The sequence below is a fragment of the Anoxybacillus tengchongensis genome, assembly GCF_014201585.1.
Lineage (GTDB): Bacteria > Bacillota > Bacilli > Bacillales > Anoxybacillaceae > Anoxybacillus > Anoxybacillus tengchongensis.
Genome location: NZ_JACHES010000006.1, coordinates 115,018 through 172,688 on the forward strand (window position 1 = coordinate 115,018; position 57,671 = coordinate 172,688).

At 39.1% G+C, this 57,671-nt stretch carries 61 protein-coding genes (2 of these 61 only partly in view); 17 read left to right on the forward strand and 44 right to left on the reverse strand.

The window, feature by feature from the left end:
• The 16 genes from HNQ82_RS08385 to cysK all read right to left on the reverse strand — a co-directional run.
• Positions 1-89, reverse strand: partial view of a 2-oxoacid:ferredoxin oxidoreductase subunit beta gene (locus tag HNQ82_RS08385; protein WP_183248794.1) — the 5' end (the start) only. It extends 778 nt beyond the left edge of the window; only the first 89 of its 867 coding nucleotides appear in the window; its start codon is at positions 87-89; the stop codon falls past the left edge of the window.
• 2 nt (positions 90-91) lie between these two features.
• Positions 92-1,828, reverse strand: coding sequence for a 2-oxoacid:acceptor oxidoreductase subunit alpha (locus HNQ82_RS08390; protein WP_183248796.1), 1,737 nt, complete (start codon positions 1,826-1,828; stop codon positions 92-94).
• A 201-nt stretch (positions 1,829-2,029) separates the two neighbouring features.
• Entirely contained in the window at positions 2,030-2,959 is a 930-nt protein-coding gene (locus tag HNQ82_RS08395) for a dipeptidase (protein ID WP_183248798.1), read from the reverse strand.
• A 51-nt stretch (positions 2,960-3,010) separates the two neighbouring features.
• Positions 3,011-3,271: a stage V sporulation protein SpoVS gene (gene spoVS / locus HNQ82_RS08400; protein WP_032099561.1), complete on the reverse strand. Its 261-nt coding sequence runs from the start codon at positions 3,269-3,271 to the stop codon at positions 3,011-3,013.
• Positions 3,272-3,398: 127 nt separating this feature from the next.
• Positions 3,399-4,193 (reverse strand): TIGR00282 family metallophosphoesterase, encoded by a 795-nt coding sequence (locus tag HNQ82_RS08405; RefSeq protein ID WP_032099562.1) that lies wholly within the window; start codon positions 4,191-4,193, stop codon positions 3,399-3,401.
• Positions 4,194-4,292: 99 nt separating this feature from the next.
• On the reverse strand, positions 4,293-5,849 hold the full coding sequence (gene rny / locus HNQ82_RS08410; RefSeq protein WP_055441357.1) for a ribonuclease Y: 1,557 nt from the start codon (positions 5,847-5,849) through the stop codon (positions 4,293-4,295).
• 208 nt (positions 5,850-6,057) lie between these two features.
• The gene (gene recA / locus HNQ82_RS08415) at positions 6,058-7,095 is read right to left on the reverse strand and encodes a recombinase RecA (RefSeq protein ID WP_183243615.1); all 1,038 of its coding nucleotides are present in this window, start codon (positions 7,093-7,095) and stop codon (positions 6,058-6,060) included.
• 106 nt (positions 7,096-7,201) lie between these two features.
• Positions 7,202-8,434 carry a competence/damage-inducible protein A gene (locus tag HNQ82_RS08420; protein WP_183248800.1) on the reverse strand — a complete coding sequence of 411 codons (1,233 nt, stop codon included), beginning with the start codon at positions 8,432-8,434 and terminating at the stop codon, positions 7,202-7,204.
• 43 nt (positions 8,435-8,477) lie between these two features.
• A complete protein-coding gene (gene pgsA, locus HNQ82_RS08425) occupies positions 8,478-9,056 on the reverse strand; it encodes a CDP-diacylglycerol--glycerol-3-phosphate 3-phosphatidyltransferase (RefSeq protein WP_183248802.1) in 579 nt (192 codons plus the stop codon).
• Between the two features lie 29 nt (positions 9,057-9,085).
• Positions 9,086-9,946, reverse strand: a complete 861-nt coding sequence (locus tag HNQ82_RS08430; RefSeq protein WP_183248804.1) for a RodZ domain-containing protein — start codon at positions 9,944-9,946, stop codon at positions 9,086-9,088.
• A gap of 9 nt (positions 9,947-9,955) precedes the next feature.
• A complete protein-coding gene (locus tag HNQ82_RS08435) occupies positions 9,956-10,747 on the reverse strand; it encodes a DUF3388 domain-containing protein (RefSeq protein ID WP_032099568.1) in 792 nt (263 codons plus the stop codon).
• Positions 10,748-10,927: 180 nt separating this feature from the next.
• Positions 10,928-11,176 carry a DUF3243 domain-containing protein gene (locus HNQ82_RS08440; protein WP_032099569.1) on the reverse strand — a complete coding sequence of 83 codons (249 nt, stop codon included), beginning with the start codon at positions 11,174-11,176 and terminating at the stop codon, positions 10,928-10,930.
• Positions 11,177-11,241: 65 nt separating this feature from the next.
• On the reverse strand, positions 11,242-11,955 hold the full coding sequence (ymfI, locus tag HNQ82_RS08445; RefSeq protein ID WP_183248806.1) for an elongation factor P 5-aminopentanone reductase: 714 nt from the start codon (positions 11,953-11,955) through the stop codon (positions 11,242-11,244).
• 6 nt (positions 11,956-11,961) lie between these two features.
• On the reverse strand, positions 11,962-13,242 hold the full coding sequence (yfmH, locus tag HNQ82_RS08450; RefSeq protein WP_183248808.1) for an EF-P 5-aminopentanol modification-associated protein YfmH: 1,281 nt from the start codon (positions 13,240-13,242) through the stop codon (positions 11,962-11,964).
• A complete protein-coding gene (gene yfmF, locus HNQ82_RS08455; RefSeq protein ID WP_183248809.1) occupies positions 13,239-14,516 on the reverse strand; it encodes an EF-P 5-aminopentanol modification-associated protein YfmF in 1,278 nt (425 codons plus the stop codon). Before yfmF ends, yfmH begins: the two co-directional genes overlap by 4 nt.
• Before the next feature lie 47 nt (positions 14,517-14,563).
• On the reverse strand, positions 14,564-15,481 hold the full coding sequence (cysK, locus tag HNQ82_RS08460) for a cysteine synthase A (protein ID WP_183248811.1): 918 nt from the start codon (positions 15,479-15,481) through the stop codon (positions 14,564-14,566).
• Between the two features lie 144 nt (positions 15,482-15,625).
• On the opposite strand from cysK, the gene HNQ82_RS08465 reads away from it, so the two are divergent.
• Complete coding sequence (locus HNQ82_RS08465; RefSeq protein ID WP_183248897.1) at positions 15,626-15,991, forward strand: rhodanese-like domain-containing protein; 366 nt, start codon at positions 15,626-15,628, stop codon at positions 15,989-15,991.
• Between the two features lie 11 nt (positions 15,992-16,002).
• Here HNQ82_RS08465 and HNQ82_RS08470 read toward each other — a convergent pair whose 3' ends face one another.
• Genes HNQ82_RS08470 through HNQ82_RS08485 form a run of 4 tightly spaced genes read right to left on the reverse strand, consistent with a single transcriptional unit; the run spans position 16,003 to position 19,582 of the window.
• Positions 16,003-18,147, reverse strand: a complete 2,145-nt coding sequence (locus HNQ82_RS08470) for a DNA topoisomerase III (protein ID WP_183248813.1) — start codon at positions 18,145-18,147, stop codon at positions 16,003-16,005.
• A gap of 46 nt (positions 18,148-18,193) precedes the next feature.
• Complete coding sequence (gene yidC / locus HNQ82_RS08475; RefSeq protein WP_183248815.1) at positions 18,194-18,940, reverse strand: membrane protein insertase YidC; 747 nt, start codon at positions 18,938-18,940, stop codon at positions 18,194-18,196.
• 28 nt (positions 18,941-18,968) lie between these two features.
• Positions 18,969-19,253, reverse strand: coding sequence for a hypothetical protein (locus HNQ82_RS08480; RefSeq protein ID WP_246348952.1), 285 nt, complete (start codon positions 19,251-19,253; stop codon positions 18,969-18,971).
• A gap of 41 nt (positions 19,254-19,294) precedes the next feature.
• Complete coding sequence (locus tag HNQ82_RS08485) at positions 19,295-19,582, reverse strand: MerR family transcriptional regulator (protein WP_004890703.1); 288 nt, start codon at positions 19,580-19,582, stop codon at positions 19,295-19,297.
• A gap of 188 nt (positions 19,583-19,770) precedes the next feature.
• Between HNQ82_RS08485 and HNQ82_RS08490 the strand changes: the two genes are divergently transcribed.
• A complete protein-coding gene (locus HNQ82_RS08490) occupies positions 19,771-19,938 on the forward strand; it encodes a hypothetical protein (RefSeq protein WP_183248817.1) in 168 nt (55 codons plus the stop codon).
• Positions 19,919-20,056 (forward strand): hypothetical protein, encoded by a 138-nt coding sequence (locus HNQ82_RS08495; protein ID WP_183248820.1) that lies wholly within the window; start codon positions 19,919-19,921, stop codon positions 20,054-20,056. The genes HNQ82_RS08490 and HNQ82_RS08495 overlap by 20 nt, the downstream gene beginning before the upstream one ends.
• A 25-nt stretch (positions 20,057-20,081) precedes the next feature.
• Here the strand turns inward: HNQ82_RS08495 and HNQ82_RS08500 are convergent, their stop codons facing one another.
• From HNQ82_RS08500 to HNQ82_RS08510, 3 genes are all read right to left on the reverse strand, one after another.
• Positions 20,082-20,939, reverse strand: a complete 858-nt coding sequence (locus HNQ82_RS08500; RefSeq protein ID WP_183248822.1) for a TIGR03943 family putative permease subunit — start codon at positions 20,937-20,939, stop codon at positions 20,082-20,084.
• A 12-nt stretch (positions 20,940-20,951) separates the two neighbouring features.
• Complete coding sequence (locus HNQ82_RS08505) at positions 20,952-21,929, reverse strand: permease (RefSeq protein ID WP_183248824.1); 978 nt, start codon at positions 21,927-21,929, stop codon at positions 20,952-20,954.
• Between the two features lie 115 nt (positions 21,930-22,044).
• Positions 22,045-22,962 (reverse strand): diacylglycerol/lipid kinase family protein, encoded by a 918-nt coding sequence (locus HNQ82_RS08510; RefSeq protein WP_183248826.1) that lies wholly within the window; start codon positions 22,960-22,962, stop codon positions 22,045-22,047.
• Positions 22,963-23,262: 300 nt separating this feature from the next.
• On the opposite strand from HNQ82_RS08510, the gene HNQ82_RS08515 reads away from it, so the two are divergent.
• Both HNQ82_RS08515 and HNQ82_RS08520 read left to right on the forward strand, forming a co-directional pair.
• The gene (locus HNQ82_RS08515; RefSeq protein ID WP_032099579.1) at positions 23,263-23,622 is read left to right on the forward strand and encodes a Na-translocating system protein MpsC family protein; all 360 of its coding nucleotides are present in this window, start codon (positions 23,263-23,265) and stop codon (positions 23,620-23,622) included.
• Between the two features lie 115 nt (positions 23,623-23,737).
• A complete protein-coding gene (locus HNQ82_RS08520) occupies positions 23,738-24,727 on the forward strand; it encodes a sodium-dependent bicarbonate transport family permease (protein WP_183248829.1) in 990 nt (329 codons plus the stop codon).
• Positions 24,728-24,753: 26 nt separating this feature from the next.
• Here HNQ82_RS08520 and HNQ82_RS08525 read toward each other — a convergent pair whose 3' ends face one another.
• Complete coding sequence (locus HNQ82_RS08525) at positions 24,754-26,439, reverse strand: hypothetical protein (protein WP_183248831.1); 1,686 nt, start codon at positions 26,437-26,439, stop codon at positions 24,754-24,756.
• A 121-nt stretch (positions 26,440-26,560) separates the two neighbouring features.
• Here HNQ82_RS08525 and HNQ82_RS08530 point away from each other — a divergent pair, with 121 nt between their 5' ends.
• From HNQ82_RS08530 to HNQ82_RS08545, 4 genes are read left to right on the forward strand one after another with little or no spacing between them, the layout of a single operon-like run.
• Positions 26,561-27,679: an NAD(P)/FAD-dependent oxidoreductase gene (locus tag HNQ82_RS08530; protein WP_183248833.1), complete on the forward strand. Its 1,119-nt coding sequence runs from the start codon at positions 26,561-26,563 to the stop codon at positions 27,677-27,679.
• 38 nt (positions 27,680-27,717) lie between these two features.
• Complete coding sequence (locus HNQ82_RS08535) at positions 27,718-28,368, forward strand: MtnX-like HAD-IB family phosphatase (RefSeq protein ID WP_183248835.1); 651 nt, start codon at positions 27,718-27,720, stop codon at positions 28,366-28,368.
• The gene (locus HNQ82_RS08540) at positions 28,365-29,402 is read left to right on the forward strand and encodes an iron-containing alcohol dehydrogenase family protein (protein ID WP_183248836.1); all 1,038 of its coding nucleotides are present in this window, start codon (positions 28,365-28,367) and stop codon (positions 29,400-29,402) included. The genes HNQ82_RS08535 and HNQ82_RS08540 overlap by 4 nt, the downstream gene beginning before the upstream one ends.
• Before the next feature lie 54 nt (positions 29,403-29,456).
• A complete protein-coding gene (locus tag HNQ82_RS08545) occupies positions 29,457-29,711 on the forward strand; it encodes a sigma-G-dependent sporulation-specific acid-soluble spore protein CsgA (RefSeq protein ID WP_183248839.1) in 255 nt (84 codons plus the stop codon).
• Between the two features lie 28 nt (positions 29,712-29,739).
• Here the strand turns inward: HNQ82_RS08545 and HNQ82_RS08550 are convergent, their stop codons facing one another.
• Together HNQ82_RS08550 and HNQ82_RS08555 are read right to left on the reverse strand one after the other, a co-directional pair.
• Complete coding sequence (locus HNQ82_RS08550) at positions 29,740-30,480, reverse strand: YkgJ family cysteine cluster protein (protein ID WP_183248841.1); 741 nt, start codon at positions 30,478-30,480, stop codon at positions 29,740-29,742.
• Between the two features lie 11 nt (positions 30,481-30,491).
• Positions 30,492-30,815: a YnfA family protein gene (locus tag HNQ82_RS08555; RefSeq protein WP_183248843.1), complete on the reverse strand. Its 324-nt coding sequence runs from the start codon at positions 30,813-30,815 to the stop codon at positions 30,492-30,494.
• Between the two features lie 163 nt (positions 30,816-30,978).
• Between HNQ82_RS08555 and HNQ82_RS08560 the strand changes: the two genes are divergently transcribed.
• A complete protein-coding gene (locus HNQ82_RS08560; protein WP_183248844.1) occupies positions 30,979-32,292 on the forward strand; it encodes a c-type cytochrome in 1,314 nt (437 codons plus the stop codon).
• Between the two features lie 18 nt (positions 32,293-32,310).
• Entirely contained in the window at positions 32,311-33,354 is a 1,044-nt protein-coding gene (locus HNQ82_RS08565) for a cytochrome ubiquinol oxidase subunit I (RefSeq protein WP_183248846.1), read from the forward strand.
• Between the two features lie 26 nt (positions 33,355-33,380).
• On the opposite strand, the gene HNQ82_RS08570 is transcribed toward HNQ82_RS08565, so the two are convergent.
• The 4 genes from HNQ82_RS08570 to HNQ82_RS08585 all read right to left on the reverse strand — a co-directional run bounded on the left by HNQ82_RS08570 (position 33,381) and on the right by HNQ82_RS08585 (position 36,774).
• Positions 33,381-33,611: a thioredoxin family protein gene (locus tag HNQ82_RS08570; protein ID WP_183248849.1), complete on the reverse strand. Its 231-nt coding sequence runs from the start codon at positions 33,609-33,611 to the stop codon at positions 33,381-33,383.
• 12 nt (positions 33,612-33,623) lie between these two features.
• Positions 33,624-34,571 (reverse strand): permease, encoded by a 948-nt coding sequence (locus HNQ82_RS08575; protein ID WP_183248851.1) that lies wholly within the window; start codon positions 34,569-34,571, stop codon positions 33,624-33,626.
• Positions 34,564-34,926, reverse strand: a complete 363-nt coding sequence (locus HNQ82_RS08580; RefSeq protein WP_246348955.1) for an ArsR/SmtB family transcription factor — start codon at positions 34,924-34,926, stop codon at positions 34,564-34,566. Before HNQ82_RS08580 ends, HNQ82_RS08575 begins: the two co-directional genes overlap by 8 nt.
• A 132-nt stretch (positions 34,927-35,058) precedes the next feature.
• Positions 35,059-36,774, reverse strand: coding sequence for a sensor histidine kinase (locus tag HNQ82_RS08585; protein WP_183248853.1), 1,716 nt, complete (start codon positions 36,772-36,774; stop codon positions 35,059-35,061).
• A gap of 146 nt (positions 36,775-36,920) precedes the next feature.
• On the opposite strand from HNQ82_RS08585, the gene HNQ82_RS08590 reads away from it, so the two are divergent.
• Positions 36,921-37,313 carry a hypothetical protein gene (locus tag HNQ82_RS08590; RefSeq protein ID WP_055441378.1) on the forward strand — a complete coding sequence of 131 codons (393 nt, stop codon included), beginning with the start codon at positions 36,921-36,923 and terminating at the stop codon, positions 37,311-37,313.
• Between the two features lie 26 nt (positions 37,314-37,339).
• Here HNQ82_RS08590 and HNQ82_RS08595 read toward each other — a convergent pair whose 3' ends face one another.
• From HNQ82_RS08595 to HNQ82_RS08610, 4 genes are all read right to left on the reverse strand, one after another.
• Positions 37,340-38,485 carry a mannitol-1-phosphate 5-dehydrogenase gene (locus tag HNQ82_RS08595; RefSeq protein WP_183248855.1) on the reverse strand — a complete coding sequence of 382 codons (1,146 nt, stop codon included), beginning with the start codon at positions 38,483-38,485 and terminating at the stop codon, positions 37,340-37,342.
• Position 38,486: 1 nt separating this feature from the next.
• Positions 38,487-38,924 (reverse strand): PTS sugar transporter subunit IIA, encoded by a 438-nt coding sequence (locus HNQ82_RS08600; RefSeq protein ID WP_183248904.1) that lies wholly within the window; start codon positions 38,922-38,924, stop codon positions 38,487-38,489.
• Positions 38,918-40,999: a PRD domain-containing protein gene (locus tag HNQ82_RS08605; RefSeq protein WP_183248857.1), complete on the reverse strand. Its 2,082-nt coding sequence runs from the start codon at positions 40,997-40,999 to the stop codon at positions 38,918-38,920. The genes HNQ82_RS08600 and HNQ82_RS08605 overlap by 7 nt, the downstream gene beginning before the upstream one ends.
• A 190-nt stretch (positions 41,000-41,189) precedes the next feature.
• Positions 41,190-42,590, reverse strand: a complete 1,401-nt coding sequence (locus HNQ82_RS08610) for a PTS mannitol transporter subunit IIBC (protein WP_183248860.1) — start codon at positions 42,588-42,590, stop codon at positions 41,190-41,192.
• Positions 42,591-42,814: 224 nt separating this feature from the next.
• Here HNQ82_RS08610 and HNQ82_RS08615 point away from each other — a divergent pair, with 224 nt between their 5' ends.
• Complete coding sequence (locus HNQ82_RS08615; RefSeq protein WP_183248862.1) at positions 42,815-43,579, forward strand: CAP domain-containing protein; 765 nt, start codon at positions 42,815-42,817, stop codon at positions 43,577-43,579.
• Positions 43,580-43,678: 99 nt separating this feature from the next.
• Here HNQ82_RS08615 and HNQ82_RS08620 read toward each other — a convergent pair whose 3' ends face one another.
• The 6 genes from HNQ82_RS08620 to HNQ82_RS08645 all read right to left on the reverse strand — a co-directional run bounded on the left by HNQ82_RS08620 (position 43,679) and on the right by HNQ82_RS08645 (position 51,391).
• Positions 43,679-45,739, reverse strand: coding sequence for a GDYXXLXY domain-containing protein (locus HNQ82_RS08620; RefSeq protein ID WP_183248864.1), 2,061 nt, complete (start codon positions 45,737-45,739; stop codon positions 43,679-43,681).
• Between the two features lie 66 nt (positions 45,740-45,805).
• On the reverse strand, positions 45,806-46,570 hold the full coding sequence (locus HNQ82_RS08625) for an IclR family transcriptional regulator (RefSeq protein WP_183248866.1): 765 nt from the start codon (positions 46,568-46,570) through the stop codon (positions 45,806-45,808).
• 57 nt (positions 46,571-46,627) lie between these two features.
• Positions 46,628-48,811, reverse strand: coding sequence for a malate synthase G (locus tag HNQ82_RS08630; RefSeq protein ID WP_183248906.1), 2,184 nt, complete (start codon positions 48,809-48,811; stop codon positions 46,628-46,630).
• Between the two features lie 196 nt (positions 48,812-49,007).
• Positions 49,008-49,802 (reverse strand): ABC transporter permease, encoded by a 795-nt coding sequence (locus tag HNQ82_RS08635; protein WP_183248868.1) that lies wholly within the window; start codon positions 49,800-49,802, stop codon positions 49,008-49,010.
• An 11-nt stretch (positions 49,803-49,813) separates the two neighbouring features.
• Positions 49,814-50,686, reverse strand: coding sequence for an ABC transporter ATP-binding protein (locus tag HNQ82_RS08640; protein WP_183248871.1), 873 nt, complete (start codon positions 50,684-50,686; stop codon positions 49,814-49,816).
• A gap of 117 nt (positions 50,687-50,803) precedes the next feature.
• The gene (locus tag HNQ82_RS08645) at positions 50,804-51,391 is read right to left on the reverse strand and encodes a cell wall hydrolase (RefSeq protein ID WP_183248873.1); all 588 of its coding nucleotides are present in this window, start codon (positions 51,389-51,391) and stop codon (positions 50,804-50,806) included.
• A 289-nt stretch (positions 51,392-51,680) separates the two neighbouring features.
• Between HNQ82_RS08645 and HNQ82_RS08650 the strand changes: the two genes are divergently transcribed.
• From HNQ82_RS08650 to HNQ82_RS08665, 4 genes are all read left to right on the forward strand, one after another.
• Positions 51,681-52,121, forward strand: coding sequence for a MarR family winged helix-turn-helix transcriptional regulator (locus HNQ82_RS08650; RefSeq protein WP_183248875.1), 441 nt, complete (start codon positions 51,681-51,683; stop codon positions 52,119-52,121).
• 55 nt (positions 52,122-52,176) lie between these two features.
• Positions 52,177-52,575 (forward strand): DoxX family protein, encoded by a 399-nt coding sequence (locus tag HNQ82_RS08655; protein ID WP_183248876.1) that lies wholly within the window; start codon positions 52,177-52,179, stop codon positions 52,573-52,575.
• 16 nt (positions 52,576-52,591) lie between these two features.
• A complete protein-coding gene (locus HNQ82_RS08660; RefSeq protein WP_183248878.1) occupies positions 52,592-53,296 on the forward strand; it encodes a pirin family protein in 705 nt (234 codons plus the stop codon).
• A gap of 203 nt (positions 53,297-53,499) precedes the next feature.
• Positions 53,500-54,477 carry a LacI family DNA-binding transcriptional regulator gene (locus tag HNQ82_RS08665; protein ID WP_183248880.1) on the forward strand — a complete coding sequence of 326 codons (978 nt, stop codon included), beginning with the start codon at positions 53,500-53,502 and terminating at the stop codon, positions 54,475-54,477.
• 21 nt (positions 54,478-54,498) lie between these two features.
• On the opposite strand, the gene HNQ82_RS08670 is transcribed toward HNQ82_RS08665, so the two are convergent.
• The 4 genes from HNQ82_RS08670 to HNQ82_RS08685 form a co-directional block, all read right to left on the reverse strand.
• A complete protein-coding gene (locus tag HNQ82_RS08670; RefSeq protein WP_183248883.1) occupies positions 54,499-55,689 on the reverse strand; it encodes an MFS transporter in 1,191 nt (396 codons plus the stop codon).
• A gap of 199 nt (positions 55,690-55,888) precedes the next feature.
• Positions 55,889-56,428: a Uma2 family endonuclease gene (locus HNQ82_RS08675; RefSeq protein ID WP_183248908.1), complete on the reverse strand. Its 540-nt coding sequence runs from the start codon at positions 56,426-56,428 to the stop codon at positions 55,889-55,891.
• Between the two features lie 214 nt (positions 56,429-56,642).
• Entirely contained in the window at positions 56,643-57,413 is a 771-nt protein-coding gene (locus tag HNQ82_RS08680) for a YhfC family intramembrane metalloprotease (RefSeq protein WP_183248885.1), read from the reverse strand.
• Positions 57,410-57,671 carry the 3' portion of an SdpI family protein gene (locus HNQ82_RS08685; RefSeq protein WP_183248887.1) on the reverse strand. It continues 365 nt past the right edge of the window, so 262 of the gene's 627 nt are visible here — the last part of the coding sequence; its start codon lies off the right edge, out of view — the gene reads right to left on this strand; the stop codon is at positions 57,410-57,412. The genes HNQ82_RS08680 and HNQ82_RS08685 overlap by 4 nt, the downstream gene beginning before the upstream one ends.

The following is a 57,671-nucleotide window of genomic DNA, read 5'->3' on the forward strand; positions in this document are numbered from 1 at the left end:
CGTTGAATGGCTGCTTGCACGGAAAAGTCACCACAACCTGGACACCAGTTCGGTTTAATGTTATTTCGGAAATCTTTAAATGTCGCCATGTTTAAAACAACTCCTTGCATTTTGTATAAACTTCGTGCGGTAAGAACGGGTTGCCATCATATTTCAACACGTTAAATACTTTCTCAGCATGTCCAACGTTCATTTTTAAAATGTTGGCAAGTTGTCCTGTTGCATTATTTTCAACAACAACAACTTTTTTCGCTGATTGCACGAGCGGCAACATGTCTTCAGTTGGGAACGGATGAATGAGACGAACGTGTGCATGGTTTACTTTGATACCATCTCGCTCTAAACGTTCCATCGCTTCTTCAATCGCTCCACGCGTGGAGTTAAACCCAACGATTAATAAATCCGCTTCTTCATGCTTCACATGTTTATGAACTGGTGTCGGGAATTGAATATGTTTTAGTTTGCGTAAACGCTTATCCATTTGCGAAATACGATTCGCTGCTACTTCAGAAGGACGACCCGTTTCATCGTGCTCCACGCCTGTGACGTGATGAATGCCATTTTTCATTCCAGGCAATACACGCGGTGACACGCCGTCTTCTGTCACTTCATATCGTTTAAAACAACCTTTGTCTGGAATTTCAGGAAGCTCCCCTGTTACGAGCTTGCCACGACGAATTTCAATTTTGTCGTATTCTAGCGGTTCAACAGTTTGCTTACCTAGCGAAAGTTGCAAGTCTGTTAAAACGATGACTGGACATTGATACTCTTCTGCAATATTAAACGCTTCAACCATATCGTAAAACGCTTCTTGCACAGTACTCGGCGCCATGACAACTTTCGGAATTTCCCCGTGCGTACCGTAAATCATTGCCATTAAATCTGACTGTTCTTGTTTTGTCGGAAGACCTGTGCTTGGACCACCGCGCTGCGTATCAACAATGACAATTGGTGTTTCTGTAATTCCAGCTAATCCGATCGCTTCCATCATAAGCGAAAGACCAGGTCCAGCGGAAGCTGTCAACGTGCGTACACCCGCATAGTTTGCGCCAATAGCCATTGTACAAGCTGCGATTTCATCTTCTGTTTGAATGACTGTGCCACCGAACTGTGGAAGCTTTTTAATTAAGTATTCCATAATTTCAGATGCTGGCGTAATTGGGTAAGCCGCCATAAAACGAGCGCCACCAGCAAGTGCGCCAAGCGCAATTGCATCGTTTCCAATCATAAACATTCTCTTTTTTCCATCTGCCTTATCAAGTTGCATTAATTGAATGTTGTCACCAAGTTGTTCACGCATAAACTGAGCGCCCGCTCTGATCGCTTCCATGTTTTTAGCAACGACTTGTTCACCTTTGCGACCGAAAATCTCCTGAACGACCCCTTCATATACGCTAATATCGAGACCGAGTACTGCGCTAGAAGCTCCGACTGCAACCATGTTTTTCATTAACGCTGTTCCTAATTCTGTTGCGATATCTGTAAATGGAACCGCATACAACGTAGCTTTTGACTCATCGGGAATTGTAGGATTAAACTTCGCGTCTGCAATGACGATCCCACCTTGACGCAACTCGTGAAAGTTAAAATCAATTGTCTCTTGGTCAAAAGCTACTAATATATCAAGATCATCGGCAATCGAACGAACTTGTGTTGTGCTAACACGAATTTTATTGTTCGTGTGACCACCTTTAATTCGAGATGAAAAGTGGCGATAACCGTATAAATAGTAGCCTAGTCGGTTGAGCGCAATGGAGAATATCTCTCCCGTACTTTCAATACCTTCCCCTTGTTGTCCTCCAACTTTCCATGAAAGTTGACTAATCATGTCTTACACCCCTTTAAAGTTCCATCAATTGTGACGTAACATTGTACGATTATAAGTGTAGCACTTTTCCAAAAAAAGCTCTACCATTTCGCTTAATAAATTTTTTGAAAAATTTCATATACTAAACGCTTTCATTCTAGCCCTATTGCAAAAAAATTGCAACATATTTGTTACAAAAATGTGAATTTTTCTTCCGATTTTTTATTGAGGAATTCGCTCATAAAAATTGCAAAACAAAAATTTTTTCACTTGTTCTTCTTTAAAATGTTTTAGCAACTCATTAATGAAATGGGTGTAATGGGAAACATTTGCTAATTGATCAACTGTGTCAAAAATGCCATCAAAATCAGACCCAAAACCAATATGATTTTCCCCACCTAATGAACAAATATGGTCGATATGGCGCAATACATCTGTTACGGTCGTTGTTTGCGTGTCATGACGTAAAAATTGTGGAACAAACGTCACACCGATGACTCCGTTTTTCTTAATGAGAGCTTGAATTTGATCATCGCGCAAATTGCGAGGATGCGGGCAAAGCGTATACGCATTTGAATGCGAAGCAATCGGATAATGGGCTAATTCAATGACATCCCAAAATGCTCGTTCACTTAAATGTGACACATCTGTCCAGCATTGTTGTTCGTTCAATAAATGAACAACTTCTTTACCAAATTGTGTTAAACCTCCCCCTCGTTGCTCGAGCGCCCCATCCGCTACCATATTCGCATCATTCCACGTTAAACCAACAGAACGAACACCTAGTCGAAGAAGTGTACGCAGTTGCGTTAAACTTTCACCAATGGCTTCACATCCTTCTAATGTGAGCATAGCTCCAATTTCATTCGGCTGTAATTGATCAATTTCTTTTTTTGAGCGAACAACTTTCATATGTGGCTGTGACACAATCTTCTCATAAAAATAATCAATCATCTCTAACGCTACAAAAAAACGTGACTCAGGTCTTACATGTTTTGGGATATAAATCGCAAATCCTTGTACAGTTACACCAGCCTGCTTTAGTCCATCATATGTTACATGCAATGATGAGCTACTTTCAAATGATAAATCTTGATCACAAAATATTTGATATAACACATCACAATGGGCATCAAATATACGCACAATCATCCCTCCACAAAAATAACCTGTTTGCTTGTGTAGCAAACAGGTTTATTTGTATTAACGCGGCTCCACAATAAGCTTGATTGCTGTCCGCTCTTCCCCATCAATTTCAATGTCCGTAAATGCAGGAATACAAATAAGATCAACTCCGCTCGGTGCTACAAATCCTCGCGCGATCGCTACTGCCTTAACGGCTTGATTTAATGCACCTGCGCCAATTGCTTGAATTTCAGCTGCACCGCGTTCTCTCAACACGCCTGCAAGTGCACCAGCTACGGAATTAGGATTAGACTTTGCTGAAACTTTTAATATTTCCATTTCTAGCTCCTCCTCATTTCTAACAATTGCTTGTAAAAAAAGTTGTACTGTTCATTATATATTCGACCCTGTTTGCTTGTATTCCTGCTACTATATGTATTTTTTCTGAAAAATCTTAAAAGAGGAACTAGTCAAAATACGGATGGTCGTCATTGATCATAATCCGTTGAATCGATTTCGTTTTTCCGCTTTTTTCATCTACCTCAATGAGCACAGCATTCAACTGCGCGCGACCTGTTGTGACTTCAAACCGAACCGGTAAACCCGTTAAAAATTTGCGTAATACCGCCTCACGATCTACTCCTAAAACCCCATCATAAGGACCCGTCATACCGACATCGGTAATATAACCTGTTCCGTTTGGCAAAATGCGTGAGTCAGCCGTTTGAACGTGTGTATGCGTGCCAACAACAGCGCTTACTCGCCCATCTAAATACCATCCCATTGCTTGTTTCTCACTCGTTGCTTCCGCATGAAAATCAACAAGAATGAAAGGAGTTCGCGCGAGCGCCATTTCTACCAATTCGTCCGCTTTTTTAAATGGGCAATCAATCGCTGGCAAAAATGTTCTTCCTTGCAAATTGATTACTGCGACTTCATATCCCTCTACTTGAATAAACACGATCCCTTTTCCAGGTGTACCTGCTGGAAAATTTGCCGGACGGACAAGTACTTTCGCTTGATCAATAAATTCGAAAATTTCACGATTATCCCACGAATGATTTCCAAGCGTCACCACATGTACTCCCATCTCTAAAAAACGGCGATATATTTTTTCGGTCATCCCTTTCCCACCAGCAGCATTTTCGCCGTTAACAACAATCACATGTGGCTTATATTTTGCCTTTAGTTTCGGGACGTATTCATCAACCATTTTTCTCCCCGGCTGTCCAACAACATCACCGATAAATAATATTTTCATCGTATTACCCTTTCTATACTCATGATTTCTATTTTTCAGTTTCGCACAAAATAAAGCGTTTATCAATACGAAAAAGCTACCCCATATGAGGAGTAGCTTTTATTTTGCATATTCCACAGCCCGCGTTTCACGAATGACAGTAACTTTAATATGACCTGGGTAATCAAGCTCTTCTTCAATACGCTTGCGAATATCACGTGCTAAACGATGCGCTTCCAAGTCATCAATTAGGTCTGGCTTGACCATAATACGAATTTCGCGCCCTGCTTGAATAGCATATGATTTTTCAACCCCTTCATATGACTCAGCAATCTCTTCAAGCTTTTCAAGGCGACGAATATAGTTTTCTAATGTTTCGCTACGAGCACCTGGTCGAGCGGCTGATAACGCGTCTGCAGCAGCGACAAGAACAGCAATAATAGACGTTGGCTCCGTATCACCATGATGGGAAGCGATACTGTTAATGACAACCGGATGCTCTTTATATTTAGTTGCTAACTCTACACCAATTTCAACATGGCTTCCTTCTACTTCGTGGTCAACAGCTTTTCCGATGTCATGAAGAAGACCTGCTCGTCTTGCAAGCATCTCATCTTCTCCTAACTCAGCTGCCATTAAGCCAGCTAAGTATGCGACTTCCATCGAATGTTTAAGGACATTTTGTCCATAGCTTGTACGGAACTTCAATCGCCCTAAAATTTTAATTAAATCTGGGTGCAATCCGTGAACACCAACTTCGAACGTTGTTTGCTCTCCAACTTCACGAATATGCTCATCCACTTCTCTTCTCGCTTTTTCGACCATTTCTTCAATTCGCGCCGGATGAATACGCCCGTCTTGAACAAGCTTATCTAAAGCAAGTCTAGCCGTTTCGCGACGAATTGGGTCAAATCCGGATAAAATTACCGCTTCTGGTGTATCATCGATAATTAAATCGATTCCCGTTAGCGTTTCTAGCGTCCGAATGTTACGCCCTTCGCGACCAATGATACGACCTTTCATTTCGTCATTTGGCAAGTTCACAACAGATACAGTCGTTTCTGCTACATGATCAGCAGCACAGCGTTGAATAGCAAGCGATAAAATTTCTTTTGCTTTTTTATCAGCTTCTTCTTTCACTTTCGTCTCTGCTTCTTTGACCATGAGCGCGATTTCATGAGAAAGTTCTTTCTCTACACGCTCTAAAATGATTTGCCGTGCTTCCTCACGCGTCAAGTTAGAAATGCGCTCAAGTTCTGCTTGTTCTTTTCGAACGAGTTCTTCCACTTTGCTTTCCATCTCTTCAATATGCTGTTGTCTTTCATTGAGAGAATTCTCTTTTTTCTCAAGCAACGCCTCTCGTTTGTTTAAAGATTCGTCCTTTCGATCGAGATTCTCTTCCTTTTGTAACAAACGATTTTCCTGTTTTTGTAATTCACTTCTTCGTTCGCGAATTTCTCGTTCTGCTTCCACGCGAAGTTTGTGAATTTCATCCTTTGCTTCAAGGAGAGCCTCTTTTTTCAATGCGTCTGCTTCTCGTTTCGCTTCTTCGATCATTTGCTTGGCAGCTGCTTGTGCACCACCAATTTTTGCCTCGGCAATGGATTTACGAACAAAAAAGCCAACAACTGCACCGACGACTAGGGCAAGCAAAGCGGAGATGATCGTTTCACCCATTGTCCTCACCTCCTCTTGCTATAAATTCGTTACTTCATCAATGTCGGCATGTACATTGCAATCATTCAACATACACTTCAAAATTGTCAAATATACATGTACATTTTAAAGGTGACCTTTCATATTGTCAAGGCTTGTCATTGTGGGAAAGCGTTTCATATGGTTCAAATTACAAAATAAAACAAAAAGAGACACAACGTGCCTCTTTTTACTCTAAAAAGTCCAAGTCATCTTCACGCACAGGTGTTGTTGATACACCTGTTGTAATGCCATAATGTTGACGAATCTCACGCGCAATTTCTTCCATGATGTGTGGGTTTTCTTTTAAAAATTGTTTGGCATTTTCGCGCCCTTGTCCTAATCGTTCATCTTTGTATGAATACCAAGCACCGCTTTTTTGAATAATGTCGAGCTCAGCACCCATATCAATGATTTCGCCTTCCTTTGAAATTCCTTCCCCATACATAATATCTACGTCTGCTGTTTTAAATGGTGGCGCTACTTTGTTTTTCACGACTTTAATTTTCGTTTTATTTCCAACCATGTCGTTACCTTGCTTGATTTGTTCAGCACGACGCACTTCTAAACGAACAGACGCATAAAACTTCAATGCACGACCGCCAGGAGTTGTCTCTGGGTTTCCAAACATAACCCCTACTTTCTCCCTTATTTGGTTAATAAAAATAGCAATTGTTTTAGATTTGTTAATCGCACCAGATAGTTTTCGTAACGCTTGAGACATGAGTCGTGCCTGTAATCCAACGTGAGCATCGCCCATTTCTCCTTCAATTTCCGCTTTTGGAACAAGGGCAGCAACGGAGTCAATAACAATAATGTCAACTGCTCCACTGCGTACAAGCGCTTCCGCAATTTCTAATGCTTGCTCTCCTGTATCCGGTTGTGAAAGCAACAATTCATCAATATTCACACCTAACTTCTCAGCATAAACAGGATCTAGGGCATGTTCTGCGTCAATAAACGCTGCTTGACCACCTTGCTTTTGTACTTCAGCAATGGCGTGAAGAGCAACTGTTGTTTTCCCTGAGGATTCCGGACCATAAATTTCAATAATACGTCCACGCGGATATCCTCCTACCCCGAGCGCAATATCAAGTGCAAGAGAGCCACTCGATACAGTCGAAATTTGTCGATCTGTTTGCTCCCCTAGCTTCATAATGGAACCTTTTCCAAACTGTTTCTCAATTTGCTTTAACGCTTGTTCTAAAGCTGCTTGACGATCGTTCAAAGAAACTCCTCCTTTTGCTTGTGAGAAATAAAGCAGTCACTGCTACTTATTACTATACATGTTTTATGTTTATTTGCCAAGAAAAAAACGAATAAATGTTCGTAAATCAATGTAGCAGTTGTAGTAAATAATAACAACCGTATTTCGCTGCACGCATCCGAATGGCTTGACGATCACCAGATAATGTCAGTGGAAATGTTTTCGTTCCTTGCTCAGTCGATATTCCAATCCAAACCGTCCCTACTCGTTTTCCTTCCAATTCACTTGGTCCTGCGACACCTGTGAAGCTAATTCCAATATCGCTTCGGCAAAGCTTTCGAACGTTTTCTGCCAACAATTGGGCGCACCGTTCGCTTACTGCTCCCTCTGTTTGTAATATTTCTTTCGGCACATGAAGTACATTTTCCTTTATTTCATTTGTATAACATACAACTCCTCCCGCTATAACTGAAGAAGCTGTCGGAAGTGCAGTCATTGCCTCTAAAAACAATCCTCCCGTTAAACTCTCAGCAACAGCAAGCGTCTTATTCTTTGTTTTTAATGTGGCTAACAGTTTACTAAACAACGTTTCATCGTTGTAACCGTAAAAATAAGGACGCACGCGTGCTAAAATTTTTTGCTCTACCTCGTTAATCATTCGCTTCGCTTCTTCTTCGCGTTCATGCTTCGCTGTTAAGCGGAGAGTCACTTCACCATCAGACGCAAGTGGAGCGATCGTTGGATTTGTTTGCGCATCAATCAAATCTTCTATTTCTGCTTCTAGTTGTGATTCACCGATATGAAAAAAGCGCAAAACGAGCGATACGATTTTTTCGCGAACATGAAGTTTTTGCAATAAAAAAGGACGTCCATATTTTATGAACATCGGTTTCATTTCTTTCGGCGGCCCTGGGAGAAGCATGTATGTGATATGGTCAACAGTAAGCGCCATGCCAGGAGCCATCCCATGTTCATTTTTTAGCACACAACTTCCTTCCAACACAAGCGCCTGTTTTCGGTTGTTAGGAGACATCGGGCGATTTGTTTTCGAAAAATAATCACAAATGGAACGCCATGCTTCTTCATCTAAGACAAGTGATTTATTCAACATCTTCGCAATCGTTTCTTTTGTTAAATCGTCCTTTGTTGGTCCAAGTCCTCCTGTAAAAATAATCAAATTCGAGCGTTGCTTAGCTATTTCAATCGCATGTGTAAGTCTTTGAGGATTATCCCCAACAACCGTATGGTAATATACATCTATCCCTATTTCAGCTAATTGTTGCGATAAAAATTGGGCGTTTGTATTTGTAATTTGACCAAGTAAAAGCTCCGAGCCGACCGCAATGATTTCTGCCTTCATCTTTCTCCCATCCCCTTTTTATTTACTTTGAATGACGAATTATTTACTTTGAATGACGAAATGCATGTTTATTTTTTGCGAAATAGTCCCATCCTGACCAAATCGTGAAAATGAGTGCAATCCATAAGGAAATATTCGCAAACGGAAACGACAACAAGGAGAAAGGAATATTATGCAAAAGAAGGGCAGCAATTGCTATAATTTGCGTCCATGTTTTAATTTTTCCAAGCATATTGGCTGCTACAACTTCACCTTCTCCTGCTAACACGAGTCGCAATCCCGTTACTGCAAATTCACGACTAATGATAACAATGACCATCCACGCTGGCGCCAAATTCAATTGAACGAGCGCAATGAGCGCAGCAGACACAAGTAATTTATCTGCAAGCGGATCAAGGAATTTCCCTAAATTTGTTACTAACCCATATTTTCGTGCGTAATATCCGTCCACCCAGTCAGTTGTCGATGCAATAATGAAAATAAGCGCAGCAATCGCATGTGTCATAGGCAATTGTTCTCGCCCAATTTGAATCATCCCTAAATCAATTGGTGCCAACAAAAAAATAAGGAAAAAAGGAATGAGTAGCATTCGTGCAATCGTAATTTGATTCGGTATATTCACAGTACTAACCTCCAACACGTCATACAACATTACTGTTTTTTATAAATAATTGTAATATCTTGGCGTACGTGATCGCTTGGATTCACAGGGTATTGAAGTGCTTGTCCATTTATTTTCACTTCTGTATTTAATGTTTGTCCGATAACTAACAACACCTCTGTTTCGTTCGTCAAATCGAACGTTTCAGCTTGATTTGCGTACATCATTTTGCGTGCAAATGCTTTTCCCTTCCCGTTTTTTACTTCAATCCAAGCATCGCCCTTTGTTACAATGTCAATGATCAACTGTTCCCCTATCACTTCAAGCGTCGATTTTCGACCATTCGTTTCCACTACTTCGACCATTGCTTTCGATGATTGTTCTTGTTGTTCTTTTTCCTTTTCTAGTTTTTGTTCATTTTGCTTTTCAGGTTGTTGCTCGGTTGCTTGCTCAGACTGCTCGAATTCTGTCTTTTCATCAATCACTTGTTCTTGAGGCTGTTCGTTCACCGTTCTGTTTTGAAAGAAAAACCAAAGAACAACTGCTACGCCGACAGCTAGCATACCGATTAAAATTTTCGGAAGGACATCAAGTACTTTTTCACCTTGTTCTGATAGTTGTCGCGATTTAACACGAGACAACTCGCCTGGAAGTTCTTCTTGTTGAGCATTCGGAATTTCATTTGCATATTGTTCAAACAGCTCATCCGGATTAAGACCGACCGCCTCCGCATATTGACGAATAAATGCTCGAACATAGAACCTCCCTGGCATAATTACATAATTTCCTTGTTCAATTGCAATTAAATATCGCTTTTGAATTTTAGTGATTTCTTGTAAATCATCTAAACTCATATTGCGCTGTTCTCTCGCTTCTTTTAACAGCTTCCCTAACTCTGTCAACGGAAACACCTTCCATCTTTAAAAATCGATATTTGAAAAACCGTCGTTACCAAAGAAAGAGGATTGGTCAACGAGATCATACGTAATTTCCTCATCTGCATCATGACGCAATTCGATAATATAATCAAAATCATCCAATTTATATTCCGTATGCCTTACAAAAATATCAGGATGTTCAATTACTTTTGTTGCTGGTAATCGCATCAACTCACGAATAAGCTGCCAATGCCGCTCGTTTGAACGACGTGTTGATACAATTCCATCAATAATAAAGACATTATTTTCGCTATACTCATCTTCAATAAGCTGACTGCGAATCGTTTGCTTAATTAACGTAGAAGAAACAAATAACCAACGTTTATTCGCGCATACGCTCGCAGCTACAATGGATTCCGTTTTTCCAACACGCGGCATACCGCGAATGCCAATTAACTTGTGGCCTTCTTGTTTAAATAACTCCGCCATAAAATCGACGAGCAAACCTAATTCATCTCGAACAAAACGGAACGTTTTTTTATCATCAGCATCGCGCTGAATGTAGCGCCCATGCCGAACAGCAAGACGGTCTCGGAGCTTTGGTTCACGCAACTTTGTTACCGTGATATCTTCCATCGTTGCTAAAATCGATTGTAGTCGTTCAATTTGTTCATGACTTTTACATAGCAAAAGCATGCCTCTACGTGAATGATCCACTCCGTTAATCGTGACGATGTTAATGGACAACATGCCAAGAAGCGATGCAATATCCCCTAACAATCCCGGACGATTCATATGTATTTCATATTCTAAATACCATTCTTTTTTCTCCATATACCCCTTCTCCCCTTTACGTTACACGATACGATCATTGAAGCAACACTTTGTCGAAACACGCATGTATGTTTATTTTACCATCTGAATGCGAGAATGAAAAGGACAGACAACTGTTTTTTGTGAACAGATAAACATAGTAAAACAAGCTGGCGAATATCACCAGCTTGTTTATATCGCTTATTTATTTTGCACAAGCTTGATCATCATGTTCGCAATCGCATGTTGCTCTTGCTCATTCGCCACATGCCATAAATCAGCAAGTACACGCTCTTCCGGATTTTTCGGGTCGACTTGTTTCGCTAAATAATCTCCAATCTGATAAGCGATATCTGAAATAACTTGTTGGCTCATTCCTTGAGCTTCTGCTTGATGAAGACGATCAGCTAAAAAGCTTTTCCATTGCTCAAAATTATCAAGAACAGACATATGCAAACCTCCTTGAAATTCGTTTCAAGAACAGTTTGCCTCATGAAATAAAAAATTATGCTTGCTTAACAATACCAACCACCATTGACGGATAAAATTTGACCCGTAATATACGATGCATAGTCAGAGATTAAAAATGACACCGCTTTTGCTACATCTTCTGGTTTTCCGATTCTCCCAATTGGAATTTCATTCGTTAACGCTTCTAACTCTTCTTCAGTAAACTCATGAAGCATCGGTGTATCAATGGCTCCTGGAGCAATAGCGTTTACTCGTATACCACTCGGCGCAACTTCTTTCGCTAACGCCTTAACAAACGTATTTTGTGCCCCCTTCACCATCGAATACAATACTTCGCATGACGCCCCTGTGAGTCCCCAGATCGATGAAATAACAACAATTTGCCCGTGACGTTGTTGAATCATAGAAGGCAACAATCGTTTTGTCAGTAAAAATGGACTTGTTACATGCAATTGCACCATTCGCTCTACTTGTTCGTCATCCATATCCGTCACCAAGCCATAAGCACTCATCCCACTGTTATGGACGATGACGTCAAGCGGATGGAAGACGGAAGATACTAACACATCTACCCCTGAAGGATGGGATAAATCTGATTGGATGGCATATGTTTTTGTTGATAGTTCTTTCATTAAAGATTGGATGGATTGCTCATTTTTATAGTAATGCAAATACAAGCCATATCCATCTTTCGCAAGTTGTCGGGCAATGGCTTGCCCAATCCCTCCGCTTGCTCCTGTAATTAACGCATATTTCATCTTCCTTCACCTTTTCGGGACAACTTGACATACTGCGAACTGTTCATGCATAAAACATTCGCGGGCAACTGCTTTTATATCATCCGATGTCAATGATTGTAACGTCCTTACGACATCGAATAAACTCATTTCATCGAATGCGTAACGAGTGAACTGATTCGCAATATACTCAAGTGAGTTCAACGATCGTAGAAATGATCCGATTTTTTTTCTTTTCATCCGCTCTACTTGTTCATCGTCAATATCGGAAAACTGTACGAGAATACGCTGAATTTCTTCCGCTAATTGATCCGGTTGCGATGTGTCGCCACCAATTAAACCAAATCCAAAATCACTTTCTTCTGTATAATCGACCATAAATGTTTCATCAATTAATCCTTGTTGATATAACCACTCATAGTGTGGTGAACTTTTTCCAAATAAATAATCAAGCAATAGTCCCATCGCACATTCATGTTTTAATTTTTCTTTCCCCTTTGCATATACATGTTTTGCTTTTATGCCAACAAGACATTTTGGTGTCTGTACGTTCATTTCAATGACATGTTTCTTGCGTGCGACATGTGGTGGCTCTTCATACCGAAAGCGCTCAATCTCTTTCGGTGAACGGAATGTTTTTTTTGTTTGATTATTCCGTATTTGTTCGAGTGTAGTCAATGGATCAACCGGACCGGTGATAAACAATAACATATTACTCGGGTGATAAAACGTCTCATAACATTCATACAATAAATCTTTTGTAATATGTGAAATGGACTCCACCGTTCCTGCAATATCAATTTTTACAGGATGATTGTGATACATACTTTCAATTGTTCCAAAATACAAACGCCAATCTGGATGATCGTCATACATACGAATTTCTTGGGCGATAATCCCTTTTTCTTTTTCAACTGTTTGCTCTGTAAAATATGGTTCTTGGACAAAATCGAGTAAAGTTTCTAAATTTTCCTCTACATTTGCCGTGCTAGAAAATAAATAGGCTGTGCGTGTAAAAGACGTAAAAGCATTTGCTGATGCTCCTTGTTTGCTAAATGTTTGAAATACATCACCGTCTTCTTTTTCAAACAATTTATGCTCTAAAAAATGAGCGATACCATCCGGCACTTTTTTCATACTCGTTTTTCCATACGGAGTAAAACAGTTATCTACTGAACCATATTTCGTTGTAAACGTTGCATATGTTTTATTAAATTCCTTTTTTGGTAAAATATAAACACCTAATCCGTTGTTTAGTCTCTCATAAAACAATTGTTCTTGCAACTGATCGTAGCGAATAACCTTCATTGTTTCTCACCGTCCTTTTCTGTTAAAAAATAAATGGTATCTAATTCAATCTTTTCTCCGATGCGAACAATATCTTCACGCGTCACTTTTTCAATCCCTTCTAACCACTCATCTAATGGGCGTTGCCGTGTTGCAATGACGTTATGATAAGAGATCTCAATCATTCCCCGCGCTGTATCAACCGTTTCTAACAGTTGATTACGAATGACTGCTTTTGTTTGAATGATTTCTTCATCGCTAAATTGTCCGTTGCGCATCGCCTCCGCCTGAGCATGAATAATTTCAAGTGAACGCCCATAATTGCTCGGTTCAATGCCGGCCATCACCATCATCATTCCTTGATGACTTTCGATACGCGAAGCTGCATAATAAGCTAAACTCGCCTTTTCTCGCACATTCATAAACAATTTTGAATGTGCAAACCCGCCAAAGATCCCATTCCATACTTGTAACGCATTGTAATCCGCATCGTTATATGTCGTATTTGTTCGATAGCCCAGATGTAGCTTTCCTTGCTTCACATCTTGTTTTTCTATAACTTCTTGCACATTCGTTCGTTTCGTTAACGTTGTTGTTTCAATTGAACGCAAAGGACGAGCTTCTAATGAAAAGCGCTCGGCAACATCATGTTCTACATCCGTTAACGTCACATCTCCGACAATGTATAAGTCCATTTCATCGTGTTTCAACATGTGCTCGTAATGTTTATATAAACGTTTAGCATCAATTGTATCAACATCATTCAGTTTACCGTGAACATCGAGCGCATAAGGCGAACCTTTATACATCTCTTCAATGAGTCGATGTTGAGCATATCGCATTTTATCATCAAACAACGATTGTATTTTTTGTTTTAATGCTCGTTTTTCTTGCTCAACGATGGCAACAGAAAATCCACCTTGCTCAGTAAGCGGACGAAACAGCATATCGCTAAAGAGAGTCAACGCTTCGCGTAGTAGTGCAGATGTATCGCCTAAAAATTTTTCGTTTGCTACATCCATTCGGATCGTAATTACATGATGCTCTCCTTTTTTCGTCAAATCTACTTGTAACGTCGCACCGTATAATTCATCTAAATATGTACGAAACGCCTTCATGGAAGGATGTCGCTCTGTAGCATTTTGTAGCACATACGGAACAAGCGCACGCATCGTTATATCTTGTTCGCATAATGGAGCTTTCATCTTTAACACGAGCGTATTCGTTTTATATTTTTTTGTTGGAATGACATGAAGGCGAAGGCCGCCTATTGTTTTTACTTCTTCTTGAAACATACAATCACTTCCTTTTTATTTTATAGCCTCGACATTTTTTCTCCCTCTTATCCGCTAAATAAATCGGATGACAAGTATCGCTCTCCTGTATCTGGTGCCATACAAAGCACACGTGCATCTTTCGGAAGAGTTCGCGCTACTTGAACCGCACAAAAAGCAGCTGCCCCAGCTGAAGCCCCTACTAAAATTCCTTCTTCTGCCGCTAATCGCCTCGCCATCGTTTGTGCTTCTTCATCTTTGACAAGGAAAATGTCATCATATACGTTCTGATTTAAAATACGAGGGATAAATCCTGGTCCAGTGCCTGGAATTTTATGAGGCCCCGGCTGTCCACCCGATAGTACAGGAGATCCATATGGTTCAATAACATAAATACGCAAGTTAGGAAATCGTTTCTTCAACTCCTCCCCTGTTCCCGTCACAGTTCCTCCTGTTCCCGCAGTCAGTACAAACGCATCAATTCCGTCTGGAAACGCCTCGATAATTTCAAGTGCCGTGCTTACGCGATGGGCATCTGGATTAGCTACATTTTCAAATTGCATAGGAATGAAACTATGTGGAATGCTCTCAGCAAGTCGATATGCTTCATCAATAGCTCCTTGCATACGCAAAGATGCAGGAGTTAAGTGCACTTCCGCTCCATATGCTTTTAATAAATTAACACGTTCCTTTGTCGCATTATCTGGCATCGTAATGATGCAACGATAACCTTTTGCTGCGCATACCATCGCTAACCCAATTCCTGTATTTCCTGATGTTGGCTCAATGATCGTGCTTTGAAAAGGGGCAATTTTCCCTTCTTGTTCTGCTCGCTCAATCATTCGTCTAGCCGCACGATCTTTTACACTTCCACCTGGATTAAACGATTCAAGTTTCATATATACACTTGCACCATTTGGAAAAACGACACGATTGAGCTTCACAATTGGCGTATTTCCAATCAAGTCAATGATAGATCCGCACATTTTCTCTCCTTCTTTCTATGTAAACCTTTTTCCCTATTGTACTACATACAAACATGACAATGGTGTCGAAACGTTTGAAGAAACCGAAAAAATAAGCTAAAATACACATGCGGGTATTTCAATATACATGGAGGCGATGATGTGATGCGAAAATGGTTTTCTTTTTTACTTACATTTCTTTTCATCGTAAGTGGATGTGCACAAGATCGTTATACAAATATTTCTGTCGATGAAGCTGCACAAATGATGCAAAAAGAAGACGTTGTTGTGCTCGATGTCCGTACAGAAGAGGAATATGCTTCTGGTCATATTCCTGGAGCTATTTTATTACCTTTACAACAACTCCCTGATCGTATGAATGAGCTTAACAAAAACAAGACGTATATTATCGTTTGTCGTTCAGGTAATCGCTCAGCCCAAGCAAGCGAACTGCTAGTAAAAGAAGGGTTCACAAATATATATAATATGACTGGCGGTATGAACGAATGGAAAGGTGAAGTTGAAAAATAGGAGGGGCCCTCCTATTTTTCAATTAAAAACGATATACGCCTCTCTTTTTCATTCCATATGAGCGCAGCGTTGAATGTGCTTTCTCCCTTTTTAAATCCTTTGATAACGTTCGTTTTTCCTTCTGCTAATAATTTTTTGACGTTTGTTTGTGAAATAGATTTCCCTAAAATCTTTTTTGAAATGGTGAATAGACACTTTGTTTTCGCATAGTTGATACATCCGTAAAACGAGCCTTTATCCACAACGGAGCCCCCACAAAGCTTACACGTCCCAACAATTATTCCTCTTGTCGCTTTTTTCTTTTGCTGAATCGAAGCGGTATCTAGCCCTTCAAATGACCAATGATTTGCCATTTGTACCGCATCGGTCACAATTTTCGCCGCCAATTTTTTCACTTGTTCCATAAATGCTGTGGACGATGCTTTTTCTTCGCCAATTTCACTTAACCGTTGCTCCCACTTTGCGGTCATTTCCGGTGACGCCAAAATGTGCGGGCCGATTGCATGAATTAATACTTTTCCTTTATCGGTTACATATACTTGATTATTTTTTATCTCAATATAATTTCTCTGTTTTAACGTTGTAATGATGGAGGCGCGAGTAGCTTCTGTCCCAAGTCCTTCTGTTTTTGCTAATACTTTCTCTAATTGCTCGTCATCTAAAAATTTTCCTGCTGTTTTCATTAACGTAATGAGCTCTCCTTCTGTATACCGCTTTGGAGGTTGCGTTTTTCCTTCTTTCACATACACATCATATACCATTCCTTTTTCTCCACTTTGTACATCCGGTAAAAGTTGTCCATCATCATCTTGCATAATGAAGACAGTCCGCCATCCTGTTTGTATTTGCTTTTTTCCTTTTGAAATAAAACGTGCACGCCCATCGACAACAGTTACAATTGTCGTATAGTCAAATATCGCCTCTTCACAATGCGCAGCAATTAATCTCCGAACGATGAGGTCATAAATATTTCGCTCATCATGACTTAGTTTTGTTAAATCCGGGACTTGTTCGGTCGGAATGATGGCGTAGTGATCCGTTACCTTCTTTTCGTTTACATAACGATTATTATGTAAAATTGACTTATGGGCAAGTGGAAAATAAGAAGCATACTCCTCCTTTTGCGAAATCTGCTTTAAAATATGAGGAAATGTTTCTGCTTCTCCTTTTGTCACATATTGTGAATCAGAACGTGGATACGATACATATCCTTTTTGATATAGTTTTTGTAATATATCTAACGTTTTTTGTGGTGAATATTTAAAACGCTTGTTTGCCGTTGCCTGCAATGTTGATAAATTAAATAAAAGCGGTGGTAAAAATGTTTTTCGTTCACACGTGACTTCTGCTACTTTTACTTGTTTTTGTCTGCAAAATGCGCTCACTTTCTCTGCAAGCTCTCTATCATATGTGCGCGTCTCGTTTTCATGCCACCATTTTCCTTCATATCGTTTTCCATTCACATGAAACGTCGCAACAACCTCCCAAAACGGTTCCGAACGAAATTGCTCAATTTCTTTTTCCCTTTTCACAATAAGAGCAAGCGTTGGCGTTTGTACACGTCCGACAGAAAAGACGTCGTTCATCCCTTTTTGTTTCAATAAAATCGTATACACTCTCGATGCGTTTATACCAACAAGCCAATCGGCACATGTTCGCGCATACGCCTCCTCGTATAAAGGACGGGTTTGTTTTTCATCCAATAACTGTCGAAATCCTTGTTCGATCGCTTTCGGTGTGAGCGACGAAATCCAAAGCCGTTTGATCGGTTTTTTTACACCGCTCATGTAGATGATGTTTCGAATGATTAATTCCCCTTCTCTCCCTGCATCACCTGCATGAATAATCTCCGTTACTTCCGGCTTACGAAGTAATTGTTTAATGATCGAGAACTGTTTCGCTTTTTTTCGATCAATCTCATACTGAAAGCGGTCTGGAATGATTGGTAACGTATCAAGTGTCCAACTCTTCCAACTTGCTTCATACACTTCGGGAGAAGCCAATTCAAATAAATGTCCAACGGCCCACGTCATATAAGCCCCCTTTGGAAACAATTCATTCGGTAAAATTTCAATATACCCCTCCCTTTTTTTCACTTGAAAAATAGATGCAAGCGTCATTCCTTGATCTGGTTTTTCAGCAATAATCACTTTCATTTTTTCACCCCTTGACGAAAAGAAACCTGCTCATCTTGCGAGCAGGTTATTTAGCAACTTCTGTTTCATGTTTCTTCCATTGCGTACGCATCATGAGCGACTGAATAATCGAAAAACATCCACCAATGACCCAATATAGCGATAAAGCTGAAGGGACAGAACTTGCTCCTATAAAAATCATGACAGGCATCACATATGACATGATTTTCATTTGTGTCGCCGCTTCTGTTGTTGTGGCAGATGGAGATAAACGCATCGAAATAAAGGTCGTTAAACTTGCTAAGATGGGCATAATGAAATACGGATCACGATGACCCAGTTGCATCCATAAAAATGAATGTAGTTTAATTTCTTTCGTTCGCGAAATCGCGTAATACAACGACATAAAAATAGGCATTTGAATAAAAATCGGCAAGCAACCGCTCATTGGATTGACACCGTGTTTTTGGTATAGCTGCATCATTTCTTGTTGCAGCTTTCGTTGCACTTCCATATCCGTACCTTTATATTTTTGTTGAAGCTTTTGGATTTCTGGACGAATGCACTGCATCGTAATATTTGTCCGAAATTGTTTGATCATAAGCGGAAGCAATCCAAAGCGCACAATCATTGTCAACGCAATAATTGCAAGCCCGTAATTTTCTTGAAATGCGTGTCCAAGCATAAGCAGTAACTTGGACATCGGATAAACAAAATAATGGTCCCATATACCTTGACTATGTTCTGTAATCGGCACATTTCGATTACATGCACTTAACAATAATACAAAAAATAAAACGATCCATTTTCTCACGTTGTAAATCCTCCTTGTTTGTTATTTATTAACAAACAAGGAGCGACCTTCCTTCTTCATCACTCGCATGAGATCGTTCGTTTATTGGAATTTTTCGTTGTTGAAACATAATAAAACGAGTATGAAATAGTATATGTCTATATGCATCGCTTGGCTTTTTTGCACAACCGTTCTCATCGCATGCGACGAATCGTTCAACGAAGATCACATGATTAGCTTGTCGCGTCACATAACACGTCATCGCTACAACAAACACACTTAATAGCGATACATACGTAAACATGTCAAATGAAAACTCAATAAACATGCTCATAGCTCCCCTTCCTCTATCATTATAACACGGAGAGAAGAAAATTACATACGGGAACGAAAATGAGCATTGATTTGTCCTTTTCGCATCGTTTCACGAATTTCTTTCATCATTTCATAACGAATTTCTCTCGTTTGCACTCCTTCCTCACGTTTGTTTGCGATTTCAACAAGCCATTCAACATCAGCAAATGAATATTTTCTCGTCCCTTTGGATCGATCAGGAAAAATAAGTTGCCGTTCTTCATAATAACGAATTTGTCTCGGTGACAAACCTGTTAACTCACTAACAATACCAATGGAAATTACTTTTTTATGTTTATACGAATCCATCTCCATCCCCTCTTATATATGTTATTTTTTATAACACAATTATACACTATTTAAAGGGGTTTTACATATTTTTTTGTTATAAAAATTAACACTTCATCTTTTTGTGTTAGAAAAAGTAACAAAAAGAATGTTCGAAATAAAAAAGATGTATATAATGATCAGTAAAAAGAAGTGGAAGGGAGAGCAAGATGGGGAAACTACTGAAAACAGCCATGGAGCAAAAACAGTTTTATATTGACAAACTTATGAAAGCGGGAGAAATTAATGCATCTCAATTTCATCATTGGACAGTAGCTGAACTTCGCCGCAAATATGAACAATATGAGGAGAGAGCGTATGGAAAAGAAAGCAATTGATCTGGCTAAACAAATTATCGAACTCGATTTACAGCGAGATGCAATGTTTGAACAACTCCTAGAACTTCTCGGCGATCGGGCTCATGAGATATTGAGATTTATACAAAACAAGTATTAAAGGCTCTTGTCACTAGCAAGAGCCTTTAATACTCATATACGTATGGCTGTTCTGGCTCATTCACAACGGTGACACTCGGCTTCGTGATTACAGGGACAAGCCACTGCCTGTACATCGTTTCATCAATTATTCCTTCAACTTTTACCCATGTGTCGTTTTCCCATTTCGCCGCCTGATCCGTTTTTACCAATATCCCATAAACGGTTGCATCAGCTACACAACAAGTTACTCCATACCGTGCAACAACGAACTCATTTGTAGCAAAATCACGCTCTCGAAATACAAACCCTGTAATTTTAATTCTTTTTCCAATCATATCATCAATTTGCTCATTGATGATATTTAATGTTGATACGTACTGATCGTCGGTTACAACAATTGTAGGTTTCTCTAATAAGTTTTTCTTTCGCTGTTCTTCTCTTTGCGCTTCTTTCGTATTTTCATCTTGCATAATGCTTTCAATTTGTTTATCAATATTTTCCATATAGCGTTCTGGATCTTCTAAAAATTGTTCAACGATCTGTTTATTTTCTTCTATTATTTCCCTTCCCCCTAGCTGCACTCCACGTTTAGCCGCAAGTGAACTATCTAATATATAGTTTGAAAACATAAAACCAATAAGCAAAGGAATAAAAAATAACCCGTACATTCGTATGCCTTGTCCAACTGTTTTTGGAGCATAATGCCTATCTTCACAATGATGATGACAACAGCCATTGTCTTCTTTTCTCCATATTTGTATACTTCCAAGTAATAAAAGTGTAAACGTTGCAAAGTAAATGAAGGGTAGCATTTTAGGAGCAATATAGTTTGTAACGTTCCCACTTAATAACAATTTAATAAACAATAAAGCATATCCGCACAATAAAACACCTCGAATCATTCCCTTCCTCCCTTATCCAATAAATTGAAACGTATAAACACTTACATATACAACAATCGTAACGATAACAATAAATCCGACAACGAAGATTCGTCGAAAATACGCAAGCATCATTAACGTATTTTTCAAATCAATCATCGGACCATATATTAAAAATGCTAACAAAGATGCTGAAGTAAATGTTGATGTAAACGATGCGGCAACAAATGCGTCCGCTTCTGAACAAAGAGAAAGCACATAAGCAAATCCCATCATCAAAGCTGGTCCAAGCATTTCATGTTGTCCAATTCCAACTAATATTTCACGATCAATCACGACTTGAAAGAAACTAGCGACAAATGCACCAATAATTAAGTAGCGCCCAACATCAAAAAACTCATCAACCGCATGAGCCAACGTCGCTGTAAATCGATGATTTTCATGATGATGTGCATGCTTAATTGATTTTTTTAAAGGTAAACGATTGCGAAAAACAATATAAATTATTAAACCGATGATAAGAGATGCAACAAATCCGATCCCCATTCGTCCATAAACGATAGATAGATTTGATGAAAACGCATAATACGTAGACGCAAATACAACAGGATTTAAAATTGGCGCTGTCACCATAATCACTACCCCGATATGAAGCGGCATGCCTTTTGAAATGAGCCGACGCACAACAGGAATAATAGCGCATTCACAAATCGGCAACAAAGCGCCAACAATCGCAGCAGGAATAAGCGCAACAATCGGACGTCTCGGAATCCATTTTTGCACCGTCTGTTCCGAAACAAATGTCTGAATAAGCGAAGAAGCAAATACACCTAATAAAATAAACGGAATAGCCTCCAACAAAATACTTAAAAAAATCGTCCCAACTTGCAAAGCAAATGCAGGAATATTGACCTCCCTAACAAGCAAATCACCGAACAAAAATAAAATGATGATGAATATAAAGATTGTCATTGCACTTAAATCATGTTTTTTTCCAAATATACTTTCCATGCCCAACCTCCTTAAAAGTAATGATTCCTATTTTCTTTATATGCCTGTCTATCTTTTAACATACACCTTTTTTCTTGTCAAAATAAAAACTCGAATAGATAAAAGTCCATTCGAGCTATCGAAACACACGTATTTGTTTATTTACTAAAATCGTGATTTCACCTTCCCCAATTTGTTCACCGTCAGCATGCAAAGGCAAAGACGCATGGCTGCGAATATGAATATACTTCCCTTGAAATATATGTACTTCCTTCATTTTGATGTGACCGCCCCAAAAAACCGTCACAAATAACCCGAGCAATTTCATTCTTGACACTCCATCGACAACGACAATATCAAAATGTTGATCATTTGCCTCTGCAAGCGGAGCAATTTTCATCCCCCCGCCATAATACGGGTGATTCGCCACAGTAACAAGCCATGCTCTCGAAAACGCATATTGTTTTTGATCAACAGTCAATTGAACGGCTGTTGGTTGATATGTAAAAAGTTCCTTTAATAAATAAAAAACGTAAACAAACTTCCCTAAATATAATCGATTTAAAATATGTTTCCATTTTGATGCATTCACTTTTCTTGAAATATGTGCATCAAATCCACAACCGACATTGTTAACAAAAACACCTCTTTTTGTGCCTTGAAAAACTCCGATATCATACAAATTATCTCGCTTATGTTCTATGCTTGATAACATATGACCAAACGCTTTGTTCCATTTTGTTGACAGTTTGATCCCGCGAGCAAAATCGTTTCCTGTCCCAGCGGGGATATATCCGACAGCCACATGATCATACATCGCAACACCATTCATCACTTCATGGATCGTTCCATCCCCACCAACAGCAATTAATATAAACGGTTCATGTTTTTGTTCAGCGAATTGTTGCGCTAGTTTCGTTCCATCTCCCTGTTTTTGTGTAAATACAACATGATAATCAATATGACGACGTTGAAGCCTTTGTTCTATTTTACACCATATTTTTTTACACTTTCCATTTTTAGCGGAAGGATTTACAATAAAATATAATACCAAGCCTTCTCCCCCATTCCCTATTTCACCCTTTCCTTTTATTCTAACACGGCATATACATGTATGACATCAATCTTTTCCCTTGACATAATTTTTGAAGCCTTATACAATTAAAAACAAATTGTTGCACCGAACGATTGATAGCAAGCTCGTTTTATTGTTTTGCCTTAGCGTTTTTGACATGATAGCATGGCGAAAACGAAAGGGCCGATGGCGAAACGAGTTAGGCTAAAAATACATCGGTATGTTTCACTTCGTCTATACGTGAGGCATGCCGTTTTTTGTTTCTAAAGGGGGGTCATTGTGAAAACAAAAGGGGAACTAGAGGATCAAATTAGTCGGGCTCTCACCCAATGGGAAAAAGAATATCTAGGCCGCGGTCCACTCTCTGTAAAAACAGATATTTTGCGAAACATGGTTATCGTGCAGTTACGCGGCATTTTAACTCCTGCTGAAAAAGTATTGTGTGAAACAAAGGAAGGGATGTTGTCCATTAAACGCATCCGTTCAGATTTAATTGAGTCAGGTAGTGAACAGTTAAAACAAATGATTTATACATTAACAGGGAAACAAGTAACAAGTATGCATACAGATATTAGTACAAAAACTGGAGAGCGAATGATCGTCTTTTTGTTACAAGAACCAATCGATATACAAGGTTGATCTTTTAAAGGCCCATTGTGGTCAGTAAAAGATAAGCCGGAAATATTTTTCGACCCGATCGAAAAATGTTTCTGGCTTTTTTGTTGAATAAGAGAAATAGAAGGAGAGGATTGTCATGCAAGAAATGATTATCAACAACTTAACATCACCAGCTATTTTATTTTTTATCCTCGGTATTATTGCGGCGCTCGTCAAATCAGATTTAAAATTACCAACGGGATTAAATGAGTCGTTAAGCATTTATTTGTTAATTGCCATCGGTATGAAAGGCGGCATTGAACTTGCGGAACATTCTTTTCGTGAGCTTATTCGCCCATTAGTTGGGACATTATCTCTCGGTATTATCATCCCGATCATTACGTTTGCGGTTTGTCGTCGTCTCGGCATTGATCGTAAAAATGCAACAGGCATTGCAGCAACGTATGGATCAGTCAGTATCGTTACATTTGGTGCCGCTCTTGCTTTTGTCGAACAAGCAAATATTTCGTATGAAAGCTATATGAACGCATTTGTCGTCTTATTAGAGAGTCCCGCAATCATCGTGTCGCTCGTCATATTGAAGTTGCTAGAAAACCGCTCGTATAAGCAAGAAGTGGTATATCGCTTCTCTGCTACATCGGTATACGGACCAATTATTAAGGAAGGGTTATTCGGAAAAAGCGTGTTTTTAATGGTCGGCAGCCTTCTCGTCGGATTAGTTGGTGGAGATCGTGCCCTTACGATTGTTAAACCTTTATTTATTGATTTATATCCGAGTGTGCTCGTCCTTTTTTTACTTGGAATGGGACTAACAGCTGGAAATCAGCTTGCAGCTGTCCGGAAGTATGGAATAAAATTGCTCGCCTTAGGGATTTTCCTACCACCTATATACGGATTTTTAGGTGTTGTCATCGGCTATTATTCAGGGCTATCTTTCGGAGGAACGATTTTACTTAGCGTGCTTGCCGCAAGTGCCTCTTACATTGCAGCTCCAGCCGCGATGCGTGCATCTGTCCCAGAAGCCAACCCCGCCATTTATCTCGGTATGGCACTTGGACTTACGTTTCCATTCAACTTAACGATCGGTATGCCATTATATTACGAAATGGCGAAATGGTTTTATTAAAAAAGCAAGGGCAGCCCCTTGCTTTTTTATTTTTGAATATGCGGTGGTTGTTGTAAATGAGCTGTTGCATAACGAAGAAGAAGCGCAAACTGCTCTTCGTTTATGTCATCTTTCGGAAAAGCCAGCCGCTCATGGTGATCGTCATATACAACAATATGTTCGCTTTTTCGCGGAAATATGCGATAACGATTTGTACGCCGTTCAAAAGTAACTTGTTTTATTTGATGAAGCGGAACTTCCCACATCCCCCAGCGATCAGCATATACCAACTTTTTTGTTGTTAGTACAATTTTCCTATTTCTTTTTCTCCAATCATTAATAATAAAAAACGTTCCTAGTACCGTTAACAAAAAAGACAGCGTATATAAAAATGTACTTTTTGCTTCCAAAGCCATTAGCCAGCGCGAACAAATAAACAAACTCAATACAGCGTAAGATAAAATATTTGTCCAACGAAATGTCCACTGTTGCCGAAATAACGTATGTTCTGTTTGTTGCTCTTGCTTGATTTGCTCAACAAAATACTTTTTATGTTCCTCAATCGAATATTGTTGAAGCAGAATAAATGGAACATACGTATATTCAAACATACTTCTCCTATCTTGACTTTGAACATACACCCCGACCCACGCCACATACTTTTCTTGCTCATCAACATAAGAAAGAAAATAATAGCGAACTTTTTCGTTATGCTCATTTTCCATCTCAATATGATCGATCATTTCTATATCGTTTGGGACAACGTTATATTTATGAGTTAATACATAAAACAAATGGCTTTTTGCAAAATGATTGAGCTTATTTACTTCCATCGGAAACAGCTGCTTTTTTCCGATCCGCTCCATTTCTTCATACAATAAACTTGCACTTTCCATATTATTTGCGCATGCTAAAAGGACATCGTCAGCAACAGTCAGGCGATGTTGCAAAGCTGCCACGATCGCTCGTGCTTGAATGATCGGATCACGAAACGATAAAGCTTCTTGCAACAATGTTGCGATTTCCTCGTTAAAATAAAACTCCATTAAAGAAAGGCATACGTGCATATCAGCTCGAATAGATAAGTAGTTTTCTTTCCAAAACCGGAAAACAAACATCGGACTATAATCAGCATCATATGGCGCATACATTTTTTTCGTTTGGCGATAATGTCGAATAAGTATGGAAACAATTTCGTCCTGCTGCAAATGACAAGCTACTCCTTCACGATGTAAGTGAAGCAATAACCAACAAAAAAGATCTGACGGTAAATAAGCATAATCGCGATCAATAAGCTTTTTAATGACATTCAGTCGATGGCGAAGCTGCTCCCACGGAATTGAAAATGTTTGCTGTTGCAACTCGCTATGAACAATATGATATAATGCCTCATCATATTGTTCATCCCCTAACTCGCATACATATCGAAACGCTATTTCTTTCGCTGCAGGACTGAAGCGCGCAAAATGTTCGAGGATATTTGGAACAAACTGTGCACTTACAAAATATAACGCAAACTGCAGCACATGATAGCTCGGATCATCCCACTCATCAACAGGATCTGGAAACACCTCTGTTGCATACGCAATCATTTTTCGAATAAAAGCAGGTTGAAGTTCTATTTCTTCTTCTGACAATTGTTCAAGTGCACATAAAGCTTGATATCGCCTTTGTGGATCATGATGTTTTAAATCGCGCATGATTTGCTTTAGTTGTAAATCAACAGCTGCCAATCTATACACCCCAATGACATCATTTGTTAGCTTTTTTATATTTTATAACGAGAAATGATTAGCGACAATATAAAGATTATGCTATTGTTAATGTTGCAAAATGAAAAAGAAGGTGTGAACGATGAATCGTTATATCGTCATTGGTGCTGGAATTGTTGGCGCTTCTATTGCCTTTCATCTAGCAAAAGAAAAAATACACGTCATTTTAATCGATCGCGAAGATCAAGGACAAGCAACGAAAGCAGCAGCAGGAATTATTTGCCCATGGACATCGCAACGGCGAAATAAAAAATGGTACGCTCTCGCAAAAGGAGGAGCGGCATTTTATCCACAGTTGATTGAACAATTACAAGCATACGGTCACCAAACAGGGTATAAACGTGTCGGGGCAATTTGCTTACATCATGATTTTGATAAATTACAAAGTATGGAAGAACGCGTGTATAAACGACGGGAAGAAGCTCCTGAAATTGGAGAAATTACTCGCTTGTCTCCAAAAGAAGTAAAAGCACGATTTCCTGTGTTAAGTAGCGAGTATGAAGCGTTATATGTGAGCGGAGCGGCCCGAGTGGATGGGCAAGCGTTGCGACGTTCTCTTATTCATGCCGCTATCCACTTAGGGGCAACATATATAAAAGGAAGTGCCACCCTTTTGCACGAAAATGGGCAAGTCATTGGTGCCATGGTAGCAAACGATCGTTATGAAGCGGATGCAGTCATTGTTGCAGCAGGTGTTTGGGCAAAATCATTACTTTTGCCACTAGGTATTGATTTTCTCATCACACCACAGCGAGCGCAAATTGTCCACCTACAGCACCCTGAACAGCATACCGATCATTGGCCTGTCGTCATGCCACCAAACAATCAATATTTACTTGCCTTTCCAAACGGAAAAATAGTTGTTGGAGCTACACATGAAGACGGTGTTGGCATTGACTGTCGTGTGACTGCCGGTGGGTTATACGAAGTGTTACATAAAGCATTAACCATCGCTCCTCACTTAGCGGATTGGACTCATGCGGAAACACGCGTTGGCTTCCGTCCCCACGCACCGAACTTTTTGCCCGTATTTGGTGCAGTACCACAAATCGAAGGACTTTATGTGGCAAATGGGCTTGGTGCATCCGGCTTGACTGCCGGTCCATATGTTGGGGCGGAGCTTACGAAAATCATTCTTGGACAACCTGCTTCATTACAACAAAACGACTATGATGTTGCCCAAGCCATTCAATTTCTTTAATAAATGCATATAATAACAACAAAAACGGAGGTTCACTAATGAACAAATGGGCTTTTGTTTCTGATTTTGACGGAACAATCTCGAATAAAGACTTTTACTGGATTGTCATCAAGAAATATTTTCCAGAAGGTGAGCAATTATTCCAACAATGGCGTGCCGGAAAAATAAAAGATATCGACTTTCTAAGCACCGTATTTACATCCATTCATCAAGATGAAGAAAAAATCATTGAAGATATTCACCATATTCCGATTGATGAAACAGTCTTACCTTTTATCAAACGCGTCCAACAAAGCAAAGGTGATTTTTATGTATTAAGCGCCGGAACTGATTACTATATCCGGCACATTTTTAAAAAATATGATATACGTGGCGTTGATATTTTTTCTAACGAAGGCTATTATCATGACAAAAATATTCATATGCGCATCGACCCGAATCATATTCATTATTCCGAACGATACGGTATTGATAAATCAAGTGTCATTCGTACATTAAAACAGACGTATGAAACGGTTTATTTTATCGGTGATAGTGAACCCGATGTTCACGCAGCAAAAGTAGCCGATGTAACGTTTGCGAAAGGCACTTTACAATCATTGTTGCGCGAACAACATATTTCTTTTGTTCCTGTGGACACGTTTGCAGATGTTGAACGTTATTTACAAGAAAAAGGTGTATTAATATGAATATTCCCATTCCATCCATTCTTGAAATTGGCGAAGGTGTCATTTCACGTATAGACGAAATGATGCGAACGTATCGTTTTTCAAAAGCTGTTATATTGTTTGACGATTTCACTTACCAAACGTACGAACAAGAGATGAAACGTGCGATGTTGTCGATCTCCGTTCATACGTTTTGTTTACCACCACAGCTTGACATTGTTGACATTATGAAAAAAGCGTTTGAACTTCCTCATTGTGATGTGATGATGGCGATGGGGGGCGGAGCGGTCATTGACTGCGGCAAATATATGGCATTTTTACGACAAGTGCCGTTTATTAGCATTCCGACGTCCGCATCGAATGATGGGTTTGCAAGCACAAACTGTTCGTTGCTTGTTCACGGTAAAAAAACAACCGTTCCCGCCAAAGTACCGTTCGGCATTTTAGCTGACTTAAACATCATTCAGCAAGCGCCTGGGCGATTTATTTTAGCGGGCGTGGGCGATTTAATGTCCAACATTACAGCGCTGTACGACTGGGAGTTCGAACAAAGCCACGGAGTTAGTCGCGTGAACGCTTTTGCTGCGATGATTAGCAAAAAAGCAGTCAATAGCTTTATTCGAACGCCAATGCAAAATATTAAGCATCCTATTTTTCTAAAAGAATTAATCAGCTCCTTAACCATGAGTGGCATCTCAACTGTCATCAGCGGGAATAGTGCACCGATTAGTGGATCTGAGCATTTAATCTCTCATGCACTTGATAAAATCGGTTCATCGCCACATATGCACGGCATTCAAGTTGGGATCGCTACGTATATCATGGCTCACGTCCAACAGCATCGAGCTGAACGCATCACAAAAGTGTTTACACGGACCGGATTTTTTGACTACGTCAAAACATTACAACTAAATAAGGAAGAGTATCGCCAGGCCATCAACATTGCACCAACGATCAAGCCAAATCGTTATACGTATATTCACGATGAACAATATCGAAAGCGTGCAATCGAACTTCTTGATAAAGACCCTATTTTACAAGAGATTTTTACATAGCACACATATTTCATTGCGAAACCGCCTACCCTACTGTTTGAGGAGGTGGTGCGGTTGAATCAAACGTTAGCGTATTTACGCGAAACATTAGCAAACTATGCTGACCGTCATCACGCGGTAGCCATTCATTTATACAAAAAATTAATAAGTAAACCGTACAAAAATGAAGAACAATTCGTCCGTGATTTATCACAAAAAGAAGCAGCATTTTTAGATCGCATGTTGCGCCAAGAAATGAAATATGCAAAAGAAGAACAAGACGATGTTCGCGTCCATCATTTAAATGAAATATATGAGCAACTCATTTAAACAAAAAGGTCTTGCGCCCATTTAAGCGCTAGACCTTTTTATTTGTTTCATCAATAAAAAAACGAAACAAATAGTCCATGGCAAACAAATCGTCTGGATAGTCGATACCAACATCTTCTCCTTCGTAGACGAGCATTTGAATTAAATCATGAAGCGCTTCTATATAAAACTCATATAAAAATTCATAACTAAACGGTTCGTCAGGCATATAAGATTCGGCACATACGTTTGGGGAACAGTAGTTTAAATACGTACGACATGGTATGGGTCTTACTTCATAAACAAAACATGTATTTGTTTCACGATTTAAAAATATACATGGCAATTGTTCTTTCATGTATATTTCTTTAAAACGCTGATCTTCTGTAAAATCTAACATGTTCACTCGCTTTATTTTATCAGCATAATGTTCACCATACCATTGTATATGTTGATTAATCCGCTCCTGTTCCTGTTTAGGTAGCTCAGCAATTTTCATCATGATCCATTTTGCTTCTGCTCTCGTTGTAATGATTGGAAAGTAACAACAGTATGCACATCCTTTTGTGCAAGTTGGACGAATATTTACTTTGCGCTCAATCGTATGAATGTGCTCATCAACAAGAAAAAGCAATTTTTTAAAGGCTAAGAACATAAACTCCTTCCCGTTTTCTCCTTCGTACCGTTCCAACCACGTATCGACTGCATCAACAAACGCTTGTCCATTCGGCATATGCTTTTCATTAATTTGTTTACAAACTCGTACAATTTGTTCATATGTTAAAGGCATGTTGCCCCCCCTTACTGTCTCGGTGCCCAAAGCATGACTGCCACACCGACTAAACATATAACGCCTCCAATCCAATCATACAAATCTGGCGTTTTTTTGTCGATCCCCCATCCCCATAGCAAAGATAAAATAATAAAAACCCCTCCATATGCCGCATATACTCGCCCGAAAGATGGAAACGACTGAAACGTCGCAATGACACCGTATAACGCTAAACATATTCCGCCAGTAATTCCGTACATAAATGGCTTTCCTTCACGCAACCAAAGCCATATAAGATAACCTCCACCGATTTCTGCAAGACCAGCTAATAAAAATAAAATAATTGCGCACATCCATTTTCTCCTTTCTATCTCTCGTATGAATAGTTGGATTGTATTATGAACTGTCACAAAATCGCAATACTTTTCGAAAACATTTCTCACAAAATAATCATTTGTACTTCAAAAATGGTTGTTATAGTGAAAACGGATAAAAAATGAAGGGAGTTGAATGAAAGTGGATTTTCCTATTGTAGAATTTCCGTGGTTTGGGAACGGAAATATTGTTGCACTGATCGCAATTATTCACGTCCTTATTAGCCATGGGGTAGCGATCGGTGCAACAGCTATCGTCGTATCAACAGAGTATTACGCCATGCAAACAAAAAATGCAAAACTTGATCAACTAGCAAAGCAGCTAACGAAATGGATTGTCATCATTACAACAACGGTTGGGGCGATGACTGGAGTTGGTATTTGGCTATCGACTATGGTCATTCAACCGGATTCGATTGGCTCTTTGTTGCGCATTTTTTTCTGGGCGTGGGTAACAGAATGGGTCATCTTTATCGGTGAAGTTGTACTGCTCCTTATTTACTACTACACGTGGGAGAAATGGAAAGAAGGAAAGGAAAAACAAAAACATTTGAACATCGGGATCGCGCTTGTCGTATTTTCATGGCTTACGATGGCGATCATCACCGGCATTTTAGCAGCAAAGCTTACACCAGGTCGTTGGGTCGAAACGCTTTCGTTTTGGAACGCTTTTTTTAACCCGACATACTTACCTTCATTAGCGTTTCGAACATTTTTAGCCGTTACGCTGACGATTTCGTTATTTACAATTTTTGTGCGTATATTCGTTAAAGATGAGGACGTTCGCCTGTCGCTCTTTCGTATTTTCTCTGTTTGGGGAGCGATTTCGCTACCAGCAACATTTATTTTTGGGCTCTGGTATTTAAAATCGATTCCAGAACAGGCAGCAAAGTTAATTGTTTGGTCAACGGGCTTACCTGAACAAACATTTAACGTATTAAACTTTATTGCGTTTGGGCTTATTGTCGTTTTTCTCAGTTGGCTTGTCATTCGTCCAAAAAAACTACCTGTCGTACTTGCTTTAGGAATGTTTATTTCAGCAATCGGCTTTATTGGTGAATTTGAGGTCGTTCGTGAATCGATTCGCAAGCCGTACATTATTTACAACTATATGTACGTCAACGGCATCACTGCTGCTAAAGCGGAAGCGATGAATCGAGACGGCTATTTAGCTCACTCAACGATCGCCAAAGTGAAAACAATTACAGAGGAAAACAAAATCGAAGCTGGTCGTGAAATTTACGAAGGACAATGTTTAGCTTGTCATACGATCGACGGCTGGCGTTCGAAACGAGCGCTTGCTAACCGCCTACAAGGCTGGCCACAAAAAAGCATCGAATCGTTTATTCCGACGATGCATCAAGTTCGTCCGATGATGCCGCCGTTCGTCGGAACGAAAGAAGAAGTGGAAGCGCTTGCGGCTTATTTATACAAAGTGGTTAACGAACAAAATTAGAAAGGAGTGGCGACACATATGCATATATTACAATTAGCCATCCCGCCTGATTTCCCTTTACCAATACCAGGTAACTTATCATTACTTGAGTTTTTGATCGTATTGACGTTTATTCTTCACATTGTATTTGTTAATTTTACACTATCGTTTGCAACTGGGGCGGTCGCTCTTGAAGGTGCGGGAATTGTAAAAAAATCGAAACGGTTGGATGATATGGCGCGTATTTGTTCGTTTCACGCTTCCATCCATAAAAGTATTGCGGTCGTACTCGGCGTTGCCCCTCTTTTAATCATTAGCGTCATTTATACGCAATATTTTTACACGTCGACGTTGCTAATCGGAAAAGCGTGGCTCAGCATTATCATCTTGTTAATTACTGCCTTTCTCCTTTTGTATTTATATAAATTTTCATGGGAAAAATGGGAGAACAAAAAAGGATTGCACTTTTTCGTCGGTCTTGTTGCATCCGTTATTTTGCTGTTTATTCCATTGATTTTTATCGTTAATATTGTTTCGATGTTGTATCCAGAAAAATGGGCAAGTGCGAACGGGTTTTTCCATAGTCTCATTCATTATCCACAAATTTGGCAACGATATGCTCACTTTATTTTAGCAAGCTTAGCTGCTGGTGGATTTTATATGTATTTTTACTTCGCATGGAAGCAAAAGAAACAGCCGTTATCTGACGTCGAGCAATCGTTAAAAATGGGCGGAGTGAAAGTGACGTTTTGGATCACGTTGCTACAATTATTGTTCGGCTCTTTATTGCTCATATCGTTCCGCCGCGATATCATGCTTTTGTTTATGGGCGACGATTTGTTGTTAACAGTTTTATTACTTGTATCAATTTTATTGACGATCATCTTATGTGGGCTTTTATATATTGTGACGAAAAAAGATACACCAAATGTATTTTATGCATCGGTCATTTGTTTCGTTCTCATCGTTGCACTGATGGGCTGGATGCGCCATGAAGTGCGGGAATCATATTTGCAATCTTACATGGACGAACATCCGCGAACGTTAGACGTGCAAAAAGAAAACGTACAACCGATAAAGTAAAGAGGGCGGAAACAAGCGCCCTCCTTTTATTTCAACAATCCTTTTATTTCGTCAACAGATAACAGTTTTCCTGCCGATACAACTTTTTCATTTACTACAAGTGCAGGCGTGCTCATTACTCCATAGCTCATAATTTTTGCGATGTCCTCTACTTTTTCTACTTGTGCATCTACTTGTAATTGCGCAAGCGTCATTCGCACGTTTTGTTCAAGTTCTCGGCATTTTTTGCATCCTGTTCCTAACACTTTAATAATCATGTTCTCATCCTCCTACAATATCGCATTAAATATATAGCCAATGGCAATAATGCCAACGGTTGCAATAAGGACAAATATACCAATAAGCTGCGGTTTCATCACTTTGCGAAGCAACACCATCTCTGGAAACGACAGTGCTGTCATCGCCATCATAAAGGAAAGTGCTGTTCCAGGCGCCATCCCTTTCCCCATTAACGCTTCAATCATTGGAAGTGAACCAACTGCATTCGAGTACAGTGGCACACCAAGAATGACCGCCACTGGGACAGCAAATATGCTTTCTTTTCCAGCATAACGAATGAGTAAATCTTCCGGAACGTATCCATGAATCCATGCTCCGATTCCGATTCCAATCAGCAAAAATACCCATATTTTTTTTACCGTATCCGTGACATTCGCTTTCGCATAAGCGAGTCGCTCACGCATAGTCATTTGTTGAACGACAGATTGTCCTAATTTAATATTAAACACGTATGATTCAATGTATTTCTCTAAGTTTAATTTTCCAATTATCAAACCAGCAACAATCGCCAATAACACACCGAACAAAACGTATAAAACGGCAATTTTCCATCCAAAAATTGAAAATAACATAACGAGTGACACTTCATTGACAATCGGCGACGAAATTAAAAAGGTAAATGTGACCCCAAGTGGAATCCCGGCTTCAACAAACCCGATAAAAAGCGGAACGGTTGAGCACGAACAAAATGGCGATACGACGCCAAGTAAGGCTGCTAACACACTTGCAGCTCCTTTTTTCTTCCCGCTAATCCACTGCTTTACTTTTTCAGGTGGAAAAAAGCTACGGACAAACGAAATAACGAATACCATAACAGACAATAAAGCGATAATTTTTAGCGTATCATAAATGAAAAAATGAAGTGCCCCACCAAGTTTTGACGTGATTGATAAACCGAACACATCTTTAACTAACCAATCTGCAAACGCTTTAAACACGAACATCTCTTCTTTCTTGAATAAGCGACATGACCGCCTCTCGATTTAGCCGATAAATCGTAAATTTTCCTTGCTTATATACATGGACTACTTTTCCCCGTTCAAGTAATTTCAAATGATGTGTAACGGTTGATGGAGGTAGCTGCAACCCTGCTGTAATTTCACACATACATAAATCTGTATGCATTAACATGCCAACAATACGTAAACGTGTTTCATCACCGAGCGCTTTAAACAATTGCGCACGGTCTTTGATAAGCTGATCATCCTGAAGAAAAGGAAAAGTTCGCTTCGCTTTTTCAATCACGTCGTTTATTTCGCTTTCATCTTTCAATTGCCAATCCTTTTTCATCATTCGTTCACTCTCCTCCCCTTTATTATAAAACTATTTTTCTAGTTTTATAGTTTTAATTTGTGAACATTTTTTGCTGTTTTTTAACCACTTTTTATATGAATAGAAAAAGGTATCCGTTACAGACACCTTTTCCTATTCTTCTTTTCGTCCAATCGGCAAGCTGATGACAAACGTCGTTCCGTTCTCCGAACTATCATGAAGCGCGATCGTTCCGCCATGGTTTTCAATAATTCGTTTCACAATCGTTAATCCTAAGCCTGTGCCCGATGATTTCGTCGTCATAAACGGTTCAAAAATCGTCTTTTGCATCTCTTTTGGAATTCCGCGGCCGGAGTCGTAAATATACATATTGTACGTCCCCTCATTGACATCGGAATACATGCAAATCGTGCCGTTTTCTTCAATAGCTTCGATGCTGTTATGGAGCAAATTGTATAACACTTGCATCATTTGTTTGGGATCGATCCATAACAGAACCCGATCCAGACGAACGTGAACAGCGATTTTTTTTGTTTCACATGTGTGCTGCAGCAAAGAAAGAAGATCTTGAACGATCGTTTCCATGTACGTCTCTTTTAACATCGGTGCGCTCGGCTTTGCAATAAGAAGCATATCTTCGACAATCGCATTAATGCGGTCAATTTCTTTTAATAAAAGCGGAATGTGGTATTGTTCGCGCTCATTTTCCGCTAAATTTTCGTTCATAAACGCTAAAAAGCCATGAATGACCGTAAGCGGATTGCGAATTTCATGCGCTGCTTTCGCCGCCATTTCTCCCATTAATGCAAGCTTCTCTGACTGATGCATGCGTCTAGCAAGCTGTTCTGTTTCGGTAATATCAAGAAAAAAAACAATGCGTCCAATCGGTTCTTTATGTGGAATAATCAATTCTGTTTGTGAAACTAAATACTCTCTTTTCTCTTCACCCAGGTTGTATGATATTTTTACTTGTCGGAAAGATTCATCCGATTTAAATAACCCCCAAAACAAACTATTTTCCCCAGATCCCTCCCGAATTTTTTCTTTTATCCTTTTTTGATCTAAGCCGAGTAATGACATCGCTGATTGGTTAATAAAATGCTCTAAACAGTCTTTATCAGTTGTAATAACTCCAATCGGTAACGAATTAAGTAATTGCTCAATATATGCCTTATCATCTGCTAGCCTCTCGTATAAGTGAGAGTATTGTCTAAAAACAGCTGAAAGTAGTAGCATAATAAACGTATATAAAAGCAAACCAAATATAGGATCAAAAACGAAAAGAATAGCTAGAATGAGTGAAGCAGTTAATTCTACTGTATAAATATATATTAATTCTTTTACGGTATTTAAAAGTAATAAGCGAAACTCGGTAGATGAGCGCAACGAAAAATATATAGTCATAAGCAATACGTTTGAAACAAAAAAGGCAACAAAACAAGCAACATAACCTACAAGATAGTGAATGGAAACTTCTCCAACAACACCTCCGAAAACTATATAAACATAATAGCTTACAGAAATCATTATTGTGTAAACAGCAAAATTAAATACATGGTTCCACCATGACGTTTTTCTTGGATACCAAAAATACATCACAAGACTACTTATTAGGAATATAATTAAAGAAAAGTGCAATCCGTAAGTAAAAAGTAAAGCTAAATAAACAGAAGACTCTAACGTGAAAGCATTACCATTCGGTGGTAAATATATCACATATCTACTGAGCAAAACCGCTGAACCAGCAAATAACAATAACAACAACCATTGTTGTTCTACATGCACATCCGAAAATGGCCATATATAGAGAAATAATGCACATCCAATCAAAGAGATGAGCGTCACATATAGCGTAAATAATCGTTTCATAAAATGTATTCACCTATCATGTACAGTTTTGACTCTATCATTCTATTGTAAACAACAATGATAGGCAACAAGAGAATTTTTTATTTTTCTATTCAACAAAATCAACAATGCGATATAATAAAAAAAATGACAAAGGAGTGACAACGATGATAAAACTTCCTGAGAGTCGGTCAAAACAGTGGTATGGCGTCGCCGTTTTTTTATTTTTCCTCTTGTTTTGCGTGTTGATCGCATCTCGTTTATTGCTGAATGTGGGATTGGACGATAAGCAGTTCGTTGGTTTTGGGATTATTTCCTTTATTTTATCATGTATCATCGGAATAAGTGGTTTTTTCGGTAAAAAGACGTTTGTCGTCGTATGCTCTTCTTTCTTTACTATCGGAATCGTTTATGTTTTGTTTATTTCGTTTACCCTTATGCACGATGGGTGGAGTGATCTGACAAGCATCATTTCTTTTCTCGTTATTTCAGCGTTCGGTATAGTGGTTGGAATCATTGCCGAAATGATTCGTACCCTTTTTAAAAAGAAGCCGATGTAAAAGAGCCATCTGCGTCAAGATGGCTCTTATATATGGAACATTTGCTTTTTGATTTCTGCAACAAGCGGATGATCGGATGAAAGTTGAGCGTACTTTTCAAGCGCTCCTTCTATTCCGCTTTCTTTGATCGTTTGCTGGAGCTGTACCGCTTCTGGATCTCCTTCATAGTCAAATAATAACAACGCTGCGATTCCTTTTGCTAAAGATGTAGGAACTTCTCCAAAGCATTCGTAATATGTCATCGCTGGACGAATGAGTCGATCATTCGGTCCGAGTTTACGAATTGGAGAACGAGCCACCCGTGTCACTTCATCCGTCATGGAAGGATTGACAAACCGTTGAACAATTTTTTTAATATATGCTTGATGTTCAGCTTCATTCCAACCATATTGATGAACGAGCACTCGTCCTGATTCACGTAAAGCATTTGTCACATCATCAAAAATATTACCGTCCGCTATTGCTTCATGAATTGTCTCATATTTTTTATGATATCCTAAGTAGGCAACAATCGCATGACCTGTATTGACAGTAAATAACTTTCTTTCGATGTATGGTTGTAAATCCTCAACGAAATGTACCCCAATAATGTGTGGAATATCTCCAATTACTTCTTTCGTCTCAATAACCCATTCAAAAAATGGTTCAACGACAACAGTTAACGGATCTGCATGGGTTTGGTTTGGAACGATACGGTCAACCGCACAGTTTAAAAACGCACATTTGTCTTTTAAAGACGCTTGTTCTTGTTCTGATAAGTGTTCCCATACATATTTCTTTAAATGTTCGCTGCCACCAATCATATTTTCACAAGCAATGACATGTACAGGCTGAGAACATATTGTTAATCGTTTTTTCAATCCTTCTGCAATCGTCTGTGAAATAAGCGGTAATACGTTTGGACCAACAGCTGTTGTTACTAAATCAGCACGCGCAATATGATCAATGATTTCACTTTGTTGATGTTGACTATGCAAAGCGGATACGTTGCGAACAATTTGTTTTTCTGTCGTCTCTCCTGCGATGACAACTTCGTATTGTCCTCTTTGTTGAAGCGCCTGTACGACTTTTTCGTTTACATCAACAAATACAACGTCATATCCTGACTGTGACAACAAACTGCCGATAAATCCTCTTCCTATATTTCCTGCTCCAAAATGAACCGCTAACATATTATTTCACCTCATTTAATAATTGCAAAATTTCCTCTTCAGTCGTTGCTGCAATCATCTTTTGGATATTTTCTTCTTCCGAACATACAATTGCGACTTTCGAAAGAATTTCTAAATGTTCATTATCTTTACCAGCGATACCAATTAAAATTTTTACAATATTCCCCGCTCCAAAATCAACGCCGTGCGGCACTTGAACAATCGACAAACCTGCTTGTTTCACAAGTTTTTTTGCATCTTCTGTACCATGTGGAATGGCTACAAAATTCCCCATATATGTCGATGTTAATGCTTCTCGTTCAAACATTTTATCAATATAAAATTCTTCTACGTATCCTTGTTCAACTAAAATACGTCCTGCTAATCGAATCGCTTCTTCTTTCGTTTTCACATCTGCGCCTAATACGATATTTTCTTTTTTTAATACTGCCACTATGATTCACTCCTTATGCTGTTGAAGTTGTTCGTAAAAAACTTTTCTAGTTGCGCACTTAAAAACGCATAAATTTGCTCTTTATTTCCTTTCGAAAACAATTCCATACTTTCTTCATCTCTAATAATAAGCGAACTGATATGGCTAAGAACTTGCAACATATCATCTTGCGCATTTTTGGGTGCTAGCAACAACAAAAGACGATCCATTTTCATCGGTCGCTGATCCATACCGATGATCGGCTGCGGTTGTATAAGTGTATACATCGTAAACGACGGCTGCAAAACCGCTTCGCTTCGCGCGTGATACAATGCTAAAGACGTATTAGGAATCCCTAATCCGCCGACTTGCTCCCGTCGCAATAATTCTTCGACAACGATCTCTTTTGTGCGAATCACGCCATATTGTTCAAGTTGTGTACACGCATCTATTAACGCTTCTTGAAGCGAGTGACATGACAATTCTCGCATCAAAAAGCCGTTCAACAGCTGAACGATTGTTTCACTCACAACGTGAATCGCACGAATTTTTTCAATTCCATTCTTCGATGAGTTTGCTTTTTGTGTGCGTGAGAAAAACGTCTTCGTTTTTAAAAATTGTCGAATCGAAGCAACTTCTTCTTCCGGCAACATCGGATTCACGAGAAAATATGGTTGAGACGTATGAATCGGAACCGTTGATACAATAAGGTCATATTCGTTGACATCAATGTGTCGCACATCAAAAAATGACTTTTGTTCAATATGAGAAATATCTGGTATTTCCTTTTTCAGACGGGTAGCTAATATTTTTGCTGTCCCAATCCCACTTGAACAAATAGCAAGCGCACGTACTCCTTGTTTATCACGCAATAGCGCTGATGCAAAATGAAGCACCAAATAACCAATTTCTTCTTTCGGCACAACGATGTCTGAAAATACGTGACGCACACCTTGTTGAACAATATGAAATAACTCGCTATAATCTTGCATAATTTTACGAAGCAATGGATTCGTAATTCCCATATGATGTTGAATGCGGTATAAAGCTGGTTTTAAGTGAACGATTAAATCTTCATACAATGGATAATCATCTGTTAAATCAACACCTATTTCATCGCTCACAAAACGAATAAGCTCTTGCGCTTTCATCGCAATTTCTAAACTAGCTTCTTCGAGCATATATCCGCGACGCGCTCGTAGCTTTGCCCCCATTAAATGCATCGTAATGTAACCAATTTCTTCTTTTGGAATGACGATGTGGAAAACTTCTTCTAACCTTTTAGCGATTTTTTCCGCTGTTTCGTATTCTTTCGTTGCACAAATTGTTTGCAAATGTTGAACATCAAAGTGGATAGCCTCTCCTTGCATAATTCTCTCAATCGCCAAGGTAAGATGAATAACGAGAGCAATATACGAGCTATCGGCAATTGTAAATGGGAGATCTTCTTTCATTGCTTCAATTTGTTGTTCAATCATAAACAACTTTTTCTTATCGACAAGCCCAAGCAGTTTCTCCGTTACCGTATTTACAAGATCTGTTGATTTTTTTTGAATCGATTCTTTCATTAATGAGAAAAACTGTGATTCATCAAAATGTTCAAATAACAGTTCGCTCATCATTTTACGCTTCGCGGCTTCAGAACCGCATATTTCTACTCCGTATCCTCTTTTACGAATAAGGGAAAGGCCATGTTTCTCCACTTTTTCTTCAATTTTGTCTAAATCGTTGCTGATGGTGGCGACAGTGACGTTTAAATCGTTCGCAAGAGAGACTAATTTCACCGGCTCTCCAGATTCTAATAAAGCAATTAAAATCATCGTTTGCCGCTCTTCCGGTGTATATTCCGTATGGGATAAACGAAATACATGCATTTGTAACTGGTGCTTTTTTTCTTCATCACCGACAATTTGGATGCCGACACCTGCTTTTTTGATTAGTTGCAAATTATACGCTTCAACAATTTGCTTGACACCTTTTAAATCACGATGAACCGTCCGCTCACTGACATCTAATTGCTTTGCCACATCTGCTACAGTAATACCTTTCCGATGAGTTAATAAAAGATCTAATATTTTTCTTTCTCTCGCTGATATATACACATTCTCACCTCCCTTAGTCAGCAACAATTGTTGACAATTTTAAAAAACATGCTTACTTTCCAAGAAAAATTCTACCGCTACTTTCTTTATATCACAACAAATAGAAAGCGCTTTTTCGTCATTTTGATTGTTGACATTTTTTAAATATAACAAAAAGGTAAGTCGCTCACTTACCTTTTTGTTTCATTTGTTATTCGCCTTTTTTTAGCATATCGATAAGCTCATCATATTTTGGACTATTTAAGAAGTTTTCTACAGATACATGATATGCATTTGGTAATTTTTCTTTTGCACGATCTGTTAGATTTTGATGCGTAATCACTACATCTGCATCAGCTGGCAGCTGGTTAATTGCTGTGTTTGTTACCTCAATATCAAGGCCCGCTTTTTGTACTTTGTTTCTCATAATAGAAGCACCCATGGCACTTGAGCCCATTCCTGCATCACAAGCAAAAACAATTTTCTTTACTTGCTTTGGAGCTACTGTGCTCAATGCAGATACAACACTGCTTTTCTTTCCTTTTAATTGTTGCATTTGCTCTGTTGCTTGTTCTAAATCGCTCTCTTCTTGCTTTGATGTTTTTAAGAAGAATGATGCCACTAAGAAAGAGACAACAGCTGCAACGATTACCCCAGCAAGCACGCCTAAGTAATGACCACGTGGTGTCATAGCAAGTAGTGCAAAAATACTTCCTGGCGATGGCACAGCAACAAGACCTGCGTTGAATAATGTGAATGTAAATACTCCGCTCACACCGCCGGCAATTGCCGCCAAAATTAATACTGGACGCATTAAAATATATGGAAAGTAAATTTCGTGAATTCCTCCAAGGAAATGGATGATCACAGCACCTGGAGCTGATTGTTTCGCCATTCCTTTACCGAATAACCAATAAGCAAGTAAAATACCAAGACCTGGACCTGGATTTGTTTCAAGCAAGAATAAAATCGACTTCCCTGTTTTTGCTGCTTGTTCAACACCAAGTGGACTTAAAATACCGTGGTTAATTGCATTATTTAAAAATAATACTTTAGCTGGCTCAATAAAGATGTTGGCTAAAGGTAATAATTTTGCATGAACGATTGCTTCTACACCTGCTGCCAATGTTTTGTTTAATCCTAAAACAACCGGTCCAATTCCTTTAAAAGCAACTAATGTGAGCAATCCGCCAATAATACCTGCTGAAAAGTTGTTCACTAACATTTCAAAACCTTGTTTGACTTTACCGTGGAAAAGTTTATCAAACTGTTTGATCGCATATCCGCCAAGCGGACCCATAATCATTGCCCCTAGAAACATCGGAATGTCTGAACCGACAATGACTCCCATTGTTGCCGTTGCACCAACGACTCCACCACGAACGTCATAAATCATTTTTCCGCCTGTATAACCAATTAATAATGGCAATAAATACGTAATCATTGGGCCAACTAATTTAGCGAATGTTTCGTTTGGTAACCAACCTGTTGGAATAAATAATGCAGTAATAATTCCCCACGCAATAAATGCTCCGATATTTGGCATAATCATCCCGCTTAAATAGCTACCAAAACGTTGCACTTTCACACGAAAACCTGTTTGATTTTCCATGTTTTCTCCTCCTTTTGATTTGTTCTTGCTATAGCTTAATATTAAAGCGCTTACAGGTTACATTCAATGTAAAGTAAATATCATTTTGTCTGTCACAATCTTGTCATTTTTTAAAAGAAAAAAGAGGAAAAAACATTTCTCAACCATTCCCATCTTTAGTTTGCCTCATCATCGTAAAAACTAATGGTGCATGACCATGAAATACGCCAAGGAGGGGTGCACAAATGATAACAAAACTAACGAAGTCTATTGCCGCTTTAAGCTTGCTTGCTGTTGTTGGTTGTAACAATGCAATGGATATGAACAATCGTTCCAACATTTCTGCTTTGCATACAACGCTATCAAGCGATCAATATCCGCATACAAAGGCTATATTGATCCAAGATGCTCGTTATAAATTTGTTCCAATCGATCCAAAGGATGCTGCAAATTTACGTACGCAAATTGAACGATCGTTAATGGAACAACAAAGAATGTATATGCAGCCAAGACCTTATACGCAAGCACCAAATGCATATCAACGTCCAAATCAAGCAACGCCGACACAACCGAACAGACAAACACAACAACCAATGCAGCAACAAACAAGACAAACAGCACCAACAACGAGCATTAGCCAATACGCACAACAAGTCATTGATTTAACAAATAGAGAACGTGCTCGGGCGGGGTTACCAGCTTTACGTGCCGATGCGCAGCTTAGTTCTGTTGCACAAAAGAAATCAGAAGATATGCGTAAAAATAATTATTTCTCGCATACAAGCCCAACATACGGTTCCCCTTTTGATATGATGCGCGACTTTGGCGTTTCTTATCGGACAGCTGGGGAAAACATCGCCAAAGGGCAACGAACACCGCAAGAAGTGGTCAATGCGTGGATGAATAGCCCGGGACACCGCGCGAACATTTTAAATCGAAACTTTACACATATCGGTGTCGGATTTGACGGAAATGGAAACTATTGGACACAAATGTTTATTGGGAAGTAAAGTTTCCTTTGCCTCTGTAAAAGGAAATGGAGTTCAACACTAACCGTGACAACACAAAAAACCACCGTCCCTATACAAGACGGCGGTGGTTTTTTATGCTTACTGTTCAGACACTTTTTCTAACAATGCATCTCCTGTTTTACTCACACGTACATACGCAAAACGAGCACTTTGTTGCATATCTCCTCCTGTTTTTTCAGGGACAAAATACGTTTCAATTCCATAAATGATTGTATTTCCGTATATATTTCCGTTTACTAAGACATCCCCTTCTTGATGCACATCCGAATTTCGTTTTTTCCCATTTAGCGAATAAATGCCAACTAATCGATGAACTCCAGTTTCATCTTTCCGTAAAATGACTTGTACTTTTCCCCACTCATTCATCCCCTCGATTGTTGAAATTTCGTATTGGAGACGTACATAATCCCCTTGAATGAGTGAACGTGGGTCAATTGGTTCTAGTTGCAACTTAATTTGTTGACCATATCGAATATGTTGTTCTTTATCGAACGTCACATAAGTGATAAAAACGACTTGTAGCATGATGACGACGAGAAGCGGTAACCATTTTTGTCCATAGGAAGATAATGAAACGGATTTTCTTTTTTGTACGACCAAAGCAACGATAAACAAACATATTCCAACAATCGCCAATGTTATGGATTTGTGCAATAAATCCCATACCCATTCATAATACTTTAATGCTAAAAACAAAAAAGTATATAACCAAGCAATTGATTGTTCTTTTTCATTTGTACGGAAAAAGAGAACAAACGCAACAAAGCTAAGAAACAGTATATTCCATCCAACATACGCCCAATCTACCACAACTAAATCAGCACTCGTCAATAAAAGAAGGGTAGTGAATGAAAAAACGAGGAACAGAAGTCGCTCATACATATGTTTTGTAACCCAATAAATCACTCCGTAAAAAACAAATATGGTAAATAACGTGAAACGAACGTCGCTCCATTCATCAAGCATCATCATAGCAGCATAAAGCGAAACAGCGATATTCGTCATCGTTCGCACACCTGCTGGCATACGCCACGCAACAATAAACAATACAGCGACATATATACTGATCACGATAAAGGAAACATCTGTTACACTAAACGCACCGAGCATATATCCAATCGCAAGCAACGTATAGCGAACAACATCATTCCATCTCTTCCACAACAATCCCGGAGCAACAAATAAGAAAATAGATATACTGAACAACCAATAAGGAGAAAATACATCAAACCAAAATGATAGTAACTGCATGATACTTCCAATCGCAATGACGGAAGCAACCCCTGTGACAATGATTTGAAAAGCGACAAGGAAAAATTTTTCTACTTTTCCGTTGCTTCGCCTTTTCATCCAGCGAAGTACATAAATGCCTATATAAACGATGATAGCAGCTAATACAAGCCCAAATATATACCAATTACCACCAAAATGCCGCTCAACAAAGCGAAAATATTGCACGATCCAAAACATACCTGTGAACAACACAGTACATATAAAATACGGTTGTTTTTTTACATACATTAAAAACACAACAAGAATAACAGCATATGCGTATGACCAAAAATGAAACTGATCAGTGGAAATTCCTTGTACAAATATAACGAATAACCAACCGTGCATGGCTATATAAGCTAAATTAGAAACAATCGATGGGCGCCCAAGAAACGAAATGATTCCGTTGACTACGGCAAAAAGCAGCAAAAGAAAAAACGATGTCCATTCTCCTCGTTCAATTTGATAAGAAGACGGGAAGTAGTAAAACCAAAATGTAAGCTGCAACAACCCGAAGCTAAATATCGAAAGAAATCGATAGCGAGTAAACCATGCCAAAATGGCGGTAGGAATGAACCAAATGAAAAACAATAAAAAACTATCAGCATGTGAGTTATATACTTGCCCAATTAATGACACACAAATTCCAAACGTAATCGCTCCAAAAATAAACAACCATTTACTTAAAAAATGTCGACGAAAAACAGTTGCGCTCATCGCATAAAACAGTACCATAAACCCAGCACCAACACCGACTTTCGTCAATCTTCCTAGTTCAGGCCAATTCGAAGCAAAAAAATAAACGAGCGCGGCAGCGAAAAACAAAAGCCCTAACAAATATGTTGTTTTCACAACACGTTGTGCCATAAAGTGGCCTCCTTAAACATCCTTTTTAACATTATACTATGACTAGAGGCCAAACGTATACATCATTCATCGACATCCAAGCCGTTCAGAAATTTGCTTGCCGATTTTTTTCATTTGTACGTGAAGTTGTTCGAGCCGTTCATCTGTCATCCGAATCGTCGGGCCAGAAACGCTGACCGCTGCAACAACTTGTTTTGTATGATCAAAAATGGGCACCGCTATGCAACGGATGCCGTACTCGTTTTCCTCTAAATCGAGCGCATAACCGAGCTCGCGAACACGCTCTAACTCATGAAAAAACATCTGTTGATCTGTAATCGTATAGTCCGTATGTGGCGGCAATCCTTTTCTTTCTAAAATGTCCATAACGACATGCTTTGGTAAGTGCGCTAAAATTGCTTTACCAACAGCCGTACAATGCATCGGAGCTCGCTTTCCGACTTTCGAGTGCATACGCAACGTTTCATTGCCATCCAATTTTTCAATATAAATGACTTCCCCTTGATCGTACACGACAAGATGGACTACTTCATTCGTTATTTGTTCCAGCTCACGTAAATACGGTTTTGCTTCTTTACGCAAATCGATTGAATCCAACAACTTCGAGCTCATTTCTAAAAACTTATAACCGAGCTTATAACGCTCCGTTTCTTCATCTTGTTCAACATATCCATGCTCAACAAGTGTCGCCAATAAACGATAAGCAGAGCTTTTATGAATCCCTATTTGTTTCGCGACTTCCGTTACGCCCATACCGTGACGTTCGTTACTTAAAATATCCATGATTTTCAATGCTCTGCTGACGGATTTCACAAACGAATCTTTTTCCATGCTGTTTCCCACCTTTAGCACATAACGAGGGCATTCACATGGAATGCCCTCATCACATTATTGTTTTACATGCGCAAATTTTGCCTTCGCTTCTAAACGACGACGATGTAAAATCGGCTCCGTATAGCCATTTGGCTGCTCATAGCCTTTAAAAACAAGATCGCATGCTGCTTGGAAAGCAACTGAGTTATCATAATCAGTCGACATTGGTCGATATGCTGGATCATCTGCATTTTGCTCATCCACAATTTTTGCCATTCGCTTCAACGTTTCAAGCACTTGTTCTTTCGTACAAATACCATGATGCAACCAGTTCGCAATATGTTGACTTGAAATACGCAACGTTGCTCGGTCTTCCATGAGGCCAACGTTATGAATATCAGGTACCTTAGAACATCCGATCCCTTGATCAATCCAACGAACGACATAACCAAGAATACCTTGTGCATTATTATCTAACTCTTGTTGAATCTCTTCTGGCGTCCATTGCGGATTGATAGCGACAGGAATTTGTAAAATATCATCACGATAGTTCTTTACATCTTTTTTCAATTCGTCTTGTACCGCAAATACATTTACTTGATGGTAATGAAGCGCATGTAACGTCGCTGCAGTCGGTGACGGTACCCACGCTGTATTTGCTCCCGCTTGAAGATGGGCGATTTTTTGCTTCACCATCTCTGCCATCATATCTGGCATTGCCCACATTCCTTTACCGATTTGAGCACGCCCTTGGAAACCAGCTGCTAACCCAATCGCCACGTTTGATTTTTCATAGCTTTGCAACCATGTCGACGATTTCATTTCATTTTTCCGAATCATCGGGCCTGCTTCCATTGATGTATGAATTTCATCACCCGTACGATCTAAAAAGCCTGTATTAATGAAAACGATTCGATCTCTTACTTGATAAATGCAATTTTTTAAATTAAGCGTCGTACGCCGTTCTTCATCCATTACACCAATTTTAATCGTGTTGCGCTCAAGACCGAGCATATCTTCAACACGGTCAAACAATTCATTGGCAAACGCCACTTCTTCGGAACCGTGCATTTTTGGCTTCACGATGTAAATGGAACCTTTTCTTGAATTTACATATTTTCCATTACCAAGAAGCGAATGTTTCATAATTAAAGTCGTCACAACCGCATCTAAAATGCCTTCATACGCTTCTTCTCCGTTTTCAAGCAAAATCGTATTATTTGTCATTAAGTGACCAACGTTGCGTACAAACATAAGCGAACGTCCAGGCAATGTGAGCATCTCGCCACTTGGTGTTGTATATACACGATCTGGATTTAGCTCGCGTGTAACGGTTTTGTTTCCTTTTGTAAAGCTCGCTGTTAAGTCACCACGAACTAAACCGAGTAAGTTGCGATATACAAGTACTTTATCTTCCGCATCGACTGCCGCAACAGAATCTTCACAATCCATAATCGTTGTTAAAGCTGCTTCTACATAAACGTCCTTTATCCCTGCTGGATCAGTCTGCCCGATCGGATGGTTACGATCCACTTGTATTTCAATATGTAGACCGTTATTTTTTAACAAAATGGCAGACGGTTGCTCAGGTGAACCTTGATAGCCGACAAATTTTGCTTCATCTTGCAACGTCGTCGTTTGCCCATCTTTTACCGTGACAGTTAATACGCCATCTACAACCGCATATTGAACGGCATCTTTATGCGAATATCCGCGAAGTGGTACCGTTTCATCTAAAAATGAGCGAACGTAAGCGATGACCTTTTCCCCACGTATCGGATTGTATCCTTTTCCACGCTCAGCCCCATCTTCTTCACTAATCACATCTGTACCATATAAAGCGTCATACAAACTTCCCCATCGGGCATTAGCTGCATTTAGCGCATAACGCGCGTTTGTAATCGGAACAACGAGCTGTGGACCTGCTTGTTTAGCAATTTCATCATCGACGCGTTCTGTCGTAATTTCAAAATCTTCGACTTCCGGCTCTAGGTAACCGATTTCTTGTAAAAATGATTTATATTGTTCAAAATCAAACCGTCCACGATGTTGCTTATGCCATTCATTGATCTTTTCTTGCAGCTCATCACGTTTTTCAAGCAATGCTTTATTTTTTGGTGTTAACTCATTAATGAGTTGTTCAAAATCTCCCCAAAACTTCCTTGGATCCACTTGGCTATTTGGTAATACTTCCTCAACAATAAACTCATAAAACAACTTAGCTACTTGCAAACGTCCAACTTGTACATATTCTCCCATCATCGTTCCCCTTCCCTCTTTTTTGTTGCGTATTACAAAACATTGTTTCATAAATTTCTAAAAAAATGATACCATAATGAGTCACATGTTTTCAATTATTTTCTGACAATTAAAAAAGCAGAGTGCACCCCTGCTTTAAAATTAACCAACTTTGCATTTTACAATATTTAAAACGCTTCGTACTGTAAAAAACACCCTATACGACAATATCTTTCTTCCGGTAAATGGCATATGCTGAAACAATGCTGACACTAATGATCACAATCATCAAGACCATGTATAACGGATCGATTTGAAGCTCGTTAATAATCGGTGCTGCATCGACATATTTAAACGGACTAACATATTTTAAAAACGATAAATCGTCAGAAATGCTTGACATCATGCTCATAAAATAAGTGACAAATACAAGCCCAAGAGCAAATGATGATGCATTTCTCGTTTTGCGCATCATTGTTGACAACAAAAATGCCACAGCTGCAAACGTAAAATGAAGAAGTACAGTTGCCAACGTCAGTAAATAAACAGCTTTGAACGACACATCGTATTCTTCAGCCATTTGAAAACCAACAAAACTAACAAGAAGGGAAACGGCATTTAAAATGAGAGTATTCACCGTCACGACAAGCCATTTATTTGTTAAAATTTCTCTTCTTGTTATTGGTTTCGCAAGCAAAAATTCAATCGTTTTATCGTTCTCTTCTTTCGCAACGATGTTTGCAGCTAACATCGCTACATAAACACTACCGAGTAACGTCGTCATCGTATATACACGAACACCGTAATACCCTGTTAAATCACCAATGCTTAGTTGATCCATTCCGAATGCTTTAACCATCGCTGGTGGCAACGATTGAAGAAGTTTGGTGACTTCTTTTTGTTGCTCGGCAAACTGTGGGAAAATACTTAACGTCAAAAGAACAAGACCACCGAGCACCGCACTCCAAATCACTAAAGATTTTGCGTTTCGTTTCCATTCCCGTTTAAACATCGTCTATCCCCTCACTTTTCGTAATAGTGCATAAACACATCTTCAAGAGACGGCTCACTAATCGACACATCTTTGATGCGCACGTTGTGCAGCTGGGCGATCAGTTCGTTCATATCTCCCTTATATAGCATCGTCATCTCATTGCCGTTAACTTCTTTGTTTACAACACCTGCTAAATCAAACTCGACGTGTTGTCCTTCTTCGAATACGACCGTCACATGTTTCAAATGGTTTTTCGTTAAATACTCGACCGTTTCCACTTGAATTAATTTCCCTTCTTTAATAATCGCTACACGATCGCAAAGCTTTTGTACTTCTGAAAGAATGTGTGAGGAGAAGAAGATCGTCACACCTTTTTTACGTTCTTCTAAAAGAACTTCAAAAAAAGTATGCTGCATGAGCGGATCCAATCCGCCTGTTGGTTCATCTAAAATGAGCAATTTCGGCTCGTGTAAAAGCGCTTGAACGATACCGACTTTTTTTCGATTGCCAAATGATAAATCTTCAATCTTTTTATGAATATCTAAATCAAGACGCTCCGCTAACTGTTTCAATCGCTGGTCCGATACTTTGTAAAATGCTGCAGAATACATCAGTAAATCAATGACTTTCATATCATCATAATAGTGCACTTCAGAAGGTAAATAACCGACATGTCTCCGAATTTCTTTTGCATCTTTCACAATATCTTTCCCAAAAATCGTGGCGCTACCGCTCGTTGGATAAATAAAGTTTAGTAATGTACGAATCGTTGTGCTTTTTCCTGCCCCATTCGGCCCGATAAACCCAAAAATCTCTCCTTCTTCAATCGAAAATGTGACTTGTTCAATTCCGCGATTGTTTTTATACATTTTCGTTAACTCGTTCACATGAACAATACTCATCGTTTCGCCTCCCTCGGCATTACTCGTTTCTTAACTAACAAGTCAATTCCATAATATAGAGTTTTGACTAGTTATTCAATGCGAAACGAAAATAATCCCCCTACGCATGTAGAGGGATTATTTCGCAAATACATGGTTGCCAATAATAACTGTCACTTGACGTGAGCGGATCCATTCGCTTTTCGCCGTTTTTGGATTGTAAAAATACAATGAGCCGCTTCCTAAACCGCGAAAAGCAATGGCTTCTTCAACCGCTCGGTATGCTTCTCGGTCTGCTGGTTTGTTAATCTCTCCATTTTGTACAGGAGTAAACGCATAATATCCTCCTGAACGCTCATAAATGACTTGGCGAATCGTATTTGGAAAATTCGGATGATCAACACGGTTCAAGACGACCGTTGCAATAGCTACTTTTCCTGCGAATGGCTCTCCTTTTGCTTCCGCATGAACGAGACGAGCTAATAAGTCTTTATCAGCTTGAGAGATCGGCTGTGGGATACGCAACGTTTCGCCAACGAACAAAACGTCTGATTGTTTTTGATTGATTCGTTGAAGTTCTAGCAATGAAACATTGTAACTTTTCGCAATCGTCCAAAACGTTTCCCCCGGCCTCACATGATGAACCGTCGTTTGCGCAGCTACTTCAGTTGTTGAAAAACAAAAAGCTGCTACAATAACAGAAGCAAGTGCCAGCAATTTCCTCATGTTATCCCTCCTAGTCCATTGCTCGCTTATAAGACTAGCAGGGATTTAGCAATCTATCATCGTCTAATTTATGGAAAAATTTTAGATCATATGGCGTTCAACGCTCGAGAAGGTATATGGAAATTTATTCATCTATTAAAGTTAGTATTGTGTTTTATATTTCTGCAATCATTTTTAGCGTATATAACATTTTTTCAAAATCACCATACCCAAATAAAATAATCCGTATTGACAACTTACTTTTCGTAAGTTTATAATTATCTTGAAATCAAGATAAAGGTTGATGCATATGAGCCAAAACGAACAAACATTATCGTTAAAACTATTCGTTGTCCTTTCTAGGGCACATAAAGCCGTATCCGAGCATGTAAAACATGACATTCAACGTTACGGACTGAATCCGACAGAGTTTGGCGTTCTCGATTTGTTGTATCACAAAGGGGCGCAGCCGATTCAGCAAATCGGTGATAAAATTTTACTCACTAGTGGAACCATGACATATGTCATCGACAAACTCGAAGAAAAAGGATATATCGTCCGACAACGTTGTGAAAAGGATCGGCGCATTACGTACGCTGTCATTACTGAAGAAGGAAAAGCATTAATGGATTACATTTTCCCACAGCACGCACAAAAAATGTCGGAAATTTTTCAATCTTTATCCACAGATGAAAAAGAAATGGCGATTCACTTGCTTAAAAAGATAGGTCTTTCATTAACGCCTTTTTAAAGGCCTATCGCACACCTTTATCTTGAAATCAAGATATATGAAAGGAGAGATCATCATGATGCACATTGGTATTTTACTTATTCGTCTAGCTGTCGGTTTGACTTTTGTCGGTCATGGGGCCCAAAAATTGTTTGGATGGTTCGGAGGATATGGTTTAAAAGGAACAGGTGGATGGCTCGAATCGATTGGATTAAAACCTGGAGTGACAATGGCTCTAGTTGCTGGTTTAGCAGAGTTCGTTGGCGGGCTATTGTTTGCTCTCGGACTGTTCACACCATTTGCAGCTTTGTTAATCGCTATGATAATGGTTGTAGCCATTGTAAAAGTACACGCGCCAAACGGATTTTGGGTCACACAAAATGGCTTCGAGTACAACTTTATTTTAATTGTCGTTGTGATTGGCGTTGCGCTTATCGGCGCAGGCGACTATTCACTTGATGCACTCATGAAATAAGGAAGGAGGTTTTTCAATGATTCACATATATCGTGCACATGAACGATTTGAATCGAACCACGGTTGGTTACAAAGTTATTTTAGCTTTTCATTTGCCGAATATTTTGATCGGAAAAATATGCACTTTGGTCCATTACGCGTATTTAACGATGATATCATCGCTCCACAACGTGGTTTTGGCGCTCATCCTCATCAAGAAATGGAGATTGTTACAGTCGTCTTAAAAGGACAACTCGAGCATCGCGATAATCTCGGCAATCATCGTATCATTTCATTTGGTGAAGTACAACGAATGACAGCCGGAACTGGCATTGTGCATTCAGAAATGAATCCGTCTACTACGGAAGAAGTCAATCTTCTGCAACTTTGGTTTTTACCTGAAACGTACGGTCTTACCCCATCATACGAACAAGTTTCATATGATATTGAAAAAATGAAAAATCGCTTATTGCCTATTGTTTCGAAAAAGCAGGCAGGTGATCAAGTTGCTTACATTCATCAAGATATAACGATGTATTTATCCGATTTAGAAAATAATGAGCACATAACATTCCATCAACAAGAAGGCCGTCGAATATATGTGTTTGTTATTGAAGGAGAACTTGTGTTAAATGGTGAAACGATGTTACAACGTCGTGATGCTGCTCGTATAACAGATATAACAACATTACACATCACATCGAAAACAGATAGCCGATTTATGCTGATTGATTTACCATAGTTGCCAGCTTGCCCGCTTAAGTGGGCAAGCTAAATTTAACGTTCTTCTCCATTTTAATGTTCCGCTTCCATCATGACAATCGACGTAAATAAATCCATATCGTTTTGAAAACTCACCTGCTGAAGAAATATGAAACTTTTTACAAACTCACAAAAAAAGGAGTAAAATATGACATATATGTGATCAAAAAAGCAGGTGAAAGTATGGCAAATATTCGTGAAATCGCAAAACGAGCAGGTGTTTCTGTATCAACCGTATCCCGTGTGCTCAATGGCTATCCATATGTCAAAGAAGAAAAACGAAAAGCTGTATGGGATGTCGTTCATGAATTAAACTACAAAAAAAATATTAATGCCGTTCACTTATCAAAAGGAAAAACAAATATTATCGGGGTTATGTTACCGACCATCAATCACCCCTATTTTAGCATGATTGTAGAAGGAATTGCGGAAGAAGCATTACGATATGGATACCATCTTCTTTTTTTTCAAACAAACTATGACATACATAAAGAATTAGAAGCGCTCGAAATGTTACGTGTCAAGCAAATAGATGGCCTCATCATTTGTTCACACACCATTAGCCTTGAAACACTTGAATTATACATAAGCGACGGACCAATCGTTTTATGCGAAGATATACAAGAGCCCCATATATTTTCTGTATACATTGACCATTATCAAGCTTTTATGCTTGGGATGGATTATTTAATAAAAAAAGGGCATTCAAAAATCGGATATTGTCTCGGTCGACCAACGAGCATTAATAGCCAAAAACGAAAAGCTGCTTATAAAGATGCCCTTCAAAACATACATGCTTCGATTCATGCAAATTGGATGTTCCACCATTGTCTACATATGGGCGATGGGAAGCGAATCGTATCTACGATTCTTTCGCTTGCGGAAAAACCGACTGCTTTGCTCGTTACTAGCGATCAAGTTGCTGCTGGAATTGTTTTATGGGGAAAAACATACGGATTGCGCGTTCCGAACGATCTAGCTATCGTCAGCTTCGATAACCATCCTATTTCAGAAGCGTTGCACATTACAACAATCGAACTCCCTCTTTCTCTTATGGGGAAAAAAGCTTTCCAAATGATATACGACTATTTTGCAAACAACTATACACAACCCAAAAAAGAAAAACTGCCCGTTCGCCTTATTGAACGAGCATCTGTATAGTGGCAAGCGATACACTTGCCACTATGCTTCTTTTGGTAACCAAAACGTCAGAACACCAAATAAAGGAAGAAAACTACACATGACCATAAGCGTTTTTAACGTATAAACATCAGCAATTTTTCCAAGTGCAACTGCCCCGAGTGCTCCCATGCCAAATGCGAGGCCGACAATTAACCCTGATGCCATTCCAACGTTTCCTGGAAGCAACTCTTGCGCATAAACAACAAAAGTAGCAAAACTAGACGATAAAATAAAACCTGTGACAAAAACAATTGGCAAAACGAAATGAAGCGGAACATATGGCAAAATGAGCGCAAATGGTGCCGTACCAAGCGTTGAAGCAAAAATTAAATTTCGTCTCCCAAATCGATCAGCAAGCGGACCACCAAAAACTGTCCCGATTGCCCCTGCAATCATAAAAACAAACAAATAAAGTTGCGCTTGACGAATAGAAATACCATAATACTTCATTAAGTAAAACTGGTAGTAATTCGAAATTCCTGCATAATACCACGAACGTGCAAATACTAAAAGAACTAGGAGAATAAGCGCAAATATAATCTTTTGACTTATTTGTTTCTTTTCTTCCATCGTTTCCTTTCGGCGTTCGTTCACCTGATACAATTGAACAGCATACCACTTCGACACCCAAAATAAAACAACCATCCCAAGCGCCGCAACAAACGCAAACCAACCTGCTCCCTTTTGACCAAATGGAACAAAAATGAGCGCTGTAAACAATGGTGCAAGAGCGTTGCCTGTATTTCCGCCAAGTTGATAAATGGATTGAGCGAACCCCCTTCTCGCCCGAGCAGCCAAATAAACAACACGCGAACCTTCCGGATGAAATACTGCTGACCCTAATCCAATGAATAAAACCGACAATAAAACAAAGAAAAAATTAGGCGCAAACGCCAATCCAATCATTCCTAACAAACTAGCTCCCATGCCAAGCGGCAAAAAACTCGGTGACGGGTGCCGATCCGAAAGCAAACCGACAACCGGTTGCAAGATGGACGAAGTCATATTCAGCGTAAATGCAATCCAACCGATTTGTGTATAAGATAAATGCATCGATGATTCTAAAATGGGAAACAGCGCTGGCACCACAGCTTGCATCGCGTCGTTCAATAAATGACCAATACTAATGGCAATTAAAATCGGATAAACGACTGTTTGCATATTTGTGCGTTGTTCAACACTTGCTTGCATCTTCCTCTCTCCCTAGAAAACAAATTGAATATTTACATTATAATAACTTCAACAAACATTTCAATTTTTTTGCTTGCTCAATAAAAAGCGCCCCAACATATTGATGAGACGCTTTTTCACCTTATGATTTAAAAAAGCTTACGCGCGTTTCCGTATTCATCTTATACACCTGTTTCTCAGCCACATGTAAATACTTCAATTAACTAAAAATTTTTGTCACATCAACCGAAAATTGCGGAAAAACAAATGAACGTACATTTCCTTTTTCCTTCATCACTTCCATTTGATCGTATTGACCTTTTTCGTTTAACGCATATACTTGTATGCTATTTAACATCGGATTTACAATCCAATATTCTTTTACGCCATAGCGCATATAAATGTTTAACTTGAAAACTAAATCATGAGATTGGTTGGACGGACTTAAAATTTCTATAATCCATGTAGGCACACCAATATATTTTTGGTCTTGCAATCCTTCTTTATCACAAATAATACTTAAATCAGGAATGACAATATGTTGTTCTTGAATATCATCGCGTTGTAATTCAACATCAAACGGCGCATGAAACACTTCACAATCTGTCCCTTCAAAAAAGTGAAAAAGTTCCACGTACATGCGCCCAGATATTCGCTGATGCTTTGTAGAAGTCGAAGGAGTCATGCATACAACCCCATTCATATATTCCAACCGTCTGTTTGTTCTCTCCCTTAATTCATAATACTCCTTCAACGACATCCAACGTTGGCTAACGATGCTCACGGAATCACTTCTTTTTACTTTCCATTATACTTTCCTTTTGAAGCAGCCTCTATCGCAAACTGTGCCCCCATTAACTCAACGGCGCATAAAATGACAATAAAAAAGATCCCCATTGTTTTCCCTCCCTTATGCTTTTGACGCAAGCATAAGGTATGAAACGCGTTTCGATGCAACATGTTTTTGCAATTTTTTAATGAAACTTTTCACTCATGCGTCGAATAAAAACAAACGAAGCAATTGCAATCAAAGCAAGGATACTTTCTACAACCCAAATATTTGAAATAACTTTCACTTGATATAACGCAGGGACAACATCAATCAATGCATGAATCAAAATTGCGTACACTACATAACGAAATTGTCCGTTCCTAACCCCATATAAAACAAGAAGAGAGAGCGCCACATGGATAGCGATTGCAAAGATCCGCTCTATACCACCTAATACATACATCCAATCCGGCTGATTCAACATCGATTGAATCATGTCGACTTGTGTAGCTGGAAGCGAGGAAGCAACTTGCTCAAAATCACCTGTTCGAACGAGATGAGAAATCACCATCATATTCACAGCACTAAAAGCACCGATGAGCACAGCTTCTATTCCTCCATGCCCTAGACCAAATGATAATCCGTCCCCGTACGTTCGATTGTTTTTTAACATGAAGCGAAATCCGACATATCTCCCTATCTCTTCAAATATCCCAGCCGCTAACGCCCCATAAGCAACAAACGCCCAAACGTTATTTGTTCCTTTTAACGATGTACCGCTTGGATCAATCACAAGAAAGTGAAGGATTTTCTCAAGCACTTGCGAAAATAACACAAAAATAAGAAAACCAACACCAAACGCTTTCCAAGAAAACCAACCTTTTTTTCGTCCATATATAATAAGCACTAAAGGAACAAATAAGGAAAGAAATAATTGAATAGACATCCCAAACAAATCGATCTCTCCCTTCATTTACGAGAAAATATATATGACTGGACAAACATATAAATCGTGCCACTAAAAACGATAATTAAGAGAAAAATAAAACGCCATACGCTTTCTACAAATATCGTGAGCGTAATCAACACGCCCATGATGACAAACACTTTTCCTCCGACACGATGCGTTTTTTGCCAAACTACTTCATTGGCTAACGTCCAAGGGGTGCGAATGCCGAAAAAATAATTCGGTTTAATTTTCGGCATATAATTGCCAAGAACAATAAACAAT

Bases quoted from the DNA above. Each gene is read 5' to 3' on its own strand.
- HNQ82_RS08615 (WP_183248862.1), top strand. From the start codon at position 42,815: ATGATAACAAAACTAACGAAGTCTATTGCCGCTTTAAGCTTGCTTGCT.
- HNQ82_RS08485 (WP_004890703.1), bottom strand. From the start codon at position 19,582: ATGGATTCGTATAAACATAAAAAAGTAATTTCCATTGGTATTGTTAGT.
- HNQ82_RS08470 (WP_183248813.1), bottom strand. From the start codon at position 18,147: ATGAAAGTGATTATTGCTGAAAAACCAGATCAAGGAATGACGCTTGCA.
- HNQ82_RS08650 (WP_183248875.1), top strand. From the start codon at position 51,681: ATGAGCCAAAACGAACAAACATTATCGTTAAAACTATTCGTTGTCCTT.
- HNQ82_RS08505 (WP_183248824.1), bottom strand. From the start codon at position 21,929: ATGGAAAGTATATTTGGAAAAAAACATGATTTAAGTGCAATGACAATC.
- HNQ82_RS08620 (WP_183248864.1), bottom strand. From the start codon at position 45,739: ATGGCACAACGTGTTGTGAAAACAACATATTTGTTAGGGCTTTTGTTT.
- HNQ82_RS08630 (WP_183248906.1), bottom strand. From the start codon at position 48,811: ATGGGAGAATATGTACAAGTTGGACGTTTGCAAGTAGCTAAGTTGTTT.
- HNQ82_RS08660 (WP_183248878.1), top strand. From the start codon at position 52,592: ATGATTCACATATATCGTGCACATGAACGATTTGAATCGAACCACGGT.
- HNQ82_RS08645 (WP_183248873.1), bottom strand. From the start codon at position 51,391: ATGAGGAAATTGCTGGCACTTGCTTCTGTTATTGTAGCAGCTTTTTGT.
- HNQ82_RS08565 (WP_183248846.1), top strand. From the start codon at position 32,311: ATGCATATATTACAATTAGCCATCCCGCCTGATTTCCCTTTACCAATA.
- HNQ82_RS08440 (WP_032099569.1), bottom strand. From the start codon at position 11,176: ATGTCTGTTCTTGATAATTTTGAGCAATGGAAAAGCTTTTTAGCTGAT.
- HNQ82_RS08585 (WP_183248853.1), bottom strand. From the start codon at position 36,774: ATGAAACGATTATTTACGCTATATGTGACGCTCATCTCTTTGATTGGA.
- HNQ82_RS08540 (WP_183248836.1), top strand. From the start codon at position 28,365: ATGAATATTCCCATTCCATCCATTCTTGAAATTGGCGAAGGTGTCATT.
- rny (WP_055441357.1), bottom strand. From the start codon at position 5,849: ATGGGTGAAACGATCATCTCCGCTTTGCTTGCCCTAGTCGTCGGTGCA.
- HNQ82_RS08395 (WP_183248798.1), bottom strand. From the start codon at position 2,959: ATGATTGTGCGTATATTTGATGCCCATTGTGATGTGTTATATCAAATA.
- HNQ82_RS08590 (WP_055441378.1), top strand. From the start codon at position 36,921: ATGATAAAACTTCCTGAGAGTCGGTCAAAACAGTGGTATGGCGTCGCC.
- HNQ82_RS08490 (WP_183248817.1), top strand. From the start codon at position 19,771: ATGGGGAAACTACTGAAAACAGCCATGGAGCAAAAACAGTTTTATATT.
- HNQ82_RS08580 (WP_246348955.1), bottom strand. From the start codon at position 34,926: ATGATGAAAAAGGATTGGCAATTGAAAGATGAAAGCGAAATAAACGAC.
- HNQ82_RS08550 (WP_183248841.1), bottom strand. From the start codon at position 30,480: ATGCCTTTAACATATGAACAAATTGTACGAGTTTGTAAACAAATTAAT.
- yfmF (WP_183248809.1), bottom strand. From the start codon at position 14,516: ATGTTTCAAGAAGAAGTAAAAACAATAGGCGGCCTTCGCCTTCATGTC.
- HNQ82_RS08610 (WP_183248860.1), bottom strand. From the start codon at position 42,590: ATGGAAAATCAAACAGGTTTTCGTGTGAAAGTGCAACGTTTTGGTAGC.
- HNQ82_RS08530 (WP_183248833.1), top strand. From the start codon at position 26,561: ATGAATCGTTATATCGTCATTGGTGCTGGAATTGTTGGCGCTTCTATT.
- HNQ82_RS08640 (WP_183248871.1), bottom strand. From the start codon at position 50,686: ATGAGTATTGTTCATGTGAACGAGTTAACGAAAATGTATAAAAACAAT.
- HNQ82_RS08535 (WP_183248835.1), top strand. From the start codon at position 27,718: ATGAACAAATGGGCTTTTGTTTCTGATTTTGACGGAACAATCTCGAAT.
- HNQ82_RS08520 (WP_183248829.1), top strand. From the start codon at position 23,738: ATGCAAGAAATGATTATCAACAACTTAACATCACCAGCTATTTTATTT.
- HNQ82_RS08480 (WP_246348952.1), bottom strand. From the start codon at position 19,253: ATGAGCATGTTTATTGAGTTTTCATTTGACATGTTTACGTATGTATCG.
- yfmH (WP_183248808.1), bottom strand. From the start codon at position 13,242: ATGAAGGTTATTCGCTACGATCAGTTGCAAGAACAATTGTTTTATGAG.
- HNQ82_RS08495 (WP_183248820.1), top strand. From the start codon at position 19,919: ATGGAAAAGAAAGCAATTGATCTGGCTAAACAAATTATCGAACTCGAT.
- HNQ82_RS08405 (WP_032099562.1), bottom strand. From the start codon at position 4,193: ATGAAAATATTATTTATCGGTGATGTTGTTGGACAGCCGGGGAGAAAA.
- HNQ82_RS08390 (WP_183248796.1), bottom strand. From the start codon at position 1,828: ATGATTAGTCAACTTTCATGGAAAGTTGGAGGACAACAAGGGGAAGGT.
- cysK (WP_183248811.1), bottom strand. From the start codon at position 15,481: ATGTGCGGATCTATCATTGACTTGATTGGAAATACGCCAATTGTGAAG.
- HNQ82_RS08570 (WP_183248849.1), bottom strand. From the start codon at position 33,611: ATGATTATTAAAGTGTTAGGAACAGGATGCAAAAAATGCCGAGAACTT.
- HNQ82_RS08680 (WP_183248885.1), bottom strand. From the start codon at position 57,413: ATGAAGGGAGAGATCGATTTGTTTGGGATGTCTATTCAATTATTTCTT.
- HNQ82_RS08635 (WP_183248868.1), bottom strand. From the start codon at position 49,802: ATGTTTAAACGGGAATGGAAACGAAACGCAAAATCTTTAGTGATTTGG.
- HNQ82_RS08675 (WP_183248908.1), bottom strand. From the start codon at position 56,428: ATGTCGTTGAAGGAGTATTATGAATTAAGGGAGAGAACAAACAGACGG.
- HNQ82_RS08670 (WP_183248883.1), bottom strand. From the start codon at position 55,689: ATGCAAGCAAGTGTTGAACAACGCACAAATATGCAAACAGTCGTTTAT.
- HNQ82_RS08625 (WP_183248866.1), bottom strand. From the start codon at position 46,570: ATGGAAAAAGATTCGTTTGTGAAATCCGTCAGCAGAGCATTGAAAATC.
- HNQ82_RS08555 (WP_183248843.1), bottom strand. From the start codon at position 30,815: ATGTGCGCAATTATTTTATTTTTATTAGCTGGTCTTGCAGAAATCGGT.
- HNQ82_RS08435 (WP_032099568.1), bottom strand. From the start codon at position 10,747: ATGGAGAAAAAAGAATGGTATTTAGAATATGAAATACATATGAATCGT.
- HNQ82_RS08500 (WP_183248822.1), bottom strand. From the start codon at position 20,939: ATGATTCGAGGTGTTTTATTGTGCGGATATGCTTTATTGTTTATTAAA.
- HNQ82_RS08655 (WP_183248876.1), top strand. From the start codon at position 52,177: ATGATGCACATTGGTATTTTACTTATTCGTCTAGCTGTCGGTTTGACT.
- ymfI (WP_183248806.1), bottom strand. From the start codon at position 11,955: ATGAAATATGCGTTAATTACAGGAGCAAGCGGAGGGATTGGGCAAGCC.
- HNQ82_RS08665 (WP_183248880.1), top strand. From the start codon at position 53,500: ATGGCAAATATTCGTGAAATCGCAAAACGAGCAGGTGTTTCTGTATCA.
- HNQ82_RS08595 (WP_183248855.1), bottom strand. From the start codon at position 38,485: ATGTTAGCGGTTCATTTTGGAGCAGGAAATATAGGAAGAGGATTTATC.
- HNQ82_RS08465 (WP_183248897.1), top strand. From the start codon at position 15,626: ATGCGAAAATGGTTTTCTTTTTTACTTACATTTCTTTTCATCGTAAGT.
- spoVS (WP_032099561.1), bottom strand. From the start codon at position 3,271: ATGGAAATATTAAAAGTTTCAGCAAAGTCTAATCCTAATTCCGTAGCT.
- HNQ82_RS08420 (WP_183248800.1), bottom strand. From the start codon at position 8,434: ATGAAGGCAGAAATCATTGCGGTCGGCTCGGAGCTTTTACTTGGTCAA.